50 protein-coding genes and 3 pseudogenes (2 of these 53 only partly in view) are annotated in these 57432 nt (G+C 64.9%); 30 read left to right on the forward strand and 23 right to left on the reverse strand.

Features of this window, described 5'->3' with window-relative positions:
• Positions 1-274, forward strand: partial view of a hypothetical protein gene (locus tag EV641_RS18295; protein ID WP_132473555.1) — the 3' portion only. Its footprint begins 1307 nt before the window's first position; only the last 274 of its 1581 coding nucleotides appear in the window; its start codon lies beyond the left edge, outside the window; its stop codon occupies positions 272-274.
• A gap of 109 nt (positions 275-383) precedes the next feature.
• Here the strand turns inward: EV641_RS18295 and EV641_RS18300 are convergent, their stop codons facing one another.
• A complete protein-coding gene (locus EV641_RS18300; protein WP_199233299.1) occupies positions 384-887 on the reverse strand; it encodes a hypothetical protein in 504 nt (167 codons plus the stop codon).
• A 73-nt stretch (positions 888-960) separates the two neighbouring features.
• The gene (locus tag EV641_RS18305; protein ID WP_054718257.1) at positions 961-1863 is read right to left on the reverse strand and encodes a LysR substrate-binding domain-containing protein; all 903 of its coding nucleotides are present in this window, start codon (positions 1861-1863) and stop codon (positions 961-963) included.
• A gap of 84 nt (positions 1864-1947) precedes the next feature.
• Between EV641_RS18305 and EV641_RS18310 the strand changes: the two genes are divergently transcribed.
• The 5 genes from EV641_RS18310 to EV641_RS18330 all read left to right on the forward strand — a co-directional run bounded on the left by EV641_RS18310 (position 1948) and on the right by EV641_RS18330 (position 6566).
• Positions 1948-2937 carry a bile acid:sodium symporter family protein gene (locus tag EV641_RS18310; protein ID WP_054718259.1) on the forward strand — a complete coding sequence of 330 codons (990 nt, stop codon included), beginning with the start codon at positions 1948-1950 and terminating at the stop codon, positions 2935-2937.
• A 187-nt stretch (positions 2938-3124) separates the two neighbouring features.
• The gene (locus EV641_RS18315) at positions 3125-3925 is read left to right on the forward strand and encodes a DUF2470 domain-containing protein (RefSeq protein ID WP_132473557.1); all 801 of its coding nucleotides are present in this window, start codon (positions 3125-3127) and stop codon (positions 3923-3925) included.
• A 5-nt stretch (positions 3926-3930) separates the two neighbouring features.
• A complete protein-coding gene (locus EV641_RS18320; RefSeq protein WP_054717971.1) occupies positions 3931-4332 on the forward strand; it encodes a TIGR03668 family PPOX class F420-dependent oxidoreductase in 402 nt (133 codons plus the stop codon).
• An 80-nt stretch (positions 4333-4412) separates the two neighbouring features.
• Positions 4413-5489 (forward strand): Gfo/Idh/MocA family oxidoreductase, encoded by a 1077-nt coding sequence (locus tag EV641_RS18325; protein WP_054717977.1) that lies wholly within the window; start codon positions 4413-4415, stop codon positions 5487-5489.
• A gap of 63 nt (positions 5490-5552) precedes the next feature.
• Complete coding sequence (locus tag EV641_RS18330; RefSeq protein WP_054717969.1) at positions 5553-6566, forward strand: hypothetical protein; 1014 nt, start codon at positions 5553-5555, stop codon at positions 6564-6566.
• A gap of 78 nt (positions 6567-6644) precedes the next feature.
• Here EV641_RS18330 and EV641_RS18335 read toward each other — a convergent pair whose 3' ends face one another.
• Positions 6645-7211: a dihydrofolate reductase family protein gene (locus EV641_RS18335; RefSeq protein WP_132473559.1), complete on the reverse strand. Its 567-nt coding sequence runs from the start codon at positions 7209-7211 to the stop codon at positions 6645-6647.
• 88 nt (positions 7212-7299) lie between these two features.
• Between EV641_RS18335 and EV641_RS18340 the strand changes: the two genes are divergently transcribed.
• From EV641_RS18340 to EV641_RS18350, 3 genes and pseudogenes are all read left to right on the forward strand, one after another.
• The gene (locus tag EV641_RS18340) at positions 7300-7800 is read left to right on the forward strand and encodes an alpha/beta hydrolase (RefSeq protein ID WP_277874512.1); all 501 of its coding nucleotides are present in this window, start codon (positions 7300-7302) and stop codon (positions 7798-7800) included.
• A 233-nt stretch (positions 7801-8033) separates the two neighbouring features.
• Positions 8034-8626 (forward strand): annotated as a pseudogene (locus tag EV641_RS18345) (hypothetical protein); the annotation flags it as partial.
• A 392-nt stretch (positions 8627-9018) separates the two neighbouring features.
• On the forward strand, positions 9019-9669 hold the full coding sequence (locus tag EV641_RS18350) for a response regulator transcription factor (protein ID WP_132473563.1): 651 nt from the start codon (positions 9019-9021) through the stop codon (positions 9667-9669).
• A 48-nt stretch (positions 9670-9717) separates the two neighbouring features.
• Here the strand turns inward: EV641_RS18350 and EV641_RS18355 are convergent, their stop codons facing one another.
• Complete coding sequence (locus EV641_RS18355; protein ID WP_132473565.1) at positions 9718-10500, reverse strand: carboxymuconolactone decarboxylase family protein; 783 nt, start codon at positions 10498-10500, stop codon at positions 9718-9720.
• A gap of 41 nt (positions 10501-10541) precedes the next feature.
• A complete protein-coding gene (locus EV641_RS18360) occupies positions 10542-11576 on the reverse strand; it encodes a zinc-binding dehydrogenase (protein ID WP_132473567.1) in 1035 nt (344 codons plus the stop codon).
• 149 nt (positions 11577-11725) lie between these two features.
• Between EV641_RS18360 and EV641_RS18365 the strand changes: the two genes are divergently transcribed.
• Positions 11726-12406 carry a TetR/AcrR family transcriptional regulator gene (locus tag EV641_RS18365; protein ID WP_132473569.1) on the forward strand — a complete coding sequence of 227 codons (681 nt, stop codon included), beginning with the start codon at positions 11726-11728 and terminating at the stop codon, positions 12404-12406.
• 429 nt (positions 12407-12835) lie between these two features.
• On the opposite strand, the gene EV641_RS29875 is transcribed toward EV641_RS18365, so the two are convergent.
• Positions 12836-13147 carry a zinc-binding dehydrogenase gene (locus EV641_RS29875; protein ID WP_241997338.1) on the reverse strand — a complete coding sequence of 104 codons (312 nt, stop codon included), beginning with the start codon at positions 13145-13147 and terminating at the stop codon, positions 12836-12838.
• 457 nt (positions 13148-13604) lie between these two features.
• Positions 13605-13715: pseudogene (locus tag EV641_RS29880) on the reverse strand (alcohol dehydrogenase); the annotation flags it as partial.
• Between the two features lie 131 nt (positions 13716-13846).
• Here EV641_RS29880 and EV641_RS29280 point away from each other — a divergent pair.
• Both EV641_RS29280 and EV641_RS18375 read left to right on the forward strand, forming a co-directional pair.
• Positions 13847-14023 (forward strand): hypothetical protein, encoded by a 177-nt coding sequence (locus EV641_RS29280; RefSeq protein WP_158289188.1) that lies wholly within the window; start codon positions 13847-13849, stop codon positions 14021-14023.
• Positions 14024-14245: 222 nt separating this feature from the next.
• On the forward strand, positions 14246-15202 hold the full coding sequence (locus EV641_RS18375) for a ScbA/BarX family gamma-butyrolactone biosynthesis protein (RefSeq protein WP_158289189.1): 957 nt from the start codon (positions 14246-14248) through the stop codon (positions 15200-15202).
• Positions 15203-15209: 7 nt separating this feature from the next.
• Here EV641_RS18375 and EV641_RS18380 read toward each other — a convergent pair whose 3' ends face one another.
• The gene (locus tag EV641_RS18380; protein ID WP_241997339.1) at positions 15210-15866 is read right to left on the reverse strand and encodes a ScbR family autoregulator-binding transcription factor; all 657 of its coding nucleotides are present in this window, start codon (positions 15864-15866) and stop codon (positions 15210-15212) included.
• 134 nt (positions 15867-16000) lie between these two features.
• Between EV641_RS18380 and EV641_RS18385 the strand changes: the two genes are divergently transcribed.
• Positions 16001-16873 carry an NAD(P)-dependent oxidoreductase gene (locus EV641_RS18385; RefSeq protein ID WP_132473575.1) on the forward strand — a complete coding sequence of 291 codons (873 nt, stop codon included), beginning with the start codon at positions 16001-16003 and terminating at the stop codon, positions 16871-16873.
• Positions 16874-17466: 593 nt separating this feature from the next.
• Here EV641_RS18385 and EV641_RS18390 read toward each other — a convergent pair.
• On the reverse strand, positions 17467-18657 hold the full coding sequence (locus EV641_RS18390; RefSeq protein WP_132473577.1) for a TerC family protein: 1191 nt from the start codon (positions 18655-18657) through the stop codon (positions 17467-17469).
• A gap of 254 nt (positions 18658-18911) precedes the next feature.
• On the reverse strand, positions 18912-19511 hold the full coding sequence (locus tag EV641_RS18395) for a CGNR zinc finger domain-containing protein (protein WP_132473579.1): 600 nt from the start codon (positions 19509-19511) through the stop codon (positions 18912-18914).
• Positions 19512-19613: 102 nt separating this feature from the next.
• Between EV641_RS18395 and EV641_RS18400 the strand changes: the two genes are divergently transcribed.
• Positions 19614-20786 (forward strand): epoxide hydrolase family protein, encoded by a 1173-nt coding sequence (locus EV641_RS18400; RefSeq protein ID WP_132473581.1) that lies wholly within the window; start codon positions 19614-19616, stop codon positions 20784-20786.
• Between the two features lie 118 nt (positions 20787-20904).
• On the opposite strand, the gene EV641_RS18405 is transcribed toward EV641_RS18400, so the two are convergent.
• A complete protein-coding gene (locus tag EV641_RS18405) occupies positions 20905-21906 on the reverse strand; it encodes an AraC family transcriptional regulator (protein WP_132473583.1) in 1002 nt (333 codons plus the stop codon).
• A gap of 121 nt (positions 21907-22027) precedes the next feature.
• On the opposite strand from EV641_RS18405, the gene EV641_RS18410 reads away from it, so the two are divergent.
• From EV641_RS18410 to EV641_RS18420, 3 genes are all read left to right on the forward strand, one after another.
• A complete protein-coding gene (locus EV641_RS18410; protein ID WP_132473585.1) occupies positions 22028-23488 on the forward strand; it encodes an aldehyde dehydrogenase in 1461 nt (486 codons plus the stop codon).
• A 75-nt stretch (positions 23489-23563) separates the two neighbouring features.
• Positions 23564-24376, forward strand: a complete 813-nt coding sequence (locus EV641_RS18415) for a maleylpyruvate isomerase family mycothiol-dependent enzyme (protein WP_054713060.1) — start codon at positions 23564-23566, stop codon at positions 24374-24376.
• Positions 24377-24427: 51 nt separating this feature from the next.
• On the forward strand, positions 24428-25264 hold the full coding sequence (locus tag EV641_RS18420) for an SDR family oxidoreductase (RefSeq protein WP_132473587.1): 837 nt from the start codon (positions 24428-24430) through the stop codon (positions 25262-25264).
• A 32-nt stretch (positions 25265-25296) separates the two neighbouring features.
• On the opposite strand, the gene EV641_RS18425 is transcribed toward EV641_RS18420, so the two are convergent.
• Positions 25297-25755 carry a VOC family protein gene (locus tag EV641_RS18425; RefSeq protein WP_132473589.1) on the reverse strand — a complete coding sequence of 153 codons (459 nt, stop codon included), beginning with the start codon at positions 25753-25755 and terminating at the stop codon, positions 25297-25299.
• Between the two features lie 107 nt (positions 25756-25862).
• On the opposite strand from EV641_RS18425, the gene EV641_RS18430 reads away from it, so the two are divergent.
• Both EV641_RS18430 and EV641_RS18435 read left to right on the forward strand, forming a co-directional pair.
• The gene (locus EV641_RS18430) at positions 25863-26816 is read left to right on the forward strand and encodes a WYL domain-containing protein (RefSeq protein WP_132473591.1); all 954 of its coding nucleotides are present in this window, start codon (positions 25863-25865) and stop codon (positions 26814-26816) included.
• A gap of 49 nt (positions 26817-26865) precedes the next feature.
• Positions 26866-27438: a YdeI/OmpD-associated family protein gene (locus tag EV641_RS18435; RefSeq protein ID WP_132473593.1), complete on the forward strand. Its 573-nt coding sequence runs from the start codon at positions 26866-26868 to the stop codon at positions 27436-27438.
• A gap of 36 nt (positions 27439-27474) precedes the next feature.
• Here EV641_RS18435 and EV641_RS18440 read toward each other — a convergent pair whose 3' ends face one another.
• Complete coding sequence (locus EV641_RS18440; protein ID WP_241997340.1) at positions 27475-28242, reverse strand: TetR/AcrR family transcriptional regulator; 768 nt, start codon at positions 28240-28242, stop codon at positions 27475-27477.
• 200 nt (positions 28243-28442) lie between these two features.
• On the opposite strand from EV641_RS18440, the gene EV641_RS18445 reads away from it, so the two are divergent.
• The 7 genes from EV641_RS18445 to EV641_RS18475 all read left to right on the forward strand — a co-directional run bounded on the left by EV641_RS18445 (position 28443) and on the right by EV641_RS18475 (position 34390).
• Positions 28443-29657, forward strand: coding sequence for a CoA transferase (locus EV641_RS18445; protein WP_132473597.1), 1215 nt, complete (start codon positions 28443-28445; stop codon positions 29655-29657).
• A gap of 64 nt (positions 29658-29721) precedes the next feature.
• Positions 29722-30546 carry an SDR family oxidoreductase gene (locus EV641_RS18450; protein ID WP_132473599.1) on the forward strand — a complete coding sequence of 275 codons (825 nt, stop codon included), beginning with the start codon at positions 29722-29724 and terminating at the stop codon, positions 30544-30546.
• A complete protein-coding gene (locus tag EV641_RS18455) occupies positions 30543-30995 on the forward strand; it encodes a pyridoxamine 5'-phosphate oxidase family protein (RefSeq protein WP_132473601.1) in 453 nt (150 codons plus the stop codon). The genes EV641_RS18450 and EV641_RS18455 overlap by 4 nt, the downstream gene beginning before the upstream one ends.
• Positions 30996-31039: 44 nt before the next feature.
• Positions 31040-32332, forward strand: coding sequence for an amidohydrolase family protein (locus tag EV641_RS18460; RefSeq protein ID WP_132473603.1), 1293 nt, complete (start codon positions 31040-31042; stop codon positions 32330-32332).
• A gap of 66 nt (positions 32333-32398) precedes the next feature.
• Entirely contained in the window at positions 32399-32800 is a 402-nt protein-coding gene (locus EV641_RS18465; RefSeq protein WP_132473605.1) for a metalloregulator ArsR/SmtB family transcription factor, read from the forward strand.
• Positions 32797-33876, forward strand: a complete 1080-nt coding sequence (arsB, locus tag EV641_RS18470) for an ACR3 family arsenite efflux transporter (RefSeq protein WP_132473607.1) — start codon at positions 32797-32799, stop codon at positions 33874-33876. Before EV641_RS18465 ends, arsB begins: the two co-directional genes overlap by 4 nt.
• Positions 33877-33931: 55 nt before the next feature.
• On the forward strand, positions 33932-34390 hold the full coding sequence (locus EV641_RS18475; RefSeq protein ID WP_054713071.1) for an arsenate reductase ArsC: 459 nt from the start codon (positions 33932-33934) through the stop codon (positions 34388-34390).
• Here the strand turns inward: EV641_RS18475 and EV641_RS18480 are convergent.
• Positions 34387-36072, reverse strand: coding sequence for a hypothetical protein (locus EV641_RS18480; RefSeq protein WP_132473609.1), 1686 nt, complete (start codon positions 36070-36072; stop codon positions 34387-34389). The two genes, EV641_RS18475 and EV641_RS18480, sit on opposite strands and share 4 nt — an antisense overlap.
• A 41-nt stretch (positions 36073-36113) precedes the next feature.
• Here EV641_RS18480 and EV641_RS18485 point away from each other — a divergent pair, with 41 nt between their 5' ends.
• Positions 36114-37349, forward strand: a complete 1236-nt coding sequence (locus EV641_RS18485) for a hypothetical protein (protein ID WP_132473611.1) — start codon at positions 36114-36116, stop codon at positions 37347-37349.
• Positions 37350-37443: 94 nt separating this feature from the next.
• On the forward strand, positions 37444-38592 hold the full coding sequence (locus EV641_RS18490; protein WP_132473613.1) for an RNA-guided endonuclease TnpB family protein: 1149 nt from the start codon (positions 37444-37446) through the stop codon (positions 38590-38592).
• An 89-nt stretch (positions 38593-38681) separates the two neighbouring features.
• Here EV641_RS18490 and EV641_RS18495 read toward each other — a convergent pair whose 3' ends face one another.
• On the reverse strand, positions 38682-39587 hold the full coding sequence (locus EV641_RS18495) for an MHYT domain-containing protein (RefSeq protein WP_132473615.1): 906 nt from the start codon (positions 39585-39587) through the stop codon (positions 38682-38684).
• A gap of 324 nt (positions 39588-39911) precedes the next feature.
• Positions 39912-40679, reverse strand: a complete 768-nt coding sequence (locus tag EV641_RS18500) for a class I SAM-dependent methyltransferase (RefSeq protein WP_054713069.1) — start codon at positions 40677-40679, stop codon at positions 39912-39914.
• An 86-nt stretch (positions 40680-40765) separates the two neighbouring features.
• Between EV641_RS18500 and EV641_RS18505 the strand changes: the two genes are divergently transcribed.
• Positions 40766-41698 (forward strand): NAD(P)/FAD-dependent oxidoreductase, encoded by a 933-nt coding sequence (locus EV641_RS18505; RefSeq protein ID WP_132473619.1) that lies wholly within the window; start codon positions 40766-40768, stop codon positions 41696-41698.
• 106 nt (positions 41699-41804) lie between these two features.
• Positions 41805-41951: pseudogene (locus tag EV641_RS18510) on the forward strand (IS5/IS1182 family transposase); the annotation flags it as partial.
• 39 nt (positions 41952-41990) lie between these two features.
• Here the strand turns inward: EV641_RS18510 and EV641_RS18515 are convergent.
• The 7 genes in view from EV641_RS18515 to EV641_RS18545 are tightly spaced (at most 30 nt apart) and all read right to left on the reverse strand, a layout consistent with a single transcriptional unit that may run on beyond the window.
• Positions 41991-44522, reverse strand: coding sequence for a class I SAM-dependent methyltransferase (locus tag EV641_RS18515; protein WP_132473621.1), 2532 nt, complete (start codon positions 44520-44522; stop codon positions 41991-41993).
• Complete coding sequence (locus EV641_RS18520; protein WP_132473623.1) at positions 44519-45934, reverse strand: ATP-binding cassette domain-containing protein; 1416 nt, start codon at positions 45932-45934, stop codon at positions 44519-44521. Before EV641_RS18520 ends, EV641_RS18515 begins: the two co-directional genes overlap by 4 nt.
• Positions 45931-46758 (reverse strand): ABC transporter permease subunit, encoded by an 828-nt coding sequence (locus EV641_RS18525; RefSeq protein ID WP_199233301.1) that lies wholly within the window; start codon positions 46756-46758, stop codon positions 45931-45933. Before EV641_RS18525 ends, EV641_RS18520 begins: the two co-directional genes overlap by 4 nt.
• Positions 46755-47723, reverse strand: a complete 969-nt coding sequence (locus EV641_RS18530; RefSeq protein ID WP_132473625.1) for an ABC transporter permease — start codon at positions 47721-47723, stop codon at positions 46755-46757. Before EV641_RS18530 ends, EV641_RS18525 begins: the two co-directional genes overlap by 4 nt.
• On the reverse strand, positions 47720-49285 hold the full coding sequence (locus tag EV641_RS18535) for an ABC transporter substrate-binding protein (protein WP_132473627.1): 1566 nt from the start codon (positions 49283-49285) through the stop codon (positions 47720-47722). Before EV641_RS18535 ends, EV641_RS18530 begins: the two co-directional genes overlap by 4 nt.
• Before the next feature lie 30 nt (positions 49286-49315).
• Positions 49316-55813, reverse strand: a complete 6498-nt coding sequence (locus EV641_RS18540) for a type I polyketide synthase (protein WP_132473629.1) — start codon at positions 55811-55813, stop codon at positions 49316-49318.
• A protein-coding gene (locus EV641_RS18545) for a non-ribosomal peptide synthetase (protein ID WP_199233302.1) crosses the window boundary here: on the reverse strand, positions 55810-57432 show its end. Its footprint extends 2316 nt past the window's final position; the window shows 1623 of its 3939 coding nt (coding positions 2317-3939); its start codon lies off the right edge, out of view — the gene reads right to left on this strand; it ends in the stop codon at positions 55810-55812. The genes EV641_RS18540 and EV641_RS18545 overlap by 4 nt, the downstream gene beginning before the upstream one ends.

The raw sequence follows: 57432 nt of genomic DNA on the forward strand, positions 1-57432 counted from the left end.
AGGTTTGGACGGCTCCGGATTCAGTGGCCTGCCGCTCACGGGTGCGTTGTCGGGTGCGCTCGGTCCCGCGGTCGACGTCGACCCGGCGACGCTCGCCGCGATCGGACAGATGGGCAACATCTGGGCGGGCGGCGGTGTGATCATCGCGTGGTCGTCGCTCGTCGCGGTCGCGGGGTTCGCTCGCGTGCCCGTCCTCGATCTCGCCCGGAAGTGCTTCATCCCGGTGATTTCCGGACTCGTCCTGTCGACGATCTTCGCGGTGCTCGTGTTCTAGGGGCTACCACCGACCTCCGGGGAGGAACGGAAGAAGCAGCACCGTGCTTTCGGCACGGTGCTGCTTCCCTTCTGCTGGTCCGTGAGGAGTCGCCACATTCGACATTCGCTCATCGGACTCGTCCCCACACCGTGCGGGTGGCCGCCAGCGAACCCAGCAGCACGATCACCACGACGGCAGCGCCGCCGTCGGTTACCAGCGACGGCAACACACCCACCGATCCGAACCGTTCCCGCGCCGCGGTGAACATCTCCGGCGGCACCATGAGCAGCCCCGCGGCCTGGGTGGCGTTCACGCCGATGACCACCCAGAACAGCCACATCGATGGCCGACGCCGTAACGCCCATACCCCGACAGCGTTTCCGATGATGTAGGCGACGCCCACAGCCCGGAAGATCGATAGGAACCCATCGACGCCGCCCGGGTCGGCACCGGCCAACACCATCATTCGTTCCAGCGTCTCCGGAGTTACGATCACGAACGCGTGCAGCGCGGTCCCGACGGTGAACACCGCCGAAGCAAGACCGACGAAGATCATCAACGGGCCGGTCGGCCGCCCCGGTACCAGCCCCCTCGACGTGCCACCATGTTCGACATTTGCGGCCACTGTCATGAACCATCCTTCGGTGCAGTCTTTTCCCGCGATCCTAGAATCGCCGACAATTCCTACACATCCGGGAATTCCCTCAGATCAACCCTGAAACACGATTGTCGCCGGCAGTTGCTCGCGGGAACTGGCCGAGCCGATCCACGTTCGCCAAGATCACCGCTCGCAGTTCGCGCTCCGGCTCGCTCAGCACGCTCCGCCTCGAGACCAGGACGAATTCGAGTTCACCGGCGTCGGGCAGGCGGCGACCAGCAGTGCGTACCTGTTCGAGTCCGGACGGCGGAAACCGCTGGGCATGAAGAACCACGCCGAGTCCGGCCATGGATGCGGCGCGTAATCCGTTCAAACTGTCTGCGACGCACGTGATGCGTGCACCGAGCCCGTCGCGTTGAAGTACGTCGAGTGCGATCTCACGGGTCAGGGACGGCGGGGGATAGGTCACCAGCGGCACCGGACCGGTCGGGTCGAGTACGAAGTCCGGGGCGGCGAGAAACGCCAGTTGATCACGGAAGATCAACTCGCCGTGTCGTTCACCGGGCCGGCGCTTTCCGAACATCAGATCGAGTTCGCCGTCGTCGAGTTTCCGATGCAGATCCTCGCTCAAGGCGACGGTGAGTTCGAAATCTATTCGGGGATGACTGCGCCGGAACTCGGCGAGTATCAAAGGCAGGTCGTGCAGAACCAGGTCTTCCGAGGCTCCGAATCGGAGCCGGCCACTGACTCCCGATTCCTCGAAGTACCGCTGTGCGGTCTCGTGCCGGTCGAGGATCTCGCGAGCGAACCCGACCATGACGCTGCCATCTGCCGTCAGCTCGACCGAGTGGGTGTCCCGGAGGAACAGCCGGCGACCGACTGCCTGTTCGAGCTTGGCGACGTGCTGACTGACCGTCGATTGACGGAGGTCGAGTCGCCGAGCGGCGGCGCTGAAATTCCGATCGCGTTCGACAGCGAGGAAAGTTCGCAGGTGGATGGGATCGAACATCCTCGCATTCAATCACGTTTCGTGATGACTGTAACCACGGTGATCGACTTCCGCGGATGCAGGCCGGTGGATTAACGTCGAACCATGCTCACGAAGGTCCCCCTACTGAACCGGCTCGACCCCTTCCTGGTCGGCATCCTCGTCACGGTCGGCGTAGCCGCGCTGCTACCCGCCGACGGCGTGGTCCTGAGTGGATTCAGCTGGGCGTCCAAGATCGCGATCGGACTGCTGTTCTTCCTCTACGGCGCGAAACTGTCGACGAGTGAGGCTGTCGAAGGGCTCAAGCATTGGCGTTTGCACGTGGCCATTCTCGTCACGACGTTCGTCGTCTTCCCCGTTCTGGGTATCGCTGCGAAACTGCTCGTACCGTGGTTCCTCAACGACCCGCTCTATCTCGGCGTGCTGTATCTCTGCGTGCTCCCGTCGACAGTGCAGTCGGCGATCGCTCTCGTGTCGGTCGCGCGCGGAAACATCCCGGGCGCGATCGTGAGTGCCTCCGCGTCGAGCCTGCTCGGGATCGTGCTCACGCCGTTGCTGGTTGCGGCCCTGATGACCTCTCAGGGTGTGACGATGAGCGCGGGGGCGGTGATCGATATCGTGGTCATGCTGCTCGTTCCGTTCGTGGCGGGGCAGGTGGCTCGCCGCTGGATCGGTACGTGGATCAAGGAGCACAGCAGTCCCCTCAAGATCGTCGACCGAGGCTCGATCATGCTCGTCGTGTACGTCGCGTTCAGTCGCGGCATGAACGAGGGAATCTGGTCGAGCATCTCGATCCCTCGATTGCTCGCCCTCGTGGTGACGTGCTGCGTGCTCCTCGCGATCGTTCTTGCCATCACCTGGTACATGGCGCCTCGACTCGGATTCGATGCCGAGGACCGCGCGACGATCCTGTTCTGCGGGTCGACCAAGTCGCTCGCGACCGGCCTGCCGATGGCGACAGTGTTGTTCGCGGGTCAGCCGATCGGACTGATCGTGTTGCCACTCATGCTATTCCACCAGCTTCAGTTGCTCGTCTGCGCTGCGATTGCCGGTCGGCTGGCCAAGCGTGCTCCCGAGGTCCCGGTCGCGGTGTAACGGAGAGTGCCCTACCTTTCTGAGTGAATGTGCCGTTCGTCTTCTTCACGACACTGAATGTGCCGTTCGCTCAGAGTGGGGGCGGGCGGGTGGCGCCGCCATACCGCAACCGACAGGTGCCGCTTTGTCGATGGGGATGGCCTTCATCTCGCGACAGTCCAGAATGCCTACGGGTACCGTCTCGTTCATGACGAACTTGGATCACGGAGGCCCCGGCGACGCTCCCACTGTGCCGCCGCCGTTGACGGAGATCGTGAACGCGACTCGGCCCTCTGCTGCCGAGGAAGCGCGGACGGTCGCGGCGTCGACGAACATGGGTACTCTCGCGACTCTCACCAAGGAGGGCGATCCTTGGGCGTCGTTCGTGACGTATGGGCTGGTCGAAGGCTCGCCGGTGCTGTGCGTGTCGCACATGGCCGAGCACGGCCGCAATCTTGCGCGCGACCCCCGCGCGAGCATCGCGGTCGTGGCTCCGGGCCCGCAGTCCGACCCGCTGGCCAGCACGCGCATCACCCTTGCCGGGTATGTCGAGCGCCCGGAGGGTGAGGAGTTGGCCGCCGCGCGCGAGGCGCATCTGGCGGCTGTCCCCGCAGCACGCATCTACATCGATTTCAGCGATTTCTCGCTCTGGGTCCTTCGGGTTCAGCGCGTGCGCTGGGTCGGCGGGTACGGGCGGATGGATTCGGCCACGGCCGAGGCCTACGCCGAAGCGTTGCCGGATCCGGTCGCCCCGTCGGCCGGTCGCGCAATCGCCCATCTCAACGACGACCACGCCGACTCGCTGTTGGCGATGGCCAAGAAGCTGGGTGGGTTCCCGGACGCCACGGAGGCCACTTGCGTCGGAGCCGACCGGTACGGCCTTGATCTGGACGTCACCACGCCGCGCGGTCGAGCCATGACGCGCGCCGGATACCTGTCGCCGCTCGATTCCGCCGACGAGTTGCGCGCGGCCACAGTTGCTTTGGCTCGCGCAGCGCACTCGTCGTAGCCAATATGGATGTCCGCCGGCTCGTCGCCGAGGCTCGCGTGGCCCGGCTCGCCACAGCTGACGGGTCGGGCGTGCCACACCTGGTACCTATCGTGTTCGCCCTCGACGGCGATGCGATCCACACCTGCGTCGACGACAAGCCGAAGACGACCCGACGGCTGCGACGCTTGGCCGACATCGCCGAGAATCCGCGGGTGAGTGTGCTCATCGATCACTACGACGATGACTGGTCGCAGCTGTGGTGGGTTCGCGTCGGAGGCGTCGCCACCGTTCATGACGCGCACACCGATGCCGGCGCGACCGGACTCGACGCGCTGTCTCGCAAGTACGCGCAATATCGAGCGAAGCGGCCGACAGGGCCCGTGATCACCATCGACCGGCTGAGCTGGCGCTCGTGGTCGGCGTGAGCCACGACGACGGCGACCGATTCAGCGCAGCGCCGCGGCGGGGGGTTGAGGGAGCTCCGCTCAGTCGGTATACCGGTCGCATGCGTATCGGAATCGTGGGCTTGTCGCGGGGTCTGTACATGGCCGAATCGGCACACCGGATCGGGATCGAGGTGATCGCACTCTGTGATCGTGACTCCGAACGTATGGGCGCTGCACGCGCGGAATTTCCGGAGGCCCGGGCGACAGCGGACTGGTCCGAACTGCTCGACGCGGGCCTCGATGGCGTCGTACTGGCGAATGATTTCGATGCACACGCGGCACTGGCCATCGCGTTTCTGGACCACGGGATTCATGTGTTGTCGGAGACGGCGGCCTGCGCGTCCGCGGAAGAGGGGCTGCGGCTCATCGCTGCGGCCGAGCGGTCCACGGCAACCTATTCGTTTGCGGAGAACTACGTCTTCCATCCACACACTCGGATACTTCGGGAGTCGGTGGATTCTGGCGAGTTGGGCGCAATCACGTTGGTGGAAGCCGACTATCTGCACAGTCTGTCTCCCGACGACACGGCAGCCCTCATCGGCGATCCAGCACACTGGCGTGGCCGCATACCGCCGACCGCTTACTGCACGCACACCGTCTCACCGCTGCTCGACCTCACGGGAGCGTGGCCGGTGGAGGTCAGCGCCTTCCCTGTCGGTCCGGGCGACAACCGCCCCGCCGCCGTTGTTCTGGCGATCAGGCTCTCCGACGGAACGCTGGCCCTGACCCGCCACGGTTTCCTCGCCGGAGAAACGGGAAGCCATTGGAGCTGGGTGTCTGTGCGCGGTTCCCACGGTCTTGCCGAATCCGACCGCGCCACAGGCGAAGATGCCTGGTCGGTGCGAGTGCGCCTGGAAGGCTGGGCCCGGGCAGACGGGCAGGCACACGAGCAGATCCGCATACCAGGCCCCTACCTCGTGAACAACGAACCGATCGACCGCATGGCCGAGGGCACCGTCGTGGTGCTCGAAGGATTCCGTGCCACCGTCGAACACGGCGCGCCCCCGCTGATTCCGGTCCGTCCCGCCGTCGCAGCATCACTGGTGGGTGTGGCAGGTGCGGAATCGCTCCTGACGGGTTCCGGACCCGTTCACGTTCCGGATGTATCCGCCCAGGCTCCGTGTTTCAGGAGGTGAGGAAACTCCACCGAACTGACCCACGAAAATCCACGCCGCTGCGAAGATACGAAGGTCTCGGAAATGAACGACCCGATCGCATTGCCGATCCTGTTGATCGGCTACGGGCCCGTCGCGCAGCAGTACGCTGCCACTGTCCGCGCACGACATGACGAATTCGGGAATCGGTACGGGGTGGAACCGCGCGTCGTCGCGATTCGGGGGCGGACCCAGCAGGTTCTCCTGCCTGACGGGAAAGCTCCGCCCGCCCGAGGTGGGTGGACTGCACGCACGCCATTGGCCGAACTGTTGACGCTGGCCTCGCCCCTCGTCGTCGCGCAGGCGGTTCCGTCCCATCCCGATGGGGCGGAAGAGGCGTTGAGTGACGGTCTCACAGCACTGTCCCACGGCGCTCATCTGGTGACGGCAACGAAGTCACCTTTGTTGACCGGATGGTCGCGACTGCGCGACACGGCTCTCGAACATGGTCGCGGGGTCCGCGTGTCAGGCGCAACCGGTGCCGCGTTGCCTGCCGGAGACATCGCACGCACCGGTTTACGCGGTTTCGACGTCCGCACCATCCGTGGGTGTGTGAACGGCACTGCAGGTTTCGTGCTCGATCAGCTCGGTGACGGTGTCACGCTCCCCGAGGCCATCGCGATGGCTCAGAGTCGAGGCATCGCTGAGGCAGATCCGTCGGCGGACCTTTCCGGAGCCGACGCAGCAACGAAATTGTGTCTGTTGGCCGGTCTGCAATGGGGATGGGACGTCACTGCCTGCACTGTTGAAGCGGAGCCGATCACCATCGCCGCCGCGGCTCGTGCCGTCCGTGTCAACGAACGCGGTGCGGTTCTGCGTCACGTCGGATCCGCGAGCATCGATGATCCAGGCCGTGTCGTCGTGGCACTGCGCGAGTTCTCGCGATCCGAGCCGCCCTTCGGAGTCTTGACCGGTCCGGAGAAGGCAGTCACATTCGGGTGCGGCGACGCGGGCGACATCACTGTCTCCGGTGGCCGTTCGAGCCCGCTCGGCGCAGCGTTGTCCATGGTCAAAGACACGTTGTCGCTGGTGATCGACCCTTCGCCCGGACTCGGTTGAGCGCTAGGCCGCCACTCCCTCGGCGGACGGCGATGCAGCGGGCGCCTCCGCTGCGACGGGCCGAGCTGCGGCCTGCACTCAGCGCTTCGTCTCGTATCTGGTCAGGACCACGCCGCCGGGGAATGTCTGTGTCTGCAGCAGGTTCAGGTCCACCCAACTGTCCAGCGTGGTGAAGAACGGCGTTCCGCCGCCCACGAGGACCGGATAGGTGGCGATCACGTACTCGTCGATCAACCCGGCCCGCATGGCTGCCCCGGCGAGCGTCGCGCCGCCGATGGTCATGGGTCCGCCGTCCTCGGCCTTGAGCCGGGTGATCTCGGCGATCGCGTCGCCGTTGACCAGGCGGCTATTCCAGTCGACCTTGTCGATCGTCGAGGAGAACACCACTTTCGGTGTGTCCCGCCAGTTCCGTGCGAACTCGATCTCCGCCGGGGCGGCGTCGGGCTGCTGGTCGCCGGTCGGCCAGTAGGAACTCATCGTCTCCCACAGCTTGCGCCCGTACAGCGTCAGGCTGCTCGCTCGCTCGTGGTCGAGCCACCACTGGAACAGCTCGTCGCTCGGCGGCCCGCCCCAGCTGATGTCGTCGCCGGCCGCGCTGACGTAGCCATCCAAGCTCAGGTTCATGCCGTAGGTAAGTTTCCGCATGGTGCCGCCCTTCTGTGAGTGGGTCTCGGTCGTATAGACCGGCGCGCCGCGGGAAAATCATCTCGAGTGAACACCGCTGCCGTCGCTGCTGCCGTCCGAAAGTGGGCATCGGAGGGCGGATATTGTGGTCGGGATGTCGCTCGGCGGACTGACCGCGATCAGACTTGCCGCCGTCGCGCCCGAACTGGTGCGCCGCATGGTGCTCGTCGACGTCACCCCGGCCTCGATCCAGCGACATCAGGCCATGACGCAGGACCAGCGCGGCACCGTCGCGCTCGCCTCCGGCCCGGCCGTGTTCGACACCTTCGACGAGATCGTCGCGCTCACGACGGCAGCGGCACCGCACAGAAGCGCATCGTCGATCCGTCGCGGCGTCGTCCACAACACTCGGAAACGCGCCGACGGCCGCTGGGAATGGCGCTACGACCGGATGCGGGTGCTGCGCGACTTCACGCTGTTGTGGGACGAGCTCGCCCTAATCGAGGGGCCCGTGACTCTGGTGTGCGGTGGCGCGACGACGTGTCGCGGATCTGAAGGTGCACGTCGTGCCAGGGTCCGGACGCTCGGTGCAAAGCGATGCGCCACTTGAACCTACAGAGACACTTCGAGTGTCGCTCTGCCTCCTTTCGTTGGCATCAGATCTTGCGGAAGGTGATCATCCCGGCGAGACAGGACGGCTGCCCCTACCCCTCGGGACTCCGGATACAGCAGTGTGTCCGCAGGGTTCGGAGACGGAGCAGGATCGAGAATCGAAGGGGCAACGATGAACACTCCGCGTATCAGGGAACAAACACCACCAGTTGAGGTGCCGCCCGGGCAAACCTGCCGAGTGCGTTGTGGGCGTGGGCGGGTGCTGTCGCCGGGCTCACCGGGGTGGTGGGATCCAGGCCAGCGTGGCGATGGGTGCCGCCTATGACGAGGACAATGCCGGCAACGCCGTGGCGATTACTGTCGCGTTCGCCGAGCAACGTACCGCGATGCTCGTGATGCACCTGAGTCTCACCGTCTCGACGCTCCTACTCTTGATCTTCGCAGCCGGTCTGCATCGGCAGTTGCGAGCGTCGCTACCGGAGTTCAGTATCCTGCCGAGCGTCGCCGCGTTCGGCCTGGTACTCACCTCGGCGGGGACCCTGCTCGGGACGGGCCTCGACACCGAGCTTCTGTTCGGTCTGTCCGACACCGACAAGATGGTGCCGGAGGTCGCGGTGTTCGCCTCGCACTGGATGGGCACCATTCTTTGGCTCTGGGTGGGGGCGGGTCTGAGCGGACTTGTGGTTGCGGTTGCCGCACTGCGTCACCGCGAGGTGCCCCGCTGGCTGGGATGGACGAGTCTCATGCTCGGCGGCCTGACGACCTTTTTCGGCATCTCACCGCTCCAGTACATGGCAGGGTTCGTCGGTCCGGTATGGGTCCTACCCGTACTCCACGAACTCGGGCTCACCCCTGCACTGAGCGAGCTCGCCGCGAATCACGCGCGAGGCGGGTTCCACGTCGAGCTCGATGCCGATCTTCCAGCGGACATGGCGGAACCCCTCGCTGTCGCCGCGTACGGAATCGCGTTCGAAGCGATCCTCAATGCACGCCGTCACTCCGGCGCGGGAGGGTGCCGCATACGGATCGTCAGCGACGGGAATGTTCTCGCCCTCGACATCTTCGACGAGGGAACAGGACTCGGGTCGGACACGCGCGCCGGAGTGGGAACGCAGAGTATGCGCGAGCGGGCCAGGGGTGTCGGCGGCACGCTCCGGATCGACAGCGGCGAGTATCGCGGCACTGTCGTGCGGGCCCGGCCCCCCTGGCGCGGGCCATGAACAACAGCGAGAGGATCCGAGTCGCTGTCGTCGACGACCATCCGGTCTTCCGGCTGGGCATGGCCGCATTGCTCGGCACACTCGACAGCATCGACGTCGTATGCGAGGCCAGCTCTGTCCGAGAGGTCCTCGATGTGGTCACCGCCGACGTCGGCGTCGTGCTCATGGACATCGAACTGGGCGACGGGTCCGGCATCGACGCGACCCGCAGCATCGTCGAGAAGTTTCCTGAGACTCGTGTTCTCGTCGTGACGATGCACGAGGACGAGGACACGCTCGTCGCCTCGATACGTGCGGGGGCTCGGGGATATCTGGTCAAGGGCGCCGACCCGTCGGGTGTCGAGCGAGCTATCCGCGCGGTCGCGGACGGCGAGATGAAAGTGGGCGCAGCAGTTGCGGCGAAGGCACCCGGCGCTATGGCCGCGTCGCGAGCCCTGGCTCCGACGATGTTCCCGGAACCGACCGACAGGGAACGCGAGATCCTCGATCTGGTGGCGAGGGGACTCGACAACGCGACGATCTCCCGTCGTCTTGTGCTCACCCAGAAGACCGTGCGGAACCACGTGTCGAACATCTTCGGGAAGGTCGGTGCAGCGGATCGCGCGAGTGCAATCGTGCGGGCGCGGGAAGCCATAGAAGGCTTCTGAAGTGCCCCTGGGTATCGGACTCACCCCGCGGGCGCTCAGGACGGCCGGCTACTTCTGTGCCAGTTGTGCTGCGGGCCTTTCTGCCCAAGCTGCTTCGACGACTTCGCTGAGCGCTTCGCCCTTCGCGAAACCGTAGTAGGCAGAGAATTGGACGACTATCTCGTCCATTTCGGACTTGGTGATGTCACCGGAGTGGAGTGCGGCTCCGACATGACTTCTCATGGGAGTGATGGCGTCGTTGAAAGACACGCAGGCGACCGTGATGATTCGACGCTCGCGACGGGTCAGTCCGGGGCGCTGCCAGACGTGTCCGAAGACGAAGTTGAGGATGCCCGCGTGCCGATACGGAGTGTTGTGAGGGGGCGCTGGAATGAGGTTGACGTCAGCGAACTCCCGCGCACCGGCCTCGAAGCGTTCGTCCCATTCCGAAATGCCGAGAGTGCTGTGCGACAACGTGGGCCAGGGTGCGGGTTCCTCCCCGCGGTCGCGGTGGATCTGCGCCCATTGCCGCATGACAGCGCCTTCCAGATGGGATGCCTTCGGCCACCCGCTGTACACGGCGAAATGGAGTACGAATTCGAGCATTTCTTCCAGTTCGATGTCGCCGCTCTCGAGTGAGGCGCGCACATATGCCTCGATGGGGCCCGGTGCGTCCGCGCCGGCGACGCAGGCCAGCGCAACCCACCGCCGGTCTTTGCGACTCAATCCAGGTCGCGACCACACCTCGCCGAAAACGAAGTCGCGTGAAACTTGTTGGAAGGGCGTGCTGATTTCGGTGGGTTCACGGCGCAGCACTGCACGGAAGGTCTCGTCGGCGTTGTTGTGGCTCATGATCGAGTTCCTGTCTTTCGGGATGGAGTGGCGCCTGATGTTCAGTTGAGGTTCAGTGCGACGCGGATCGAATCGCGTTGAGACGTGCGCTCGGCCAAGAGCGAGAATGCGTCGGCGAACTTGTCGAGTGGGAAACTGTCGCCCAAAAGGTCGGCGGTGGGGATCTTCCCAGCGTTGATGAGGTCGACTGCCTGCTCGGTGTCGAGGCCTGCGCCTGGGTGCAAGGTGATTCTCCTGGTGGGAATCCAGTCCGGATGGAAATCCTCCAGCGGCCCGTCCTTCATTCCCGCCAGGACCACATGGCCACCTTTGCGTACAAGGTCCATGGCGAGGTTGACCGTCACCGAGCTTCCCGATGCGGCATCGATGACGACATCGGCCATCTGTCCGTTCGTGATCTCACGAACGCGATCGACGGCATCGTCGTTTTCGACGTCGATCGTGTGGTCTGCTCCGACCCGCAACGCGTGGTCGAGGCGAAAGCGGTCTCGCGCGGTCCCCGTCACGATAATTGTCGAGGCACCGGCAGCGCGTGCGGCCACGATGGTGGCCATGCCCATGTGGCCAGGACCCTCGACGACGACAACATCGCTTTGTCGAACCGGTGCCACCCACGTTACGGCGCAACTCAGCGGCTCGAAGAACGTCAATTCGTCGGCGGGACGATCTTCGCGCAGCCGGTAGACCTTCGAGCCCGGCAGCAGTTCGAGATGCTCGGCGAACCCGCCGTACAGTCCGGACCCTTCGTGTATCGAGAAGTCGTGGCCGTAGATCCGGTTGCCCTCGGGTGTGATCAGGAGTTCGCGCACGGCGACCCGGTCGCCTTCGTCGACACCCCATTCGGCAGCGGTAGCCGGCCGAATCCTGTCGATGCGGCCGACGATCTCGTGGCCCGGGACGGACGGGAAGGCGCCTCCCCACGAGGTGTGGATGTTGCCACGAAAATGGTCGACATCGCTGTGGCACAGTCCTGTTGCTTCGATCCGCAGCACGGCGCCGTCGGTGGGCGGGTCAGGTTCCGCGAACTCGCGCTCTTCCCACGTCTCGTCACCGGAGAAGACGATGGCTCCGCTCATTACTACACCTCTCGGGTGGTGCATTCGTGCGTCCCGGTCACGTGCTCGAGCGCACCTTCGTGACGGGCCATGAAGCGCTCGATCTCGTTCAGTGGACTGAATGGTAAGTCCATAGACTTAATTTGTCGAGGGGTGGTTACATTTGGTGCATGTCAGAACAGCGGGGATACCCCATCGCTCCGTCGCCGAAGCAGCAGTTGGTGCTCACCGCTGAACGCCTCTACGCCCTCCACGGACTTGATGGAGTCCCCCTTCGTCACATCGGCGTCGCCGCCGGCATGGCGAACAAATCCGCAGTGCAGTACCACTTCGGCAGCAAAGAGAATCTGATCCAGGCGATCCTGATCAACCGGATCGACGGCCTGACGCATCGTCGTGAGCTACTCGAAGCACGGTTGTCGGACGGCAACCTGCGACAGATCCTCGAAGCACATCACCTCCCGCTGATCGAGCTTGCAGAAGATGAGGATTGCTACTACCTGCCGTTCCTGGAACTCCTCCTGCGGGAAAGTCACCCGATGGACGACCTGACCGAGCGTCACCGTCAGTCCAGGCGCAGTTACTACGCCCACTTGGATCGGCTCCTTCGACACATACCGCAACCGGTTCGCGACATGCGGGTGCATCAAGCGTCGGCGGTGTGCGTCCACATCTCCGCCGACCGACATCGGATGCGCATGCACGGGGTTACTGTGGCCCCATACGCCCTGCACGTGAGCCAACTCCTGGACCTACTCGTCAGCATCCTGACAACGCCTCCTTCGGAGGAAACGCTCGCAGCCCTCGAAAGTTCACCCCAGAAGGCGCCGGTGTACCGAGAGCTTCCCTGAGCTCGAGGCGCCGACCGGCGCCGGGTGGACCTGCAACGCGAGCCTCTGTGGGCCGGGTCGGGGTAGCCTCGGCTATGGGCAAATTCAAGGATGCTGTCAACGGAATTCTGAAACGCAGGAAGCGGAATCCTGACCCCGAGCCCAAGCAGCTCGACCGATGGGCCAATGAGGGCGGGGCGCTCCCGCCGAGACCGCATGGAGATTCGGAATCCCGCTGAGCACACGTCGAGGCGTTCGAACGAACTTGGATTCCAATCTCGTTCGTTCAACCTTCCACACGAGTACATGAAACTCGTTGAGTGCAAGGGTGCCTTACGAGCGATGTGATTGCATGCCGGCCGTTCGCCAGTGTCTTCGTACATGGCTTCCTTGTCGACCTCGACCTTAGATAGCCGGCCGACTGGGAGATCCCGAGATCGGTACTGGTGATCACACGGTTACGACGATCTTTCCGATTTGATCGCCAGTTTCGAGGTGGCGGTGTGCTCGGACGACGTCGTCGAGGGTGAAGACCGAGTCGATCGTGGGTTGCAGTGTGCCGCTTCGTGCTCCGGCGGAAAGGAATGCCGCGATGCGCCTGGTCGTGTCGGGGTCGAGAAACAGTTCGAATCCCACGTAGCGGTGGATGGTCAGAGGGCCGGTCGTCGGGAACGATGCAGGGCGCGGATCGAGCCGGCCGACAGCGACCAGGGTGCCACCAGGCCTGGCCGTCTGTGCAAGATCGGACAGCCCCGGGCCCATGACGGAGTCCAATATGATGTCCGCACCGACCCCGCCGGTGAGGCGGCGAAACAGATTCCTGAAGGTCCTCCTCGACGGTCACGATGACGGCGGATGCTCCCGCCGCGAGGAGTGCGTCCCTCTTCGTTGCCTGGCGAGTGACGGCCATCGGTACGGCTCCGATCTGATTGGCTACCTGGATCGCCGCGAGTCCGACTCCGCTGGAGGCGGCTGTGATCAGGACGTGGTCGGCGGGTCGCATATGTGCCTTCTCGATCAGAGCACCGTATGCTGTGGACCCCGCGACCCATAGTGCGGCGGAGTGAACGGCATCGAGGCCGTCCGGCCGGACGATGACAGCACTTGCGGGCACCGTGGTGTAGTCGGCGTACGTGCCGTTCAGGTCCGAAGCCGGGAGTGCGGTGACGATCACCGCGTCACCGATGCGAAACTGTTCGACGCCCTCTCCGACAGCGTCGATGGTGCCGGTGCCCTCGCAGCCGAGGCGGGCGTGTGGCAGGTGGATGGGTCTCGGATATGTGCCCGCCCGCATCATCTGGTCGAGTCGATTGAGGCAGATGGCTTCCATCTTGATCCGCACTTCACCCGCGGCGGGTTCGATGACCGGTTCGTCGACGATCTGCAGGATGTCCGGGTCGCCGGTTTGATCGAAAATGACAACTTGCGTAGAACCCGGTTGAGTTGAGCGTTGGTGAAGTCGTGGGCAATGCGCGTGCTGACGCTGTGCAGGTGGAGGTCGAGCACCTCGGCGAGCTCCGCGACTGTGACCTCAACAGTGGCCTCGCTGTTGGCGGTAGCGAGGTCGAGGTGGGCGCGCAGGTCGTCGATGAGGCGTTCGTCGGGTTCGGGCGGGTTGTCGCTCACGAAGTCGAGTAGAGGGCGGTGGTCACGAGTCGTCGACCCTGCGCGAGCCCTCACACGCATGACCGGCAGAGGCGGCGCACTGTGCACCGCCCCGCCGCGCCCGGCGGTGGTACTCCGGAAGAGAAGACAATTCCGTCGTCGACGCACCCGCAGGCGGTGGTCGTCTTCGGTGTAGCAAAGCCGTACTGTGAGGTCGATACATGCTGTATGGGAGTAACAAGCGGTTCGTCCGGTATGTCTACCAGCGTGGAGGCTGATCTTTCGGTGTTGTCGTTCGAGTCGACCGTGCCGCGTCGGTATGTCCACCGCCAGTCCGTATCGGAAGTGTTCCTCACTGATTGTGTCACCGATTCGCAACCTGATCGGTTCGTTCTGGGTGCGCAGTGGCCACGCGTTCACGCCTTCTACCGCGGGCAGGCCGGCAGGTACGACCCGATGCTTCTCGCGGAGACTTTGCGTCAGTGCGTGATTTACTTGGCGCACACTCGCTATCGGGTCTCGCTCCGTCAGCATTTCGTAATGCAGACGATCGAAATCGATGCTGAGCTGGATCGGCTCGGGATCGGTGCGGGTGCCGCCGAGGTCGCCGTCACTGTCGTGGTGTCGGACGTGCGGCGGCGTGGCTCGCAGGTCATCGGCCTCAATGCGGCCTTGACCTTCGAGGTCGCAGGCCGCCGAGTCGGATCAGGCTACGGCCGGGCTGCGGTGCTCACCGCTGTCGAGTACGAGATCGCCCGATGGGGTGCGGCCGGACCCAGAGCGATCGGATCCGTCCCGGATGGTGTTCCCCTCGATGCCGCTGCGGTAGGGGTGCCCGGCAGCGGGGATGTTGTTATCGGAGCGACGACACGACGAGGACGATGGCAGGTGCTGCCCGACCTGTCCCATCCGGTGCTGTTCGACCATCCGTCCGATCATCTGCCAGGCATGCTCATGCTCGAGGCTGCGCGTCAGGCGTCGCGAGCGGAGTTCGGGCTTCCGGATGTGGATATGGTGTCGATGAGCGTGCAGTTTCACCGGTTCGTGGAACTCGACTGCCGCGCCGAGATGGTTGTCTCGGGCATCGGTGGTGAGCCTGGTCGCGCACACGTCGTGCTGGAGCAGCATGGAACGTCGACTGCCTCAGCGACTCTGACGTTGGAGTCCGCTACCGGTGCGCGTCCGATGTCCGGAACCCGGCACGGAGCGTAGGGGCATGTCAGGCGAGCGCAGGATCGCGGGTCCAGCGGGCCTGTCGGATCCTGTCGCTGTCGGGCCGGCGGTCGGGTGTCACGATGCCCGGCAACAGAAACTGCCACATCTGATCGATTCGTTGTTCGAGATCGGCGCGTCGATCGAGCACATTCGAGACCGTCTGGACCCCGGTGAACGCGGAGATCACGAACCGGGCCAGCATCGGTGGTTCGATCGTGGGAAGAACATCTCCTTCCGCAATTGCCGTCTCGACGAGATGTCGGCAGGCCTCGATCCAGTCCTGGTACGGCCCCGGCTTGCCCGGTGTGGTGCCCGCGCTGAATTCGAGGGTCAGCCGGATTCCCGCCCGGACGATCGGGTCCTCGACGATCTGTCGGCCCATTTCGTGGCAGAGCATGACGATCTGCTCGAGCGCCGAGGAATCGGTGGTGGAAATGGCTTCCACTGAGGCGATGGAAATGGTGTGTTGCCGATCCACTACCGCTTGTGCGAGATCGTCCTTCGACTTGAAGTGGAAGTACAGGGCGCCTTTGGTCAGTCCACTGCTCGCTTCGACGATCTCCCCGAGGCTGGCACGCTCGAACCCCAGTCGATCGAATGTTGCCGCGGCTGCGCTGACGATCTGCTGCCGGGTCGCTACTGCGCGGGCTTGCTTTGCCACACCGCGTGTCCCTTTCTCGATGATGTCCCGATAGGAGAGTTGTGACGAACCCTGACAATCGGCCTCCCCCGAAGCGCACCGTACCAGTCTGCCCGACCGAGACCGCAGGCCATGCATCAAGGTCGACTTCGACCATGCACGTCGCGGTTGTGGGTGCGAGCGGCTTCCTCGGAGGGGCCGTACTGGACGCGCTGCTGAGCCTGGGCGTTACGTGTACGGCGGTATCGCGCCATCCGCCTGCACCTACCGGGCCATCGATGCGAGCCGTGGCTGCGGACCTGCTCGATCCCGCAGCCCTGACCGCCGCCCTCGTCGGTGTGGACGCGATCGTGCACGCCGCGTCGTACACCGGCTCCGACGACGCCCGGTGCGAGCAGATCAACGTTCTCGGCACCCGCAACCTGGTGGCGGCCGCCGCTGGTCACGGCATCGACCACGTCCTCTACCTCAGCACTATCGGTGTCTACGGTCCCGGTCCACACCGGAACGTCACGGAAGGGGAACTCGCACCGAATCCGGTCACTGCGCTGAGTGCGAGTCGCCTCGCCGCCGAGAATCTCGTGCGCGAGCACGGCGGGCTCGTGTTGCGTCCCGGATTCGTCCACGGCCCGGGGGATCGGTGGTTCTTACCTGGGCTTGCTCACATCGTGTCCACTCTCGGGGTCTGGATCGACGACGGCGCTGCACGGCAGTCGGTGATCTCGCATCGTGACGTCGGCCGGCTCACCGCAGTGCTTGCGGCGCGCACCCTCCCCGATGAGTTCCGTGCAAGCATGCTTCACCTCGCAGACCCGACTCCGGTCAGCGTCCACGACCTCGTCCACACTGCTGCTTCGCACGGGCTGCTCACGGTGCCGACCACCTCGGTCAGCTACGAAGAGGCAGTGCACCGAGGTCGAGAGCGTGGGCTCTCAGGGCGTCACGTCGACCTGGTCGGGCACGATCATCATTACGCCAGCACCCGCGTCTGGGCACATGCTGCGTTGGACGTCGGCAGCTGGTCGTAGCTTCTGCAACCATCCCCAGCCCTTCCGGTGACAACGGCCGTTGTCTGCTACGGCCACACGGGAGGGTGTTTGGGCTGCCGCAAATGGGGTAGCCTCTAGCCACCGAGCAATACCGGTCGATTGGTATCGTTTGCCGGGGAGGGCATCGATGCGTTCCGAAACTGCCGTATTCGAACGCATCGACGGATTTGGGGGTGGACGGCAGAAAGAGCCAGTGATGGTGAGGCTTCTTCGGGGGGTCCTCACCATCACTGGCCGAAGGGTTCCGTCGGCGTGCGGCGCCGACGGAACCGGTCGCCCGCGCACAGGGGGGGGAGGCGCGGGCAGGGCCCCCGGTGGGGGGAGCACGGGGGCCAAGAACACCCTATGGGAAATCTCGACTTCGTGGGGAACCGGGAGGTCGTATGCCTTCAGCGCGGTACCTCGAAAGTGATGTGGTTGTCTTGGTGATACCCGTGTTCTTATGCTTCTGGTCGCGGGTTCCGGCGATCACTGCCGACGATCGAGACTCTCTCGAACAACACCGGGCACAGCTCGCGGCGCCGGTCAAGGTCGACATCCTGGTCTGATACCTCGGCCCGCCCGACCCTGACTCAACGGTTGTTCAGGAACGCATCGTGGTCGGCGTGGGCGCGTCGGATGAGGTCCACCAGCCCGGCCTCCTCCCGCGCCTCCTGCCGGTATTTCGGCGCGAGTTTCTTCACCTGTTCCTCTTTGGTGATCAGCTTGGCGTAGATGCGCTCGCGCTCTTCCTTGCTCGACGTGTAGTCCAGGTCTGCGTAGTTGGTGGCGTGACGTCTCGCGCCGGCGATGGCGGACTGCGCCTTACCTCGTTCACTGGTCAGCGAGGCGATGACGGTGACAACGAGCACCGCGAGGATGACGGTCAGCGATGTCCCTGTCTCGATTTCCACCACGTGCACTGGCTCGCCATGGTTGACGAACGGCAGATCGTTCTCGTGGAGCGCGTGCAGGATCAGTTTCACGCCGATGAAACCGAGGATGGCGGCGAGTCCGAACGACAGGTAGATGAGGCGGTCGAGCAGTCCGTCGAGGAGGAAGTACAGCTGACGAAGGCCCATCAGCGAGAAGGCGGTGGCCGTGAACACGATGAACACGTTCTGGGTCAATCCGAAGATCGCAGGGATGGAGTCGAGTGCGAACAGCAGGTCGGTGCCGCCGATAGCGACCATCACGAGCAGCATCGGCGTCAGGGCCCGCTTGCCGTTTTCGATGGTGAACAGCTTGTCGCCGTCGTAATGCTCGCTGGTGTGGAGGAACCTCTTGGCGATTCGGATGATGAAGTTGTCTGCCGAATGCGACTCTTCGGTTTCGGGCCGCAGCATGTTTCCCGCGGTGACGAGAAGGATCAGACCGAAGATGTAGAAGACCCAGGCGAACGAATTGATCAGTGTCGCACCGAGAAAGATGAACGCGGTTCGGGCGATGAGCGAGAACACGATGCCGAACAGAAGTACCTTCTGCTGGTCTTCCCGTGGCACCCGGAAGCTCGACATGATGATCAGGAACACGAAGAGGTTGTCCACCGACAAAGCCTTCTCCGTCACGTAACCCGCGAAGTACTCCGATCCCATGGCTGTGCCACCGACGATGAATACCACGACGCCGAAGAGGATGGCGAGGCCCACGTAGATGGACGACCAGATCGCCGATTCCTTCAATGTGGGGGTGTGGGCCTTGCGGACGTGAGCGAAGTAGTCGAAGGCGAGCAGCCCGACGATCACTGCAATTGTCAATCCCCAGGCAAGGGGAGTTACGTGCATTGTTCGCCTTCGGTCGAATGGACGGATCGTTCGTCAGCCTAGTGGCCGGTGTGGACGCGATCCTGTGATTCGCGATGTGGGCATCACGAAGTCGAGTATTCGGGCGATTGGCGGAGTCCCGGTCGAGTGGGGCGAGTTCCAGCGGACACGCCAGTAGCGTCGGACCGGTGACTGCTCGATATGAGGACGAGGCCGCCCGACCCGCGCTGCGTCGTAGTGGCCGCGAGGGCTACCCTTCCGCTCGGAACGACGCTTCACTCGGAATTCCGCGGAAGTGAAGTCCCGGGGACACCTGTGTTCTTGCGCTGGTTGGCTTTGAAACGCGCCTTCTTCTGACGATTCCCGCATGTGTTCATGTCACACCATTTGCGGCTGCGACTCTGGCTGGTGTCGAAGAAAGCGGCTCGGCAGGTCGGCGATGCGCACAAGGCCAGTCTTCCGTCTCGTTCGCCCGCGATGATGCTGATCGCGTCGGCGGCGATCACGCCCAACGCATCTTCTACGCGGGAGGCTGAGCTGAGTCGCCATCGACGATCGCGCTCGGGTGTCAGGATGGCCGACGCCCGACCCTCGATGCTGCAGTCGTTGATGACTTGGACAGCAGACGCAGGGAGGGCGTCTTGGAGCGCGGTCGCTGTCGCGGCGACGTGAATCGATTCCCTCAGCGCCCACGCGAGTTCGAGCTGTGCGGTGGTGCAGGAGTCCACGGCGAGGCCGTTCACTGCCAGCCAGTCGATGAGTCGCCGCGGTGTGGGGATGCGTTCGACGGCGTCGCCACGACGCTCCGTCAGGGTGGCCGTGAAGCTGGTTGCCAGCACATTGCCGAGGCGAAAGTCAGGGAACTCGGCAGGCATGGAACCACCTTAGCAGGTTGCGCTCGGGCGCAAGAAAGTGTTAGAACCGTCTTAGATGGTTCTCAATTGTCGTAGCCGGCGGCGCGACGTTCAGGAGGTCACATGTCCCGTCCGGACATCGACGTACACGCATTCGAAGCCCACGCAAGCGACGCCGACCTCGACGAGCTGCGAGCGCGACTCGCGGCGGCGCGGCTACCGGAAGTCGAGACCGTCCATCGGGCCGCACCCGGCCCTCGCCGATGGGAACAGGGTGTTCCCCTCGCAGACCTCGTCGACGTTGTGAATTACTGGCGCACCGGATACAACTGGCGGTTGTTCGAAGCGCGCCTCAACCGTATCGGCCAGTTCCGCAAGACAATTGACGATCTGGGAATTCATTTCCTGCACCGCAGATCCGCGCGACCGGATGCCACTCCACTGATCTTGACGCACGGGTGGCCGGGCAGTATTGCCGAGTTCATCGACGTAGTAGACGAATTGGCGGATCCGAAAACCGACGACGCGGCGGCGTTCCACGTGGTGGTCCCGTCGCTGCCGGGGTTCGGTTACAGCGACAAGCCGGCCACCACCGGGTGGGGAACCGAAAAGATCGCCGCCGCATGGGTGGAACTGATGGAAAGGCTCGGCTACAGCAGGTTCGTAGCCCACGGCGGAGACTGGGGAGGCAATATCACCACCGTTCTCGGCGGCAGGTTCCCTGCCAATGTTCTCGGTATCCACACCACTTTCGCGGAAGCGCCGCCCGGGCTGACAACGGACGGACTGACGGCGGTCGAGCGTAGGTGGACCGAAGAAACCCGCGATTTCTGGCGCCACCGTGCGGCATACGCGAAGCAGCAGGCAACCCGGCCGCAGACCATCGGTTACTCGCTCGTCGACTCACCGGTCGGGCTTCTTGCCTGGATCCTCGACAAGTTCGCTGAGTGGACAGACACCGAAGACAGTCCGTTCGAGGCGATTTCCATGGACAGAATCCTCGACGACGTCACTTTGTATTGGCTGACGCGGACCGGCGCATCGGCCGCCCGCATCTACTACGAAAGCCACAACTCGCTGGACCCCGAGCTTCGGGTCGACGTCCCGTCTGCAATCACTATGTATCCCCGCGACATCGAAAAGAGTCCGCGGCCCTGGGCGCAAGAGCGGTACCGGCAGATCGTCCGATGGCGGTCGCCCGAAACTGGGGGACATTTCCCATCGCTGGAGGTTCCCGAGTATTTCGTCAAGGATCTACAAGAAGGTTTCGCGGCTGTGCTGGCCGCTGGTCGGTGAATGTGGACCGGTCCGTTCGCGGCTGAAGGCGCCCGGACTGCCTCGGCGTCGATGTGCCGGTGAATTCTAATTCACAGGTAGCGCCGTAGCGGACCGCGACGAAGTAATCAGGAGATGGCTATGGCGTGGTGGTCAACTCCCGCCGCTTGGCCAGTGGGGTCACTGAGAACCATCGCCGGCAGCTTCGGGTGAGTGTGCTCTGTTCCGAGTAGCCGAGCTGCTGGGCGATCGTTGCCAGCGGGACGGAGCGGTTGGCCAGCAAGCGGAGAGCCGTGTCGCGGCGGGCGTGGTCGACGAGAATCTCGAAGGTCATATCCGACTCTGCGAGTCGCCGTTGGAGCGCGCGCGGATGCATGATCATCAGTTCGGCGACCTTCTCGAGGTGTGCTGCCCCGGCCGGCAATGCGCGCACGACCACAGAAGACACCACGTCGGTGAACGAGGTGTCTCGGTCGCGGCCCGCCATGAATCGAATGGCGAGGTCATGCGCCAGCGGATCGATACTGGGAAGCCGTCGTTGTAGGAGCCCCCGTGGGAAGAGCAGCAGATTTGCGGGCGCATCGAACTCCACGGGGCAATCGAAATAGGTTGCGTAGGCCTCGGTGGGGGAGATCGCAGGGTGCGCGAACACGACGCGGGTCGGTCGGAAGTCTTCTCCTCCGAGCATCTTGAATGTGGACAAGGTAACGCCGAGTGCGAGTTCGGTGATGTGGTCGCGGCAGGGCAGACGCCGCGGCAGAGTTCGGAACTCGTAGGCGACGCGGGTGTCGCTCACCTGCAGATGTGTTGTCATGGCCGGGCTGTAGACATGGGTGAAGTTGGTGATCTCGCGGAGTGCATCGCCGAGTGTCTCTGCGTTTCGGGCCACGATCGCGAGCGGACCGAGGATGTCGGGATTTTGACGTGCGGCGAGGCGGAGGGCGAAATCCGGCGTCGCGAACTCGCGTGCGCACAGGCCGAGTAGCGCTGCCAATGAGCTGAACGGGACGAATTGGTCGTCCTTACCGACGACTGTCGGGTCGATGCCGATACGTGCGAAGACATCGACAGGGTCGCCGTTCAGTTCGCTGATGAGCTCGGGGGCCTGCGTAAGCGACGATGCGCTGATCAGATCGGCCATGTGTCGAAATGTAAAAACATTGTCGTGAGATGTCAATCTTTTACCGAGCGTTCAGTGTGACGATAGGCACATCCGGTTACGAATCCCGCCGTACACGACTCAGTCTCGACGAGGAGAGCTGATGACTACCAATGCTTTCGAGCCTGTCCGCACATCGCTGTTCATCGGAGGTGAGTGGAGGAGCCCCTCGACCACGGCCACGATCCCAGTGATCTCGCCGCTGACAGAGCAACAGATCGGCAGCGTTCCCGAAGCCTCCGCCGTCGATGTCGACGACGCCGTGACCGCAGCAAACGATGCATTCCGCAGTCCCCAGTGGCGAGCGCTGAGCAACGCCGACCGCGCCGGCTGTCTCCGCCGGTTCGCCGACGCACTCCAAGCCCGGGCCGAGGAGCGTTCCGCTGTCGTCACGCGCGAGAACGGGATGCCCATCGAACTCGCACGGTTCGCCGAGGGTGCAGCCCCTGTCCAGCTGCTCCGCTATTACGCGGACCTCACCGAAGCTACGTCTTCCGAAGAGCGCCGTACCAGTCAACCGATGCCGGGTGCAACGCTGGTCCGCCGAGAACCGATCGGTGTCGTTGCTGCTATCGCCCCGTGGAACTTTCCCGCCATTCTCTCGATGTTCAAGATCGCCCCGGCGCTGGCGGCCGGATGCACAGTCGTGCTCAAACCGTCGCCGGAAACCACCCTGGACTCCTACATCCTCGCTGAAGCTGCCGTCGAGGCCGGTCTGCCCCCGGGCGTGCTCAACATCGTCAACGGCGGCGCCGACATCGGCCGGTATCTGGTGGCTCACCCCGGAATCGACAAGGTCGCCTTCACCGGATCGACCGCCGCCGGACGACACATCGGACGGGTATGCGGCGAAATGATACGTCCGGTCACTCTCGAACTCGGTGGCAAGTCGGCCGCCATCGTTCTCGACGATGCCGATCTCGACCGGACAGTCACGGGTCTCGCTACCGCGTCGCTGCTCAACGCCGGGCAGACCTGTTACATGTCGACACGGATCTTGGTGCCGCAGAGCAAGTACTCGACCTACCTCGAAGCAATCACGGCCATGGCATCCGGCCTTCCGATCGGTGATCCACTCGATCCGAATACCTTTGTCGGGCCGCTCGTCAGCGACCGTCAACGTCAGCGCGTGCTCTCCCTCATCGACCAGGGCCGCGCCGAGGGTGGCACCATCACCACCGGTGGGGGTCGCCCGGACGGTATCGACCAGGGGTTCTTCGTATCGCCGACAGTGTTCGGCGACGTCGACAACGCCAGCACCATCGCCCGTGAAGAGGTATTCGGCCCCGTTGTCACTGTCCTGACCTATGACTCGGTCGACGATGCGATCGCGCTGGCGAACGACTCTGCCTACGGACTCGGCGGCACTGTCTGGACCACCGACGACGAGCGCGGGCTCGACGTCGCGCGCCGCGTAGACACCGGCTCTTTCGGGGTGAACACGTTCAACCTGGACTGGGGCTCGCCGTTCGGCGGTGTCAAGGCAAGCGGCATCGGCCGCGAGCTCGGACCCGAAGGCCTTGCCGCGTATCAGCGAACGAAGTCGATCTTCTTGACCTCCTGATTCGGCGCCGGGTCGGCGAATTCCCCGGTTCACACCACCACTGCTCTGTCCACTTCTGTCGAAAGGCAGGTTCACATGTCCGAATCCGGCGTGGCCGCCGCTCGCGCGCTGTCCCACCTCACTGCCGAGATGCTTCCGAAACTGTCAGCGGACGACTGGGCCGCCGACAGTGCCTGTCACGGATGGCGCGTCCACGATGTCGTCAGCCACATGGGGTTCTTCTTCAACTTCATCGCCGATCCGCATCTCGTCCTCCCCGAGAATCCCAGCGGCATGAGCGAACGACTCAACGACGCCGCAGTCCGTGAACGTGCCGAGTGGTCGAGCACGAAAGTGATCGACTACTACCAGGAACAGTCGACCGCGGGGTTGGCCGCCCTCGAGGCGCTACAGAGTGAGGAGATGCGAGATGTGCCAGTGGAGATGCTCGACCTCGGCACATACCGGATGGCGCAGCTCAGCGACGCCGTCGCATTCGATCATCTCGTCCACCTGACGGCGGATCTCCTTGCTCCATATGGACCTCTGGCCGACGAAGATTCCCTCGGCGACGCATTCGACACTGCGAATGCGATCGATCCTGCGATCGACTGGATGATCGCGGGTCTGCCACAGATGTGCGGTGGGGGCATCTATTCGGTACTGGAACGGCCCGTCGGTCTCGAGCTTCGAGGATCGACCGAGCGACGCTTCGTGATCGACCTCGACCCGGACGACAAGTCGGTCACCGTCACCGAGACCGACGACCTTCCCGATGACGTGGCAACTTCCGACGCACGCGCCTTCCTGCGCTGGGGCACTACCCGTTCGGCCTGGCGTTCAGTGGTCGACATCTCCGGTGAACGCGGTCATCTCGCCGCTGTCCTGGATGCCGTCGACATCGTGTGATTTCTGCTCATCTCCTTTTTCCTACGCGAACACATCATTCGAGGAGTCATTGTGTCTCAGCACCTTCAGGGCAAAGTCGTCTTGGTCACCGGCGCCGGTAGCGGCTTCGGCAAACTCATCTCCGAGAAGTGCGCTGCAGGCGGCGCGAAAGTCGTCGGCATCGACATCAACGGCGACGCCCTCACCGAAGTCTTCGACGGCATCCGCGCGAACGGCTACGAGGGCAGCTACCAGGTTGCCGACGTCACCGACTACGCCCAAGTCGCCGCAGCCGTCCGCCACGCCGTCGACACCTACGGAGCGGTCGACGTGCTCGTCAACAACGCCGGCGTCATGCCGCTGGCTTACTTTGCCGACCATGAACGGGCATTGACCAAGTGGCACAAGGCAATCGACATCAACATCAAAGGGGTCGTCAACGGTATCTCCGCGGTCTACGACCAGATGATCTCTCGAGGGCGCGGACAGGTCGTGAACATCTCATCGATCTACGGCAACGCCGGGATCGCAGGCTCGGGTGTCTACAGTGCCACCAAGGCTGCGGTCACGGCGTTGTCCGACTCGTTGCGTATCGAGTCCAAGGGGAAGATCAAAGTGACAACCGTCAAGCCGACCGGGATCACCGGCACGAATCTCGCGAGCTGGATTGTCAACGAGTCCGCTATCTTCGGTCTCGTCGGGCAACGCGCTGAGCAATACGCCGCACATGTTGCAGATCTGACCGATGGAACGCTGCCGCCTGAGCTGTCCGACATCGATTCGGTCAAGTACTGGCTCATCACCCCCGACGATCTCGCGAACGCCGTAGTGCATGTCATCGACCAGCCGTGGGGCATCAGTCTGTCCGATGTCACCGTGCGTGCCAGCGGCGAAGACTACTTGTACTGAACAACCCGTGTGCTCGTTCGGATTCTGTGGATTCAGGGAGATTCCACGTCGAGCACCCACGTGACACCGAAGCGGTCGGTGAGCATGCCGAATCCAGGACTCCAGGCCGACGCGGCGAGCGGCTCGATGATCTCGGCGCCGTTCGACAGTGCGTCCCAGTACTTCATGATCTCGTCGAGATTCTCTCCGCGGACCGACTGGAAGAAGGTCCGGTCCGTGAGGGTGGCGCCGTTCTCACGGCTGGTGGTGCCCGCGGTGGCAGTGATGTCGGCGTCGTCTCGGCCTGGGATGTCGTACGCCATGAGGCGGAAGCCGTCTTCGTTCTCGACCTGACCGAACACCACCTTGTCGGCACCGGGGAGATCCTTCGGCATGCCGACGTCACCATAGGTCGAGACGAACACGTGCCCACCGAAGACTGATTGGTAGAAGTCGAGTGCTTGCCGGGCGGTCCCTCGAAAGTTGAGGTGAGTGGTGGCCTTGATAACCATGTTTCGTCCTTCTGATCGCTGTTTTCGAGCGGCGGCGAACTGCCGTGAGCACAGGATCACGTGGGTATAGGACGGGGAAGGTCCTCTATTCGGAGCAGACTCGTCTCATGGTTGGAAGTTCATCTCGAATGCTGGCGCTGCTGTCGTTGCTGCAGATGCGGCGCACTTGGTCCGGGCATCTGCTGGCGGAGCGGCTGGGCGTGACCCCACGGACGGTGCGGCGAGACGTCGACCGATTGCGCGATCTGGGTTACAACGTCGATTCGACGAAGGGGCCGGACGGCGGTTACCGGCTCGTTGCCGGATCGGAGCTCCCGCCCCTGTTGTTCGACGACGAACAGGCCGTGGCGATCGCAGTCGCGCTGCACAACGCGCCTTCCAGTGGCATCGATCTCGGCGATGCTGCGACACGAGCATTGGCGACGGTCCGCCAGGTCATGCCGTCGCGGCTCCGCCACAGGATGGACGGCATCCGTTTCACCGGTTCCGAGTCGCCGTCCCATGTGGACCCGAAGATTCTGGAAACCGTGAGTGCTGCGGTTCGAGATCGGCGCATTCTGCGTTTCGACTACGGCGATACAGAGCGGCCGCCGCGTCGTGCCGAACCGCACGCAGTAGTCGCGAGGAAGGGCTTCTGGTATCTCATTGCCTGGGATCTGGATCGAGACGACTGGCGGATTCTTCGTCTGGATCGTCTGGTTCCTCGGATACCCGGCGGCGGCCCGTTCACTCCACGCCCCCTTCCTGCGCCGGATGCGCGCTCGTTCATCGAGGCGCGGGCGAAGGGATCGGAGGCGGGGGATCAGTGGCCGTGCACTGGAGAATTCGTCATCGACCTACCGGCGAGCGAGGTCGCCCGATGGATGAGCGACGGTGTGGTGGAAGAGGTCAGCGAACGGTCGTGTCGGATTATTGTCGGGTCATGGTCGTGGACGGGGCTTCTTGTGTTCGTCTTGCGTTTCGATGCCCCATTCACTGTCGTCGGCCCCGAGCCACTGCGGTGCGCCGCGGGTGTGCTCGCAGCGCGGCTCGACGCGGCGTCGGTGGCGCTATCGAAGTGATCCTGGAATGAGGTCAGTAGCTGACCGCAATGGGTGGGAGGGTGCTCTTATGAAAGAGCAGAATCTGCCGGCGCAGTTGATCGTCCCCGATGTGACCGCGTGGCGGGCGTGGCTGAATGAGAATGAGGGCTCGTCCGACGGGGTGCGGTTGGTCCTGGCAAAGAAGGGCACCACAGAACCGACGGCGTTGTCCTATGCCGAGGCGCTTAAGGAGGCTCTCTGCAGCGGCTGGATCGACGGACGCCGCAATACGTTGGATGACTCCACTTTCCAGCAACTTTTCACTCCGCGTCGTGCCCGCTCGATCTGGTCGCAACGAAACGTCGGGTTCGTCACCGAGCTGATCGCGTCGGGGAGAATGCGGGCCTGTGGGCTTTCCGAGGTGGAGCGGGCGAAATCCGACGGCCGCTGGGAGCGGGCGTATCCCGGCCCGGCAGCGGTCGAGGTGCCCGCCGACCTCGCATCGGCACTGGAGCGATCCGCGATTGCGTCGATGAGGTTTGCCGAGTTGGATCGCGGTGCGCGCTACATGATCATCCACCAGGTCATCACCGCGCCGAGCGCTTCGAGCCGCGCCGGTCGAATCGCCAAGTTCATTGCCCGAGCGGGGCAGGACGAATGAGCTGTCCGGGTGTTTCTCTGGACATACGGCGTGCGCCTATTGAGGGATACGGCAGGCGATGCCGTCGAGGAAGATCTCGATTCCGTGGGAGAAGACGTCATCAGCGGTGGCCGCGAGATACTCGTGGCCGGCGACCCGGAAGGCGCCGAAGTGTTCGAGGTCAAGGCCTTCGAGCAGGAGCGTGAAACCGTCGGACCTGCTGGCGCCGTGCGCGCCTCGTCCGACGTCGCTCCGTTGGATACTCGCCGCGCCCGCGACGAACTGGATCATGCTGCTGGTGGCGTACGCGGCATACGAGGCTTCGAGCCCGGCATCGAGCAGTAGTCGGAGAGCGGAATCGATGACGCGCAGGGTGTTGGGTCCGTACCCCCCGAAATTCCGGCCGGCCGACGATGGTAGCGGTTGGGAAACCATCACGCGTCTCATCTCCTGCATCAATGCTTCGAGATCGGCGCGCCAGCCGTGTCCAGTGGACACGATGCGGATTTCTCCCATGACGTGATCTGCGATGAGCGCGATCAACTCGTCGCGACTGGCAATGTATCGATACAGGGATGCGCTTCGAGTGTCGAGACGTGCTGCAACCTCACGCACAGTGAGCGCCTCGACGCCGTCCTCGCGCAGTACATCCAGGGCGGCGTCGACGATGCGTTCGGTGGACAGCCCTCCGGGGCGTGGCCGGCGTCGACTCTCGGTCGATGCCCTCTCGGCCCACCATAGGGCCGACCCCGGCTCCGCTTCGTCGCCGCTCCTGACCGGGACGGACGTGCCGCCGTGAGGCCGTCGATCCCTCAGTGCGCTCACTTCCCGACCGTCGTCCGAGCGACCCTCCCGAACATCGCTACTCGGCATCTGAATCCACCTCCGCACCTTCGGCGCCCACCCCTTGACAGTATGCGATCAATGATCGCATACTTCGAAATCATAAAATGCGAGCGTTGATCGCATCTCTTCGCGGTCTGCGTGGCCGTCGAGAATGCAGGCCACGAACAGGAGGGGTTCCCGTGACCAGAGTCATGCAGGGTGTGAGGATTCTCGAAGTTGCCGAACATACCTTTGTGCCTGCTGCATCCGCACTGCTCGCCGATTGGGGCGCAGATGTAATCAAGGTCGAGCACGTTGCGCGGGGAGACGCCATGCGGGGTCTTGCGTCGTCCGGAATCGCGGTAGTGCCTGATGACGTGCATGTACTGTTCGAACACTCGAACCGTGGAAAGCGCAGCATCGGACTGGATCTCACATCCGAGATCGGACACGAAATCCTCTGTCGGCTCGCCGCGACCGCGGACGTCTTCCTCACCAACAAACTGCCGAGCGTCCGCGCCAAGTTGAAGATCGACGTCGCCGATATCCGGAAGCACAATCCGCAGATCATCTACGTCCGGGGGACCGGACAAGGTGAACGTGGACCGGACGCGGACCGTGGCGCGTACGACTCCCTCGCATTCTGGGCACGCGCAGGCGTCGCTGCCGGGGTGATGCGGCCCGAATACGGCGAAGTCCCGGTGCCGCCGGCACCCGGATTCGGCGACTCGATCGGCGGCATGACGATAGCCGGCGGGATCACAAGTGCCTTGTTCCACCGCGAGCGAACGGGTGAGGCCACCACCGTCGACGTTTCGCTGATGGGCACAGCGATGTGGTCGATGGGGCAGGCGTTGGCGCTGTCGCTGCAGCTGAACACACCCTGGACCCCGCCTCCTGCCGGCACCCGGTCGAATCCTCTGACGGGCCAATACGCGACCCGGGACGGACGATGGCTTTCGTTCACTTGTCTCCAGGCCGGTCGATACTGGGCGTCGATGTGCAAGGTGATCGGCCGTCCGGAGATGGCCGGCGATCCGCGCTTCGTCGACCATGGCGCTCTGATGGCGCACTGTGGTGAGGCGATCGCCATCCTGCACGATGCGTTCGCCGAGCGATCACTGGCCGAGTGGCGGGAGCGACTTGCCGATTTCACCGGCCAGTGGTGCGTCGTTCAGGACACGTTGGAGGCCGTTGCCGATCCCCAGACCGACGCCAACGGATATATCCAGCAGTGTGCGACGTCCGAAGGAGTCCCGTTCCGGCTGGCGGCCGCACCCGTTCAGTTCGACGAATGCGCATCGACCCCTCGTCGTGCCCCGGAGTTCAACGAGCACTGCGAGGAGGTCCTCGGCGAGCTCGGTTTCAGTGTGGACGACATGCTCGATCTCAAGATCCGGGGCGTGGTGACATGAATCGGGCAGTGTTCCGACAAGCACGTTGCTCCGCACCCTCGCGTAGAACACAGGAGAGGAAACCATGACTTTGTTCGATGCCTTCCGATTCGACGGCAAGAGAGTTCTCGTGGTCGGCGGTGCCAGTGGTATGGGCGCCGCTGCAGCAGAACTCGCGCTCAGTGCGGGAGCGGAGGTTGTCGTGGCCGACTGTGCGCCGATTGCCACACCCGGCGTGAAGGCGGTACTGCTGGACCTGGCCGATATCGATTCCATCGAGGCCGGTATCGCACAGATCGGCGGCCACGTCGATGTGGTGCTCGCTGCGGCGGGCGTCGCGAACGGCACGCCACATCTCGAACGCGTCAATTTCCTCGGGCATCGTCTCGTCATCGAACGCCTGCTGGACTCCGACATGCTCCGCAGCGGCTCCGCGATATGTTTCATCTCTTCTGCCGCAGGACTGGGCTGGGAATCGAACCTCCCAGCGCTGCAGGAGTTCCTGTCGATCGATGACTACACCGAGGCGTCCGCGTGGGCGGTAGCACACGACAAAGCCGAATACATGTTCAGCAAACAGGCGGTGTGCGCCTACGTAGCGTCGCAGGCATTTCCCTTACGCAAGAAGGGGATCCGCATCAACGCGATCTGTCCTGGTCCCACCGACACTCCGCTTGCCCGGGCAAATGCGGAGACGTGGCTCGGTTTCGGATCCGACTACCGCGCGAAGGCCGGAATCGACCCCGCCGCCCCGATCGAGCAGGCCTACCCGCTGCTGTTCCTGTGCAGCGACGCAGCGGCGGCGATCAGCGGTATCACCCTGACTGCAGACTCGGGCTACTTCAGTTCGGGAATGTCCGGCTCCTTTCCTGCTGCGACGCCCACTGTCGGCTTCTTCATGGGCCGATGAAGCAACAGCGCCGAGGACGCAGAATTGCCATGCTCCCGGAGGAGGTCGACGCATTTCTGAACGAAGAACGCACATGCCGTGTCGCGACCTCCGGGCCGGCCGGCCCACACTTGAGCGCCTTGTGGTTCGTCTGGGACGGCTCGGCGCTCTGGCTCAATTCGGTGGTGAAGAGCCAGCGGTGGACCGATCTCGAGCGCAACCCCCAGGGTGCAGTCCTGATCGACGCAGGCCACGAGTTCAACGAACTGCGGGGAGTGGAGATCCGAGGCCGGTTCGACGTTGTCGGCGATGTGCCCCGCTCCGGGGCCCCTGATCCCGAATTGGCCGCACCGGAGCAACTGTTCGCCCGCAAGTACACAGGCCGTGACGAGATGCATTTCGACGGTCGTCATGCGTGGCTACGGCTTACCCCGCAGAAGATCACGAGCTGGGACTTCCGGAAGATGTGACCGCGCACCACTGTTCCAGGACCCCATACAGGATAGGAGCTTCCGTGAATGTCGACGACATGATCCTGGTCAGCATCGATGACCACGTGGTCGAGCCTCCCGAGATGTTCGACGCCCACCTGCCCGCAAAGTGGGCCGAGTATGCGCCCCGCATCGTCACTGACGACCACGGAGTGGACCGGTGGCTGTATCGCGGCCGTCAGGTCGGTGTCACCGGGTTGAACGCTGTCGTGTCCTGGCCTCCCGAGGAATGGGATCACGATCCCGCGGGATATGCCGAGATGCGCCCGGGCGTATACGACATTCACGCACGGGTGAAGGACATGAACGTCAACGGAATCCTGGCCTCGATGTGCTTTCCGACGTTCACCGGTTTCAGCGCCGGGCATCTGAGCCATTTCCGAGACGACATCACCGTCCGAGTGATCCAGGCGTACAACGACTGGCACATCGATGAATGGGCGGCCACCTACCCGGGGCGTTTCATTCCCCTCGCAATCCTGCCGCTCTGGGACCCGGAACTCGCGGTCGCCGAGATCGAACGGGTCGTTGCGAAGGGGTGCCACTCCGTGACGATGGCCGAACAACCCCACGTCGCGGGATTGCCCAGCTATCACGACATCGAGTTCTGGAGTCCGGTGTTCCAGGCTCTGTCCGACAACGATGTGGTGATGAACCTGCACATCGGTCAGGGGTTCGGGGCCTTGAGTCTCGCCGAGGACGCCCCGATCGACAACTTGATGGTGTTGGCGCCGAGCATCTCGATGATCGCCATCCAAGATCTTCTGTGGGGGCCCGCACTGCGCAGATTCCCGAAGCTGAAAGTGGCGTTGTCCGAGGGCGGTGTCGGCTGGATTCCGTTCTTTCTCGACCGCTCCGACCGCCACTACACGAATCAACGGTGGCTGCGCCGCGATTTCGGCCGCAAGATGCCCAGCGACGTGTTCCGCGAGCATGTCATCGCCTGCTACGTCACCGACAAGACCTCACTGAAGCTTCGGCATGAGATCGGCATCGACAACATCGCCTGGGAATGCGATTATCCGCACGCCGATTCGCTGTGGCCGGACGCACCGGAATTCGTTCTCCGAGAGCTCGAGTCGGCAGGAGCCGACGACTCGGACATCGACAAGATCACGTGGCAGAACGCATGCAGATTTCTCAACTGGGACCCGTTCGCCGTGGTTCCTGAAGCCGACGCCACTGTCGGCGCCCTACGCGCTCGAGCGCAGGACGTCGACACCTCGATCCGGTCGCGAAAGGAATGGGCGGCGCTGTACGAGAGGGAGCCCAGGCGTCGGCCGAGCACCGCAGCGGGCGCGTCACCGCAGGCCTGACCTCATTCGAGCCCCTTCGGACAAGTGCGGATTGACGAATGAATAGACAAGAGTCAATATAGACAGATGTCGAATCAGATCCCGAGCGGGGACGAGCCATGCTGCCCGCCCCTGTCGCGTGAGCCCCTCACCTCGGATTGGGCCACCGACCTGGCCCGCATGTTCAAAGCGCTCGGTGATCCGGTGCGCCTGCGCATGCTCAGCATCGTCGCCAGCCACCAGGGCGGGGAAAGCTGTGTGTGCGATATCAGCCCCGCCTTCGACCTATCGCAGCCCACGATCTCGCATCACCTCAAGGTGCTGCGCGAAGCCGGACTGCTCGACTGTGAGCGCCGCGGTACCTGGGTGTACTACCGCGTGATCCCCGCCGCGCTCGAGCAACTCTCCTCGGTGCTCGCCACTGAATCCGGTGTGCTGCCCGGTTCGGCCTGTGCCTCGACCGAGCCTGTCGAGGAAGCCGTCTCATGACGGAATCCACCGAAAGCCGTTCTGTTGCAGGAAAGATGTCGGTCTTCGACCGGTTCCTTGCCGTGTGGATCGGCATCGCGATGGTCGTCGGCCTCCTGCTCGGCCGCGTGATCCCCGGGCTCGGGGATGCATTGAGCGTCATCGAGATCGACAACATCTCGTTGCCCATCGCACTGGGTCTGTTGATCATGATGTATCCGGTGTTGGCGAAGGTGCGCTACGACCGCCTCGACACCGTCACGGGCGATCGCAAGCTGCTGATTTCCTCGCTGATCCTCAACTGGGTGCTCGGCCCGGCGCTGATGTTCGCCCTCGCGTGGTTGCTGCTGCCCGATCTGCCCGAATACCGCACAGGCCTGATCATCGTCGGCCTGGCCCGCTGCATCGCGATGGTCATCATCTGGAACGACCTCGCGTGTGGTGACCGCGAAGCCGCCGCCGTGCTGGTCGCGATCAACTCGATCTTCCAGGTGATCATGTTCGCCGTTCTCGGCTGGTTCTACCTGTCGATCCTGCCGGGCCGGCTCGGACTCGAACAGACCACGATCGATGTCTCGCCGTGGCAGATCGCCGAATCGGTGCTGATTTTCCTCGGCATCCCACTGGTTGCCGGCTTCCTCACCCGCCACTTCGGCGAAAAAGCCAGGGGCCGTGCATGGTACGAGGAGAAGTTCCTGCCCAAGATCGGACCATGGGCACTCTACGGATTGTTGTTCACCATCGTGATCCTGTTCGCCCTGCAGGGTGAGCAGATCACCTCGCAGCCGTGGGACGTCGTACGGATCGCGTTGCCGCTGCTGGCGTATTTCGTCCTCATGTGGGGCGGCGGGTTCGTGTTCGGGGCGGCGATCGGGCTCGGATACGAGCGAACCACCACCTTGGCGTTCACCGCTGCGGGCAACAACTTCGAACTGGCCATCGCCGTGGCGATCGGTACTTTCGGGGTCGCGTCCGGGCAGGCGTTGGCCGGTGTCGTGGGCCCGCTCATCGAGGTGCCCGTCCTTGTCGCGCTGATCTACGTCTCGCTTGCACTACGTAAACGCTTCACCCGCTCGCCCGACGCTGTTGCGTCGTGAGGGTGGGGACTCGACGCCGTCTCTACCCGACTACTACGGAAGGATGTCTGCAGTGATGACCGCCGACTCCACGGCCGCCCGCGCACCGTCGGTGCTGTTCGTGTGTGTGCACAACGCCGGCCGTTCGCAGATGGCCGCCGGGTTCCTCGCTGCGCTGGCCGGCGATCGGATCGAGGTTCGCTCGGCCGGTAGTGCGCCGGCCGAGCAGGTGAACCCCGCCGCTGTCGAGGCGATGGCCGAGGTGAGGATCGACATTTCCACCGAGAATCCGAAGGTCCTCACCGTCGACGCCGTTCAGGCCTCCGACGTGGTGATCACCATGGGTTGCGGAGATTCGTGCCCGGTGTTCCCGGGCAAGTCCTATCGGGATTGGGTGCTCGAAGACCCGGCCGGCCGAGACGTCGAGTCCGTGCGGCCGATCCGCGATGAGATCCAGGCCAAGGTCGAAGCCCTGATCACCGAGCTGGTCCCCGACGAGGCGCCGCCAATCGCGACGGTCACGCGTCCGGACTAGTCGGTGGCGACGAACGTTCCGTCGGGGAGGTAGATCGCGCTGCTGCCTGTCATCGTCGCGAACTCGACGTTCACCTGAAGGACCCGAGGGGCGTCGGAATCGGCATCGGGGAGTGTCTCCTTGGTGATCGAGAACCTCGCCGAGTCGATATCGGCCGGTTCTGCGCCGACCCTCTCGCCGTTGGCCGCGGCGATGGCATCGAGGTGCGCCGCGGTGATCTGCGAAAAGCTGAAAAGCTCGTCCGGTGTCGGTGTAGTGGACTCGTCTATCGACACCTCCGGAAATGTGCCGGAACTCATCGAAAACTCCTGCCGGACCCCACCGTCGACCGCGGGGCCGACAGTCAGCCCGATCCTGTCGGAGCTGCAGGGGATGCACAGGGAGTCGATGCGAGGTGTTGTCGCGTCGATGCCGGCACGCGGCAGGACGAGGGCGACCTGTTCGAGGGCGGCGGCGGTATCGCGGATGTCGAAGATCGGGGCGATGGTTCCGTCGAGCTCGGCCAGGTAGGTGCCGCTTCCGCCCACCACAGTGGCGCGCACTTCGATGAGCGGCTCGGCGTCCGGTGATTCCTTACTGATCTCGACTCGATCGTCACCGGTCTGGTCGACCCCCAGAGTCGTGGTGATCTCGTCGTACGCCGCGACTACGACTGAGGGATCGACGACCGAGAGAGGAAAACTGTTGCGGACGCGGGCACCGCTGTCGTTGATTGCCCCACGCGTGACGTCCACCCGGTCAGGGTCGTAGTTGCCGCTGGAGTCCTGGCTGGCGTGGTAGACGACGCGCTGCGCGTTCGCCTCATCGAGTACGACGAGTTCGGTCCAGAAACCGTAGAAGGTGACTTCGAGGACATGCTCGGTGCTGCCGGGGATGTCCTTCTCTGCCATTACCGTCATCGCGGCCAGGGCGTCGAGACCGAACTGACCGATGGCGGTGGTGATCTCCCACTCGTCCGCGCCCGTATCGATGTCGGTGGCTGTGGTGACCGCCGAGGAGAAAGCGGAGCTCAGGCCCGCGGTGTCGGGCAACAGTAGGCCGGTCGCAGAACCGAAAATCGCGAAGGCAGTGCAGAAGCACACGGTGACCATCGTCCGCGACACTACCCCGCCGCGCGGGACGGTGTAGACGCGCTCGGGCGGAATCTCCTCCGGGATCTCGGCGGCCAGCACCTTGCCGTACTGCTGGAGCTCGGAGTCCTTCCACGGCATGATGACGGCGCCTGGTAGACGGTGCACTTCCTCGACAAGGGCCATGCGACGCTCGCCGACAGCCGACTCGAGCACCTTGGGAGGAGCCATGGCGCGGGTGGACGTGACATAGGAGCCATCGCGGAACAGGCGATCCACGACGGTGACACCGAACTTCGCGATCCGGAAACCCTGCGTGAGCTCTGTCTCCACCGAATGGACTACTGCGACCTTTGCATGTGGTGAATCGATGGCACTGGCGCGCCGCGGACCGCCTGCCGCGAGATCCGGGTTCTCGATGAAGTCGGTGGTGGATCCGCGGAGTCGTTGCGAACCGACAACCACACCGAGTGCAGCGACACCGGCACCTGCGCTGTACAGCAACACCGAGGAGGTATCGGCCGCGACCGTGAGACCGGTGAACGAAACGACGCCGGTGATGGCACCTGTGACGGCCGCGCGGAGTGAGAATCGGCGACTCACCTTGGGCATCGGGTGACGCTAGCATACTGATCTTGTAGTTAGATCGGAGTGTGGTTGCACCCGACGAGCATCTGCGGACATCGACCGGCGGCGCGCTGTCCGACGACGAGCGCCGTCACGTGGAGCGGGCTCCGGTCGAGGGGCAGGGCGAGCGAAGCGACGGGGGGTGTGGTGTCGGCGGCGATCTCGACAATCTCCAGTTCGGTGCGTATGTCGACGCCAACCGCACGGAATGGTTACCGGTCGCGGTCGGAGTCCCATCCATCGCGGTGATCGTGCTGTGCGGCTGGGCATGGACGGAAATCGGCCGGGGTGACCTCCTTGCCACTCTCGCTCTGGTGATACCGATGGTGGTCACGCTGGGCGCGGTTCTCGCGGTGACCCACCGCAGGCTGCCGCGACTGGGGATCCAGATCAGTCCGACCGAGGTCATGCTGGGCGACTGGTCGACTCGTACTTACCGATTCCGGAGGTCGGCCGTCACCAAGGTCAAGTTGAGCAACGGCGCGTGGGCGGGGAGCTCGACCTGGGTACCTGCCGACCACGATTTCCGCCTGCGATCGCACTACTACCTCCAGATCACGTTGCGCACCGGAGAGTTCTTCTGTGTCGCGGCCGATCCCCACAACAACCCGGTCAGTGATCGGATAATCCTCGAGCTCAGGAGGACCTCTGCACTCCCGGCGCTGGAGTCGCGGCCATCCAAGCCGGACGACCCCGCGCCGAAGCAGGCACCACAATCGCTACCGCCGTCGGCCGGTCTCGCAGCACCGTCCTCCGCAGAGAAACTCTGGGAGTCCGCGAAGAACAAGCACGACGAGATCTTGCTCGCCTACCTGCCGTACGAGACCGAACCACTGATCCTCATGCGATATCCCGCACTCACCGACATCACGCACCCCGCGACGGCGGCATTCCATGAGGCGATGGAAGAAGCGACCGCGCTGCGTACCGAGACGATGCCGTCGGATTCGACGTTCGCAGCGGCATACCGGGATGCGGTCCGCCGCCTCACCGTCGCCTGGGCAACCGCCGAACGAACCGCGAAACGCGAGGGTACGACGTACCTCGATCCGGTGGATCGTCGTAAGCTCGACCAGGCGGCGAAGCTGCTGCGGCATGCCGAGAGCACCGAATCGCTCCCCGAGCGCGTCGCGTACTTGCGGCAGGTCAAGTCGATCATGGACGAGTTGGTCGAAAACGGTTCGATTCATGCTCCGCCGAAGGTCGTCGAGGCGATCGAAGCGGCCACGACTCGTGCGATCGAGGCCGCAGCACAGCGATGACGGCACGTGACCGGAGAACGTAGCGCGCAAGCCCGGTCCTTCAGGGCCGGGTCAGCGCATCAATCATGTCGGTGGTCGTGGCTATGGTCTCGCTGTGCAGCTTCGATACCAGTACCGCGTCTACCCGACGCCCGGCCAGCAGCACATGCTGGCCCGGTCGTTCGGGTGCGCGCGGGTGGTGTTCAACGATGCACTGCGCGTCCGGCAGGACGCGTATGCGGCCGGGGTGACGCTCTCGGATACCGACGTGCAGAAGCAGGTGGTCACCGCAGCGAAGAAGACCCCACAACGGGCGTGGCTGGCCGAAGTAGCGTCGGTAGCGCTGGTGCAGTCGGTGCGCGACTCGGCAGTGGCCTACCGTAACTGGTTCGACTCGATGTCAGGCAAGCGCAAGGGCCGCAAGGTCGCCGCGCCGCGGTTCAAGTCCCGCAAGGACAACCGGCAGGCGATCCGGCTCACCCGCAACGGGTTTTCACTTCGCCCGAACCGGAAGCTGTATATCGCGAAGGTCGGCGAGGTGAAGGTGGCGTGGTCGCGGGAGTTGCCGTCGGAGCCGTCGAGCGTGTCCATCATCAAGGACCCGGCGGGTCGTTATTTCGCGTCGTTCGTGGTGGAGATCACCGACGAACCGCTGCCCGAGGTGGACTTCGAGGTCGGTATCGATCTGGGTTTGACGACGTTCGCGGTGCTCTCGGACGGGAAGGTCATCGAATCCCCGAAGTTTTTCCGCCGCGCCGAACGCAGACTCCGCAAGGCGCAGCAGAGTCTGTCCCGCAAACAGAAGGGATCGAAGAACAGGGTCAAGGCGCGCATCCGTGTCGCCCGGGCCCACGCCACGGTGGCCGATGCCCGCAAGGATTGGGCGCACAAGCAGTCCACGGTGATCATCCGCGAGAACCAAGCGGTGTTCGTCGAGGACTTGTGTGTCACCGGGTTGGCGCGGACACGGTTGGCGAAGTCGGTGCACGATGCCGGGTGGGCGATGTTCACCCGGCTGCTCGAGGAGAAGGCAACCCGGTACGGGCGCACCTTCGTCAAGGTGGACCGCTGGTTCCCATCGAGCCAGCTGTGCTCGGCGTGCGGGATGAAGGACGGCCCGAAACCGCTCTCGATTCGGGAGTGGCAGTGCACAGCGTGCGGGGTGGTCCACGACCGCGACCTCAACGCCGCCAAGAACATCCACGCGGCCGGACGGGCCGAGTGGTTAAACGCCTGCGGAGGGACCGTAAATCCTGCCGTCTAGCGGGAGGTAAGTCCCTGTGAAACAGGAACCCACCGGAGTGGCGCGTAGTGCTGCAGGAGGAATCCCGGTCGTTCACGGCCGGGAGGACGTCAAGGGTCGACGTTCTGTGGCCGGTGGTCTGGCTGCCGGTACTCGTCCGGAATGATGATCACCTCGGTGGGTGCCTCACTGAGGTCGTACTCGGGGACGGTCTCGAGATCGTGGGGTGCTGTCCATCGCTCGATCGAGTTCTTGACATGGGCATCGACCGGATCGGCGACGAGTAGCAGCGCAACGATCGGCACGGCCAACACGATCACACCGATGACGAACGCGGGAAAAAGCAGTGCCAGGACAGTCACACCGCTCGGCGTCGGCGCGGTCGGATCGACCGTCGCGTGCACACCCGCCATGCCGGTGTAGTGCATGGCGACCACGGCGCAGCCCATGATGAGGGCCGCAGCGATCCGCGCTCTGATCCGTTCGGCGCGGACGGCAACCCACAGAGCGATGGTGGATGCGACGATCCCGATGATCACCGATGAGGCGACGAACATCGGATCGTACTCGAGGGTTCCCTGGATTCGAATTGCTGCCATGCCGCTGTAATGCATGAGGCTCACGGGCACGCCCATCACAGGCCCCCCGATCGTCAGTGACACCATGTGATCGCGCCGACGTGTGGACAGGAGCCGCATCCCGACCACCCCCGAGAGCCCGAACAACGTGGCCATGACCGCGAGTACCACGGAGAACACCGTGAGGGCGAGGTCGTATCGGATCGGCGACGTGGGCACGGCGAAACCCATCATTCCGATGAAGTGCATGAGCCAGATGCCGACCCCGCCGATCGAGACTGCCGCCATCACGAGCCATAGCGTCGTGGCGCGAATCGAAGTGAATTTCAGGGACTGTCGGACGCACGACAGGCCCACATACGATCCGACGACCGCCATGGTGTACGCCAGCGGTAGGACCCAGAACCCCAGGGTGAAGTGGTGTAACTCATGCGACATATATCCCCCGACATATGGCACGTCCCGCTGTCCGCATTCGGGTGGGGACGTGCTGCACCGGACCGAAACGGGCTGCAGCCCATTGCCCCCGTGCAGCGTCGTAAACCTTAGCGCACGATAAATTCGGCGCAAGTCATGGCCCGAGCATGCCGAAGCGGGCCGAAACGCCGTGCAGGATGCGGCAATAGCGTGGTTCTGACCTGTAAGATGCTCGGCTGTAGCAGATTTGGACATAGCGGACAAGTCGGTCTGTCGTCGAGCTCGTCAATCACCCTGCATGGCAGCCGATTTCACAGGCCGCGGCGACGGCCACGTCGGGGACGGTCAACGCCGCCTGGCATCCGATTCGATGGCGAACACCCCGAACTGTTCGTCACCCGCCGCATTCGCATGTAAGTTGTGTTGGGCAAGTTCGGATTCGAGTGTGCCGGCATCGAGGACGTTCCACCGGTACTCGACCTCGGCAGCGTCGATCTCGTGGCCTTCCTCGCTCGTTCGGTAGGTCATGTGCCAGATCATGGTGTGCTCGTCCACGCGCTCGGCCCGAGCGGAGCCGTGGTACTCGCGATCGCCGACGCGTTCACGTGCCATCTCGAATTCCGGAACGGCCGAGGACGTGGTGGGCGCTTGAAGATTGATCACGGCGCATCCTCCAGGCCGTAGTCCGGCGGCAATCACCCGCCACAATTGCGCTCGCTCGGCGTAGTCGAGGTGGCCGAGTGAATTGATCATGACGAGGGCATCGAACTTCTCGGGGAGGCGGGACGACGGGAACGGCCGGTTCTCGACGGTCACCCGGGAGCGTAGGTCGTTGTCGGACGCGACTCGATGCAGCAATACCGCGCGCAGATGGCTGGACGGTTCCACCGCTACGATCCGCGCCATCGGTGCAGTGCGAGCGATGACGCAGGTCCCGAGTCCGGTGCCGGATCCGAGCTCGACGATGGTGGCGTCGTTCTCGCCGATGCCGGCCAATGCCGCGCTGACGTGGGGCGCCATGTGCTGCCATAGCCCCGCGCTGAGGAGGTCGAGGTGATCCGCGGATCGGGTGTACGGGTCCATGTACGGGGGCACGGCGGTCCTTTCGGTCATCCGATCCGGCCGGCGAGGCTCGGTTACTATCGGTAACGACAATCGCATTCAATTGTAGCGGGCGAACCACCGATCGGAGTTACCTCATGTACGACGTCGTCATTGTGGGTGCAGGTGCCGCCGGCCTCAGCGCCGCGCTGGTACTCGGGCGCCAGAAAAGATCCGTCCTGATAGTCGATGGTGGACGGCCGCGTAACGCGCCCGCCGCCGAAATGCATATGTACCTCGGCCGCGACGGTGGTGCACCGGCTCATCTCCTCGCCGACGGGCGTGCCGAAATCGACGTATACCCGACGGTCGAGCGGATCTCCGGCCAGGTCAGTGCGGTCGGCGGAGTCGACGGTGCATTCGAGGTAACGGTCGACGACGGGCCGCCCGTACAGGCTCGCAAGCTGTTCTTCGCTGTGGGCGTCACCGACGTCCCGTGGGAGATTCCGGGCCTGGCGGAACGCTGGGGATCAGGAGTCTTCCACTGCCCGTTCTGCCACGGATTCGAGACCGACGGGCTGACGCTCGCGGTCCTGGCCAACGGCCCGGACGCTGGTCTCGGCGCCTACGTCGCCGACCGCTATTCCGATGATGTGGTGGTCTGCACCAACGGTCCGTCGACCATTCCGGACCCGTTGAGCGCCATGCTGGACAAGACGGGCGCGCGGGTGGTGGAGACGCCGGTCGATCACATCGAGGGCGAACCTGGTTCGCTGACGGTGCATTTCGCCGACGGCTCCGTTCTCGAACGTCAGGCCCTCTACCACCGGGCGCCGACGACTCCGAACACGGCGCTCACTCGTGCGCTCGGGTGTGAGCATTTCGACGACGGATGTGTCCGCGTCGACGAGTTCGGTAAGACGACCGTTCCCGGGGTGTCCGCCGGCGGCGACGCGGCGCACCTGGCAGCCGTCCCCGAGCCGGTGACGCTGGTGGCTCCCGCTGCCGCGGACGGTGTCCGTGCCGCAGTGTGGTTGGAGCAGGATCTCTTCGGCGAGACGTTCGTCGACCAGTCCGTGTTTAAAAAGTGATCTTGAACCGCGTTTCCGCCGGAAGGGATGTCGCAGTCGTTGAATGAGTGATCAGCTCGCCCACCGCCGCAATCGAGGCTCCGGCGGTGGGCGACCCCCGGCATTCGATCGAGACATCTACCGGCAACGGCATTCGGTCGAGTGCGGAATCAACGTTCTGAAGCAGTTCCGGGCGGTGGCCACGCGCTACGACAAGCTCGCGGTGCTGTACATGGCAACCGTCCAGGTCGCTGTGATCAGTCAGTGGTTATGAGGTAGCGGGCTTTTGAAACATGCCCTGGCCGCTCCGATGTCACAGCGCCTGGCCGACGAACAGGCGCTGTGACGGGGCTGCCAGCGCAGTGCCGTCCACGGGAAGCTCGAGGGATGGACGAATACCGTTGATGGACAGGTAGTGCCGAATGTCGGCATCGGAAAGGAAGACGCTCCCGTTCCGGCGGTCGGCCGCACCCGGATACGCTGCACCGGCTCGCGGCGACAGCAGGAACTGCATCGTGGCCAGCACGAGGTAATGCTCACGAACGGCCTCGATCACGACGGCGATCCCCGACGGTGCCAGCACTTCACTCAGGGCTTCGACAGACGATCCCGCATCGGTCGCACAATGGATAACGTTCGCGGCCAGCACCACGTCGAATGCCTGTGCCGGTAGATTCTGATCGGTCAGTCGGATATCGATGTCTGCTGTCGCGGTGCGAAATCCGGATCGAGCACCGAAACGCTCTGCGGCCGAGGTGGTGAAAAAGCGGGAGATGTCGGTGAAGAGGTAGTCGATATCCTGGTCGCCGAGCGCTGCGAGCGCGGCATGTGTGCCGCCCCCGGCGCCGCCCCCAAGCTCGAGGATGCGGAGTGGGCCGGGCCGGGTGCGCGCGGCCTCGGCGATGATCCGGGCCGCGGCGCCGTGCAGGTACCGGTTGCTGAAATTCCTCTCGTCCTTGCTCAGCGACGTGGTCATGTCGCCGTCGGGAAACATCAATGCTTGCGCCGACACCTCGTCACGCAGCAACGGGCCGAGCGAAGACAGCGCTCTCGAGTAGAATCCGGCCATCGCGGACGGATACCCGAGGGCGCGGCAGGCACGGGCGAGTTCCCGGTCGTCGATGCTGTTCGTCGCCGGCTGGGTGGGCTTCGCGAGGACGAACGCGTCGTGGCCCTGCCGGTGTGCGTGTCCTTCGGCGCACAAGACCTCGATCCACCGACGCAGAATCCACAGGTGCCGCTCTGCGACTCGCAGTGTCGCGGCCACCTTGTCGATGGACGCCGTCACACCGGGCCGAACCCCGCCGTCGGAACAGAGGAAGCCTGCCAGCGCATCGAGGGCGATGCCGTCCAACCGTTCGACAGCTCCGGGTACGCGGACAAGTGCTGCATCGGAAATGGGCTCCGGCGTACCCGACACGGCACACCTTCCCGCACGGTCGATCTCGTGTCGCCGACGATTCGCTGCGACGATGTCGAGACCGCGTCCGGACGGAAGTTCGACGGTCATGCGTTCCGGGCGGGCGATACCGGCCCGACGCAACAGCGTGCGGGCGACGTCGAGCATCCGACTGCGTGCGAACGCGCCCAGCGGCTCGTGAGGAGTGCCGGCCTCCGGTGGGTCTGTCGCGGTGATCGCGCCTACTACCGCGGGCGATGCCACCCGGAACACGGCGGGATCGGACGGATCGATCAACACCACTGCATCCGTACCGGTCAACGCCGAACTCAGCGCTGCGGCCGTGACGGATCGGGGAATGTCCGTGATCAGGGTGGGTCCCGATTCGACACGCGCTCGCAGATCGGTCAGTGCGGCGCCGTCGCGATCGAGATCGTGCCACGACGTCACCGAGGGAGCATCGCTCCCGGCCACGGCGGCGACGTCGACAGTGAACACTGCATCGAACCGATACCGCGTGAGTTCGGAATCGTCGCGCAGCGTCTTCGCGTACGCGAAGACCGACACCTCTCGACCGGACGCGGCTGCGATGGACGCGAGCGTCGACGGGTCCACCGACAGTTCGCTGTCCGACGATGCCCGCCGATCCACTCGGTCGCCCAGTGTGTTCGGGTCTCCATCCGGATTCTTGGCCATCTCCGCCCAGCGGGCGAAGTCGTGGAGCAGGCCCGAATGCCGGATGTCGCCGACGATCACGGTGCCACCGGGGGCGACCGTGTCGATGGCGTCGAGTACGACTGCAGCAAGATAGCGGGTGTCCGGAAAGCACTGGGTGACCGAGTTCAGAAGAATGCAGTCCGGTGTTGCGCCGGTCGCTGCAACGGCGTCCCGCACGAGTTGTCCCCGCAGTTCGTGCGCGGCGGCCTTGACGAAACTGGTTCCGGCGATGCGTTGCGCGGCGAGTCTGTCCACGATCTCTCCGGCCACGTCGGTACCGACGTAGCTGTCGACATGCGGGGCGAGTCTGCGCATCAACAGTCCTGTCCCGCATCCGAGCTCGAGCACGTTGCGGGGACGTTGTGCGAGAACGAGTTCGACTGTGCGCTCGACCCATTCGATCATGTGCTCGGTCGGCAAGGGCTCGCCGGTGTCGGTGGCACGCCAGCCGGCCAGATCGTCGTCCCGATCCTGCGTCTGCATATCGTGCTGCTGTGTGGAGCTGTAGGTCCAGTCGTACACCTCTGTCCAGTGCGTCAGATGTTCGTGGGTGAGGCCACCGACCACCGCGGCGCCCTCTGCTCTCGTCGTCGCGACGGCCTCGTCGGAGACGACGATGCGTACTCCTCCGTCTCCATCCGGGTCGACGCGCGCGATCCATGGGTGCGAGGACAGAGCATCGACGGCTGCGTTGAGATCGGGGTGCGGGGGCAATTCGGTATCGGTCATATATGTGTGCTCCTCGTGTGCGAAGGGGTTTCGATGATGGAGGCCTTGTGAATTTCGACGACGCGATCCGCCCGAGCGGCCAGATACTCGTCGTGCGTTGTCGCCAGAATCGACAGGCCGCTGTCGGTTTCGGTGCAGGCGTGCCTGAGCTCGTCGAGCAGGTCGGTAATCAGCATTGCCGTGTTGTGATCGAGCGATGCGGTCATTTCGTCGGCTATGAGAAGGCGCGGGCGGCCCGCGAGGGCTCGGGCGATCGCGACACGTTGTCGCTGACCGCCGGACAGCTCGTGCGGGCGTCGGCGTAAGACGGTCCTGGGTACCGCGACACGGTCGAGGAGACGCTCGGCCTCGGCCCGAAGGTCCGCCCGCGGATGCAGTCGTCGCATCTGACGTCTGAGGATGCGCTCGATGTTGTGGGCGGGATTGAGTGCATCCCGGGGATTCTGGCCGACCAACGCGATCGCAGCGCGCGACTGCGGTGTACGTTCACCGACCCGGGCGGCGACGGCATGCCCGTCGAGTGTCAGGGTGCCGTCGAACGGATGCAGTCCACACACCGCACGCAGCAGCGTGGTCTTGCCGCACCCGGAGGGACCCCGTAGGACGACGAACTCGCCGGTACGGACGTCGAGGGTGGAGCTGTCGAGCAACATACGCCCTTGCTCGGTGCGAATCCCGAAATCGGTCAGCTCCAGTGCGGATGTGCCGGAGCGGACGACCCTCCCGGATACGAACACGGTGTGGTCGTCGACGGCCGGCGCGGTCCGTAGTACCCGATCGCACACGGCAATCAGGCGTGGGTCGTGAGTGGCGACGATCGTGACGCCGTTCGCGCGTCGTCGTGCGATGATGGCCGCGAGTACCGGTTCGAGGGTGACGTCGTCGAGCCCCGAGGTCGGTTCGTCGAGGATCACCAGCGGGGGCGACACCACCAGCGCGCGGGCAACAGCGACGCGTTGAGCCTGGCCACCCGAGAGACGGTGGGGCGGCGAGTCGATCTGCTCGTCGGTCAGCCCCAACTCGGAGAGAACGGAGCGCGCGGCTGCGGTTGCGTCGTGTCGCGCGCAGCCGCGCATACGTGCTGCCTCCGCGACCGAACGACATGCGGTGTGGCCGGGATGCAGCGCCGACGCCGGATCCTGGGCGGCATATCCGACAGTGGTTCCTCGCCACGATCTGGTGCCGTGCTCGCCCGGTCCGCACCAGACGACCGACCCGGCAGTGACGGCCACGCCGCGCGGCAGCACCCCGAGGATGGCGGCGATCGCGGTGGTCTTACCTGAGCCGGACGGGCCCACGAGTGCGACGATCTCGCCGGTTGCGGCGTCGAAATCGAACTGATGAAGAGGATGGTTTCCGCGGTCGTCGGTGACCGTCAGGCCGCGAACGCGCAGCGTGCTCGGGGTCGTCATGTGGAGACTCCTCGTCGCTCGGCCGACCCGAGTAGTGTCGACCCGAGCGTTGTCGATGCGATCGCGACGATGGTGGCGAGTGCGGCGAGAGCAACCGCCGGCGCGACGGTTGCGGCAGCGTTCAGTCCGATTCCGGAATAGTTCTCCGTGATCATCGATGCCCAATCCGGCTCCGGGGGTGAAGTTCCCAGGCCCAGCGCGTTGATGGTGGACACGAGTTGCAGGGCCACGATGACGCGCAGTCCGTAGTCGGTCGTGATCGCGGCGGTGTGTGACGGCAGCACCTCGTGGCCCAGAATGGACGGGACGGAATCGCCACGCATGCGTGCGACGTCGATGTAGGTGGCGTGGCGGCAGTCGGCGGAAAGGTCGGCGACGACGCGGGCGGTGAGCGGGGAACCGGCTACGACGGTCGCGGCAACCACCGCGACGGGCATCGGGACGGCGACTGCGAGGACGAGTCCGACGAGAACGGCGGGGACCGCGAGCAAGAGATCGGTCCCGGCGCTCACGCCGACTTCGATTCGGCGCCCGGACCACCCGGCCCAGAGACCACAGGCGACGCCGACCGATGTCGACGCGGCGGCCGCGACGAGCGCAACCGCAGTGAGAGTGCCGCCGCCCCAGAAGATTCGCGACAGCACGTCGCGCCCGAGTGCGTCGGTCCCGAGCAGCTGGTCTGCGTTCGGCGGTGTCCACGGTCGGGCCACTGTCGCGAGCGGGTCGAGGTCGGTGAGATAACGGCCGAACAACGCGAAGGCAAGCACCGCGGCCAGTGAGACCGCGATCAGCGACCGTGCCGATCGCCCACTACGGCCGGTCACCTCGGATCCTTCCTGCCGATGCATGCAGCGACAAGATCAGCGACGGCCATGCCGACCACTACCACGAGCGCCGCGAGCAACGAGATCGCTTGTACTACCGACACATCGCGTGTGGCGATCGACGTCACGAACAGTTCTCCGAGCCCGGACAGACCGAAAATATTCTCCACCAAGGCGGTTCCGCAGATCAGCCCGGCCAGGACGAACGACATCACACGAACGACGGGCGCCGCGACAACCGGAAGGACGTACGACGCAGCGATATGTGCCCGGCCGATGCCGCGCATCCGGGCATCGACGATGTACGGGGTTTCCGTGGCATCCACCAGCGGTCCGCGCAGCATCATCGCCGCATATGCGCTTGCCGGCAGCGCCAGCGTCAATGCCGGCAACACCAGGAGGTCGAGGTGTGCCAGTGGTGACCGGCCGGCAGGAATCAGGGAGACCGGTGGCACGAGTCCTGCCCTCCCGGACAGGATCGCGGCGACGAGAGCCGCAACGACGACCTGGGGGAGCGCCGCAATTGCGGTGGTGGCAGCCGATCCGGCAGATCGACGTCCCCCGCCGTGGGAGGCGAGCACAGCGAGCATCCCCATCAGAGGGATGATGACGACCAGCGCGAGCGACACGATGCCCATCGATACCGGCAAGCGGTTGCGGAGCATCGACGCCACACTGCGCCCGGTGCTCGTCGACGTACCGAGATCACCTCCGACGGCATTCGTCAGCCACGCGAGGTACCGCACAGGAAGTGGTTCGTCGAGACCGGCCGCGGAGCGCAGCATCGACAGTTGTTCGGGGCTCATCCGGCCTGCCGCACGCAGCGACACGGCGTCACCTGGAAGGAGCGCAGTGACACCGAAGACGATCACCGAGACGGCCAGGGTGAGTGCGATTGCGCGCGCCGCCGTCCCGAGCAGCGGACGCAATCGCACTCCGCCGGAGTGGCGTGACGTCGAGATCACCCTTCGAGGTCGACCTGGTCGATGAACGCACTGGCGAATCCGATGCCTTCGGGCACTCCGGTCACGCCCGGTGCTGCAAGATCCAGACGGTCGGAGGCAGCCCAGATGGCGTAACCACCTTCATCGCGGAGCGTTGCCATCAGCTCACCGATTCCGCGATCACGGGTCGCGTCGTCGGGCTCGGCGACGGTCTCGGCGAGTTTCGCCGACCAGGCGGGATTGCCCCACGCGGTTTCGTTGGTCGGTGAATCCGGGCGAAGGGCCACCTGGGTGATGTCGAGGAAGGGGATGCCCCCGAGATAGCTGATGTAGAAGGGGCGTTGGGCGTACACATCCTGGAAGTAGGTGTCCGGGGGTGACAGCTCGACCTTCACTCGGATGCCGATGTCGGCGAGCTGCTGGGCGATGAGGGTGGCCGCGCTGTCCATTCCGGGGTACGCGGTGGTGCTGTTCAACGTGACGTCGACACCGTCTGCCAGGCCGGCCTCGGCCATCAGTTCGCGGGCGCGGTCGAGGTCACGAGTGCGCTGCGGCAGATCGGGTGCAGCCGGGTCCTGGGGACTGATCACGTCGTTACCCAGCTGTCCTTGTCCCAGGAACGCGACATCGAGGAGCTGGTCGCGGTCGAGGGCATTGCGGACGGCCTCACGGACTCGGTTGTCGTCGAACGGTGCTGTGTCGGTGCGCATCACAAGGGGGTAGAGGGTCGCGCCTGCATGCCGGACCACTCCGATTCCCGACGACTCGTCGAGTGCCACCACCGCCGACGCCGGGACTCCCGCGGCGAGATCGGCCTGCCCCGAGGTGACGGCGTCGGCGCGTGCCTGCGGATCCGGGATCGCGCGCATCTCGATGGTTGCCATCGGCGGAACGGGGCCCCACCACTCGTTGTTGCGTTCGAACACTTCGACCTGCCCGCCCGCGAAGGCCGGACGGAACGGTCCCGACCCCGGTACAAGTTCGGTGAAGTCGGCGCTGCCCTCCGGTACGACGAACGTCGACCCCTCCAGGGCCTGACCGACCTCCGCATACGGTTCCTTGGTGCGGAGCAGCAGCGTCGTGTCCGACGTCGCTTCCGAGGCGTCGAGATCGAACCGTTCGACGCGACCCGAGTTCTCCGCCGATTTCTCGCCCATCCGGCGGAGGGAGAACAGCGCATCCGCGGCGGTGACGGGGCTGCCGTCGGAGAACCTCGCGTCGTCGCGCAGCGTGATGGTCCATTCGGTCAACGTCTCATCCGGCTCCCAGGACTCGGCCAACCGCGGTTGTGTCTGTCCGTCGGCACCGGGAACCGTCAATGGGTCGTAGGTGAGGGCCATCCGAACCACATCACTTTCCGCGGGCAGGAGTCCGTGCGGATCGTTGGTGCTGACTGCCGACGAGCCCGGCGCAACGTATCGGAACACGTCCGATGCACTGACGTCGTCTCTGGCGTTATTCGGGTCGCCGGCGTTGTTCGGCTCGTCCGACGTCGAGCAGCCGGCCAGCACGGCGACGGACGCGGCGAGTGCCGCTGCCGCGCGGAGCGGGGTCGAGCGGGGTAGATGGGTGCGATATCGCATGGGGTGCTGTCGCTTTCGGGGTGTAGGGCATCAGTGATGCGGAAGGACGTTGCTGAGAGCACGATCGAGTTGGTCGACCACGGTGTCCAGGGCGGGAGGTCGAAGGATCGAGTAATGATGGGCGTCGGTGGCGACGACGGTCAGCGGTCCGGCCAGGTGACGTGACCAGCCGAGATCGGCCGCGTGCTCGACGGGGGTGTCGTCGATCCCCATGCCGATACCCGAATTGTTCGGGGCGAGTCGCGTGCATCGGACGAGAACGGTCTCGGTGGCCGAGTCGGGGAGCAGACGCGGTTCGTGACGTGCGAGAGCGTCGAGATGACGACCGAACACCTCGAGACGTGAGCGTCCGTCGTCGCGGGGGCCGAGCAGCCGGCGGCTGCGCAGTTTCGCGGCGATCACGGTGTTTCTCTCGTCGGCGTCCAGGTTCGCGACCTCGTTCCACGCGGTCTCGCCGACATCGAGGTCGATATCGAGGAACGCCTCCAGCGCGCCCAGTTGGCGCCGCGCGACCTCGGTCTCCCATTGTGTGGGCGTGCCGGGGATGGCGGTGATGTAGGTCGGGTCGTTGGAGTCGAGCATGACGATCAGCGCTGTGTGTTCGCCGTCCTCGCGTAGCTGTCGTGCCATTTCCTGCGCTACCGAGCCGCCCATGGACCAGCCGCCGAGCAGCCATCCCCCCGCCGGAGTCGAATATCTGCTCCGGATTGCCGACAGATACTGCGCGGCGATGGCCGGTATCGAGTCCGGACCCGGGGTATCGGCGGTGAGCTGGGGATCGGTGAGCGCCACGACCGCGACGTCGCTGACCAACCGTCGCGACAACTCGGCGTAGCAGAGTACGTCTCCGCCCGACGGATGGATCAGGAACAGCGTGGGAATCTCTGCCCGATCCGATGCGGCACCTCGCAGTGGGACGAGTACGTCGGCGGGATCGATCTCCGGCAGATCGGAGGTGGCGCTCACCTGTGTCCACGCACCGTCGTCTTCGGCGAGGCGTGTCACTACCTCGGTGTGCCGGGCCACCACTCGGTCCAGTTCGTCGTCCGGGAACAGTCCGTCCAGCACGTCCCATTGCAGTCGCAACTCGCCGTCCTGCTCGAGCACCTGATGATCGAGCCACGTCTGCGGTGTCTGCCCGACGGCATGGACCTGCCTGCCGACCCATTCGAGTGAGCCCGAGTCGTCGACCATGTCGTGCACTCCGAGTGCGCCGGTGAACACGACGGGTACCGAGCGCCGCTCACCGAAACGGGTGGATTGTTCGGCCAGAAGCTCGAGTGCCGAGTATTCGCGGTGATCGAGATCGTCGAACATCCGGCGTTGGGTGGCCTGTGCGCGGTCGACGAACGACGAGCCGGTGTGGGCGTCCGACTCGTGCAGGATCAGCGAGGTGAAGTCGCCGACCACTTTGTTGATGTCGGGGTGGACGGGCGGGCGGTCGAACAACGTCAGAACGACCGAGAAATGCGGTGTTGCCGACCATGCCCGCAGCGAATCGGTATAGACCGTGAGCAGCGCTGCCGTCGGTGTGATGCGGTGGCGCCGGCATTCGGTGACGAATCGACTCCACCGATCGGGGCTCAGTGCGGTGGCCCGCCGAACGAACCGAGGACGCCGATCGAGTGTCGCGCGGATCGGTAGCTCCGGTGGGCCGGGGACGGAGTCTGCGCGCTCGAGCCAATAGCGCTCGGCCTCGGCCCCTCCCGGTCCTCGTCGACGCAGTGCCATCGCCGACGAACACTGTGCGGGATGAAGTTCGAGCGTGGGAAGCGGGGTATCGGGATCGTCGTACAACGCCTTCAGTTCCGATTCGATGATCCACCAGCTCGCGGCGTCACAGATCAGGACGTCGACGCCGATGAACAACCGGACTCGGTTCGGTTCGACGATCGCGGCGGAGATCTGCACGAGAGGCCAGCGATCGGGTGGGCCGGGCTTCTCGGCGACCCGTTGCCTGATCGTCGCGAGGATGCGCGATTCGGTCTCGTCGTCGGCGGACGAGAGATCTCGGGTTCTGATGCGGTAGGGCGGGACCGAATCGAGCGTCCGCAGACGTCCGTCGGGTGTCGCAACACTGCGCAGCAGCGGATGACGTTCGATCACCGAATCGAGCGCCCTTTGATAACGTTCCAGATCCAGGTCGACGCAGTCGTACTCGAGGTAGAAGTGGCACGGGATGTCGCCCCACTCGTATCCGCCGTCGCGTCCGATCCAGTACGCGTGCTGAACCCGCGTCATGTCGAACGTTCCGTCGGCTCGCAGGGCCTCCGACAGCGGCGGAACTGTGTCTGCAGGGCTGTTCGGGGCATCGCGTGGCGTGGGTACCTGTGCAGTGTTGATGCGCTCCGAGAACTCGGCCAGCGTCGCAGTGGTCAGAAGGTCCCGGAGGCCGAGTTCGACGCCGAAATACTGCCGTACGGTGTCGAGCATTCGGGTACCCAGCAGTGAATGTCCGCCGAGGGCGAAGAAGTCGGCACCGGGGTCGGCCACAGGGGTGCCGAACAGCGTCGACCAGATCTCGGCCACCGCCTGTTCAGTGGCGGTGAGATCCGACGGTGCCGCGCCGGCCACAGCTCGTGGTCTGGTGACCGAGGCTGCACGCGAACGCGCGTCGAGGCTCGAGGTACCGACCGCGACGGCGGTGGGGCAACGGCCGGAGCCGGCGAGATCGAGGATCCGGTCGAAGGCGCTCAGGCCGGTGGCGGCATCGAGCGCACCCGACATCACGGTGGCCGACCCCGAACCAGAACCCGACTCGTCGAGCAGCGCCCGCCATCCGTCCCACACGATGCTGACCCAGCGGGTGGGGTGACCCGTCACCGACGCGGCGTACGCGTCCATCGCTGTGTTCGACGCGGCGTACGGGCCCATCCCGATGCCGCCGAGCATCCCGGTTGCCGACGACATGCACAGAATCGAGGTGGGGCGCCGGTCTTCGTCCAACGCCGACACCGCGAGGTGGATATTCTGCGCCACGGCCACTTTGGCATCGATGTGTGCGCGAGCGGCGTCGTGCACATCCGCAGTGAGCGTGACGGGAGCAACGGTCGCGGCCACCCCCGCGGCGTGGATGATCAGGCCGATCGGGTGGCCCTCCGCGTCGAGGGATGCCATTACTGCTGCGAGGTCGGCGGCGTCTGTGGCGTCGCTGACGACGTGGCGCACCGGCGTGGACTCGCTGTTCGGGTGTTCTCGACGTGAGGTGACCACCACGTCGTAGCCGCGTTGCGACAGATGTCGGCTCAGGAGCCGGCCGACCGCCCCGGTTCCTCCGACGATCAAGGCCCGAGTTCCGGGTTGTACCCCGGCGCCCGGTTCGGCGGCAGACCACGACGTGGTGCCGCTCGTCCACCGGGTCCCTGCACGCACGGTGACCAGTGGAGCGGGCTGAGTTTCCGAGCGTCCGAGTGCATCCCTGATTTCGCTCAGGATTACGTCAGCGGCTTCCTCATGCGCGATGTCGATGTCGAGATCGACTGCTGCCCAACGCAGACCGGGGGATTCCTGACCCAATACGCGGGGCAGTGCCCGCACCGCCGCCGCCACCGGATCGACAGTGCCGCTGTGGGCGGGGTCCGTCCCGTTGTAGGTCACAGATACCCAGAGTGCACCGTCCACGATCTGCGGAACGAGGTGCCTGGCTGCTTCCGAGAACGAGGTGACGGCATCGACCGGCCCGTCGTGGTCGTGCGCGAAGGAGACGACCCCGTGCAGCTCGGTCGGGCCGCTCTCGGGTTCGGCAACGACCACGCCCAGCTGTGCGAATCGCTCGCGAAGGGACTGTGCCGGAGGGGAACTACCCAGTACCGCCCAGGTACCGCGCGGCGCGTTCGTGGCGGAAGCGGGCGGTAGCTGCCGCCACAGCGGTATCTGCAGCGGGTCGTCGAATGCGGCCGAAGGTCCGGATGTGGCGTCCGACGGTTCGATCCACAGGTGTCTGCGATCGAAGCGATAGCCGGGCGCACGTATCGGCCGACCGTTGCCGCCGGATGCTGCCGCGACGTCGACGGGCACCCCCACCGACCAGAGCCGGCCGACCGCCGAACGGATCGTGACGGACTCGGATTCGTCCCTACTCATCGTCGACACCACAGCATCGGCGTTGTCGAAACCATGAGACAGCGTCAGACCCGTCAGCGACGAGCCCGGCCCGACCTCGACCACCACCACATCGCCGTGCGCCGCGGTCACCGCAGCGGTGAGTGCGCGGGAGAACTGCACCGGACTGCGCAACTGGTCGATCCAGTGCGACGGCTCGCGCAGAGTGGCCTCGTCGACGGCGTCGCCGGTGACCGTGCTGAACACCGTGCTGGTACCAGACTTGGGGGCGGCGGAGGCGAACGTGCGTACCGCACGTTCGACCTCGCCCAGCGCTGCCTCGACATGCCGGGAGTGCATCGCGGCATCGAGGCGCAACAGGCCGACGTCGGCACCCCGATCCGTCAGAAGCTCGTAGGCAGACTGCAATGTGCCATGGGTACCGGCGATGACGCAGGAGTTCGGACCGTTCACGGCCGCGAGGTCGATTCCCGGAAGGTCGGGGAGTATGTCGCGGAGTTCGTCCTCGGAGAGGGCGACCGACATCATCCCGCCGACGCCTGCGGATCGCGCGGCCGCAGTGCATCGTGCGGCGACGAGTGTGCAGGCGTCATCCACTGTCAGCGCCCCGGTGAACGCAGCGGCGGTGCATTCCCCGAGGCTGTGGCCCAGTATTGCGGTGGGGGTCAGCCCCCACGACTGCAGCAGACGCGCGGTACCGAGAGAGATCGCGAACAGTGCCGGTACGGCGAAAGCGACATCGCGGATGCGGCCGGAGGTGTCATTACGATCGAAGATGTCGCGGATGTCGGCGCCGATACGGAGAACGAGCAGGTCGGCGACCTCGTCGACTGCGGCACGGAACACCGGTTCGTCGCGGTAGAGGTCTGCTCCCATGCCGGGATAGTGACCACCCGCGCCCGGGAACGCGAAGATCACCGAGGGTGCCTGTGTGCGCGCCGCGACGGGCTCCGGGAATGCCGGACGTGTGTGTGGGGCAGCCGGGTCGAGCACCGTAGCCGTCCGATGTGGCAGGGCTGCCCGCCCCGTTGCGAGCGTGTGTGCGAGATCGACCGGCGACGCCTGTTGTGCGAAATCGGCGATCGCATCGGCGGTGGCGCGTGCTCCGTCGGCTGTGGCGCCGGAGGAGATCAGCAGTACGGGCCGCTCGAATACGGTCGGGCGAGGGGGATTTCCCGGCGCGGGACCGAGTACGACGTGGGCGTTGGTTCCGCCGATCCCGAAAGAGCTGACACCGGCCAGTGGGGCCGTATCCCAGTGGCGGGTCTTGCCGAGCAATTCGAACGGCGAATCCGAGAGCCGGAGTTCCTCCGCAACGGCATCGGACCCGAGTGACATCGGCAGTGTCCGATGATGGATCGCGAGGACCGTCTTGGCGAACGAGGCGATACCGGCAGCGGAATTGGTGTGGCCGATATTGCCTTTCACCGAGCCGAGACCGCACCACGGCGGGCCGCCCCGTCCGAACACGGCGCGCAGGGCCGCGATCTCGATCGGGTCGCCGAGTCTCGTCGCCGTCCCGTGTGCTTCGATCAGGCCGATGTCCGAGGGATCTGCCTCGGCAACGGCGAGTGCTTCGGCCACGACGCGGGCCTGTCCGCGCACGGAGGGGGCTGTGAACCCGGCCTTGTCGGTGCCGTCGTTGTTGACCGCGGACCCGTGCAGTACCGCGAGAATCGGGTCGCCGGAGGCAACCGCATCCTCGAGTCTGCGCAGGACGACGGCACCGGCACCCTGGCTGTAGACGATGCCCGACCCTCGGGCCCCGAACGGCGCTATTTCGCCGTCCCTGGAGAACACTCCGCCCTCGACATGAAGATATCCGCGTCCCTGGGGAACGATGGCCGACACTCCACCCGCGAGAGCGGTGTCGCACTCTCCGGAGAGCAGCGACTGCGCCGCAAGGTGGATCGCGACGAGAGACGTCGAGCAGCTGGTCGATACGGCGATGGCCGGGCCTGTCAATCCGAGGCGGTAGGCGATCTGCAGGGGCAGGTAGTCCGGCTGCGTGGCGATCGCGGTCTGCATGCTGCCCAGCGGATCGCGGCCACCGCCCGTCGTATCCCATCGACCGGCGAGGTTGTGTGCGAGGTAGCCGCTCTGCGTGGACCCGACGAAGACGCCGACGGCTCCACCGCCGCGACCGTGCCCGTGTCCGCTGTCTTCGAGGGCAAGCCAGGCGCACTCCATCAACATGCGGTGTTGAGGATCGAGGGCACACGCCTCCGCGTCGGTGAATCCCCATGCTGAGGGGTCGAAGTGGGACTGTCCCTCGATGATCCCCGCGACCGGTACGTAGTTGCGATCGCGGACCAGCGAGGGCGGTACTCCCGCGACGAGCAGCTCGTCGGTGGTCAGGCGCGTGAGTCCCCTGCGACCGTCGCGAATCAGCGACCAGTACTGGTCGACGGACGGCGCACCGGGGAACCGTGTCGACAATCCGACGACGGCGATTCCGCCCGTCATCGGACGGCCTCCATGGCGTGCATGCGGGCGGCGAGCCGGGCCGCGCGACCGTGCGATGCGCTGGGCAGCCTCGGGGTGTGTTCGCCCGGTGGGGGTGCGGCACGAGTGCCGGCGCGCGTGGTCTCGGAGAGGAAGGCCGCGAGTGACGCGACGGTGGGGTTGGTGAACAGGTCGATCACCGTGAATTCGTCGGAGGCGACGGCTTTGCTCAAGCGGCGGTGGGCGAGCACCAGCGTCAGCGACGTCGCGCCCACGTCGAAGAACGGCGTGGATGTGTCGATCTTCTCGCCGAGGAGTTCGGTGAAGATATCTGTCACGAGAGTTTCGATCGCCGAGTCGACGAGGCGCCCCGGACTCTCGACCGGTTCGAGTGCTGTCGGCACCGGACCCGCCGCCGCTGGTTCGATCGCCTTGATATGCAGTTCGAGCAGCCCACTCGTTGCATGCACCTCGTCGACGGCCACCGAATCACCCAGATGGCGAACGGTTCGATCGGCCCACCGGACGGCGGCGTCGAGGGATCGCCGCGGTGCCAGGTCGCCTGCCTCGACGGTGATGCGCAGTTCGAGACCGCGGGCCAGCGCGTCGGCGACCACGTCGAGGGCTGTGTCGTCCGCAGGAGTCTCGGCGTGCTGTTCCACCTCGGCGGGCGCCTGCGATTCCTGTTCGCGCCGGAAAGGATTGGGTAAGGCGCGGTGATCGACCTTGCCGTTCGGTGTGACAGGCAGGGACGGAAGCCGTACGAATCGGCCGGGGATCATGTAGGGCGGGAGATGGGTCTGCAGAGCAGCAACGAGATCTGCGTCGGTCGCAGGTTCACCGGCCATCGAGTCGACGATGAAACAGACCAGGCGCGGCCGGTCGTCGGGCCCGGGCACTGCGGAGGCAACGGCGGCGCGTACCTGCGGCAAACGCTCGAGGGTCGAGTCGATTTCACCGAGTTCGATGCGATGGCCGGCGATCTTGACCTGGCGGTCGACGCGGCCGAGGAACTCGATGGAACCGTCGGTGCGCCACCTGCCGAGATCACCGGTGCGGTAGAGACGTCGGCCGGTAGCGGTGTGCACGACGAACCTCGCCGAGGTCTGTTCCGGATTACCGATGTACTCACGCGCAAGACCGGCGCCGCCGATGTACAGCTCACCGGCCTGTCCGACCGCGCAGGGCACACCGTCGTCGAGGATGTGAAAGCTCTGACCGCCGAGTGCCCGCCCGTACGGGATCGTCGTCCATTCCGGATCGACCTCGCCGATCGGGTGAAAGATCGACCAGATCGCGGCCTCCGTCGCACCACCGAGGCTTACGAGAGTGGCCTCCGGCGCGAGAGCCCGCAGGCGATCGGGAAGCGTGGTCGGAATGTAGTCGCCGGACAGGAAGACGAGGCGCAGCGACGACAAGGCGCGTCGGGCACGTTCCTGCTCGATCTCGGCGTACTCGACGAGCATCTCGAGCAGCGCCGGCGCCGTGTTCCACAGCGTGACACGGTGCCGCGCCATCACGTCCATCCAATGCCCGGGGTCGCGCAGGCGGGAGCTGTCGGGCAGAACCAGTGCCCCGCCGGCACCGAGCACCGAGAAGATGTCGAACACCGACAGATCGAAGCTGAAGGCGGACAGGCC

Origin of the sequence: Rhodococcus sp. SMB37, from assembly GCF_004345605.1 — a bacterium.
In the GTDB taxonomy this organism is placed as follows: domain Bacteria; phylum Actinomycetota; class Actinomycetes; order Mycobacteriales; family Mycobacteriaceae; genus Rhodococcus.

What these genes read in the sequence shown, in the direction of transcription:
- EV641_RS18310 (WP_054718259.1), top strand. Translation starts at nt 1,948, where the DNA reads ATGCTCACGAAGGTCCCCCTACTGAACCGGCTCGACCCCTTCCTGGTC.
- EV641_RS18400 (WP_132473581.1), top strand. Translation starts at nt 19,614, where the DNA reads ATGTCCCGTCCGGACATCGACGTACACGCATTCGAAGCCCACGCAAGC.
- EV641_RS18520 (WP_132473623.1), bottom strand. Translation starts at nt 45,934, where the DNA reads ATGACGACCCCGAGCACGCTGCGCGTTCGCGGCCTGACGGTCACCGAC.
- EV641_RS18325 (WP_054717977.1), top strand. Translation starts at nt 4,413, where the DNA reads ATGCGTATCGGAATCGTGGGCTTGTCGCGGGGTCTGTACATGGCCGAA.
- EV641_RS18305 (WP_054718257.1), bottom strand. Translation starts at nt 1,863, where the DNA reads ATGTTCGATCCCATCCACCTGCGAACTTTCCTCGCTGTCGAACGCGAT.
- EV641_RS18450 (WP_132473599.1), top strand. Translation starts at nt 29,722, where the DNA reads ATGACTTTGTTCGATGCCTTCCGATTCGACGGCAAGAGAGTTCTCGTG.
- EV641_RS18480 (WP_132473609.1), bottom strand. Translation starts at nt 36,072, where the DNA reads ATGCCCAAGGTGAGTCGCCGATTCTCACTCCGCGCGGCCGTCACAGGT.
- EV641_RS18430 (WP_132473591.1), top strand. Translation starts at nt 25,863, where the DNA reads ATGGTTGGAAGTTCATCTCGAATGCTGGCGCTGCTGTCGTTGCTGCAG.
- EV641_RS18415 (WP_054713060.1), top strand. Translation starts at nt 23,564, where the DNA reads ATGTCCGAATCCGGCGTGGCCGCCGCTCGCGCGCTGTCCCACCTCACT.
- EV641_RS18465 (WP_132473605.1), top strand. Translation starts at nt 32,399, where the DNA reads ATGTCGAATCAGATCCCGAGCGGGGACGAGCCATGCTGCCCGCCCCTG.
- EV641_RS18395 (WP_132473579.1), bottom strand. Translation starts at nt 19,511, where the DNA reads ATGCCTGCCGAGTTCCCTGACTTTCGCCTCGGCAATGTGCTGGCAACC.
- EV641_RS18495 (WP_132473615.1), bottom strand. Translation starts at nt 39,587, where the DNA reads ATGTCGCATGAGTTACACCACTTCACCCTGGGGTTCTGGGTCCTACCG.
- EV641_RS18315 (WP_132473557.1), top strand. Translation starts at nt 3,125, where the DNA reads ATGACGAACTTGGATCACGGAGGCCCCGGCGACGCTCCCACTGTGCCG.
- EV641_RS18535 (WP_132473627.1), bottom strand. Translation starts at nt 49,285, where the DNA reads ATGCGATATCGCACCCATCTACCCCGCTCGACCCCGCTCCGCGCGGCA.
- EV641_RS18335 (WP_132473559.1), bottom strand. Translation starts at nt 7,211, where the DNA reads ATGCGGAAACTTACCTACGGCATGAACCTGAGCTTGGATGGCTACGTC.
- EV641_RS18435 (WP_132473593.1), top strand. Translation starts at nt 26,866, where the DNA reads ATGAAAGAGCAGAATCTGCCGGCGCAGTTGATCGTCCCCGATGTGACC.
- EV641_RS18320 (WP_054717971.1), top strand. Translation starts at nt 3,931, where the DNA reads ATGGATGTCCGCCGGCTCGTCGCCGAGGCTCGCGTGGCCCGGCTCGCC.
- EV641_RS18475 (WP_054713071.1), top strand. Translation starts at nt 33,932, where the DNA reads ATGACCGCCGACTCCACGGCCGCCCGCGCACCGTCGGTGCTGTTCGTG.
- EV641_RS18360 (WP_132473567.1), bottom strand. Translation starts at nt 11,576, where the DNA reads ATGAGCGGAGCCATCGTCTTCTCCGGTGACGAGACGTGGGAAGAGCGC.
- arsB (WP_132473607.1), top strand. Translation starts at nt 32,797, where the DNA reads ATGACGGAATCCACCGAAAGCCGTTCTGTTGCAGGAAAGATGTCGGTC.
- EV641_RS18365 (WP_132473569.1), top strand. Translation starts at nt 11,726, where the DNA reads ATGTCAGAACAGCGGGGATACCCCATCGCTCCGTCGCCGAAGCAGCAG.
- EV641_RS18330 (WP_054717969.1), top strand. Translation starts at nt 5,553, where the DNA reads ATGAACGACCCGATCGCATTGCCGATCCTGTTGATCGGCTACGGGCCC.
- EV641_RS18540 (WP_132473629.1), bottom strand. Translation starts at nt 55,813, where the DNA reads ATGACGGGCGGAATCGCCGTCGTCGGATTGTCGACACGGTTCCCCGGT.
- EV641_RS18455 (WP_132473601.1), top strand. Translation starts at nt 30,543, where the DNA reads ATGAAGCAACAGCGCCGAGGACGCAGAATTGCCATGCTCCCGGAGGAG.
- EV641_RS18500 (WP_054713069.1), bottom strand. Translation starts at nt 40,679, where the DNA reads ATGACCGAAAGGACCGCCGTGCCCCCGTACATGGACCCGTACACCCGA.
- EV641_RS18355 (WP_132473565.1), bottom strand. Translation starts at nt 10,500, where the DNA reads ATGAGCCACAACAACGCCGACGAGACCTTCCGTGCAGTGCTGCGCCGT.
- EV641_RS18385 (WP_132473575.1), top strand. Translation starts at nt 16,001, where the DNA reads ATGCACGTCGCGGTTGTGGGTGCGAGCGGCTTCCTCGGAGGGGCCGTA.
- EV641_RS18405 (WP_132473583.1), bottom strand. Translation starts at nt 21,906, where the DNA reads ATGGCCGATCTGATCAGCGCATCGTCGCTTACGCAGGCCCCCGAGCTC.
- EV641_RS18425 (WP_132473589.1), bottom strand. Translation starts at nt 25,755, where the DNA reads ATGGTTATCAAGGCCACCACTCACCTCAACTTTCGAGGGACCGCCCGG.
- EV641_RS18375 (WP_158289189.1), top strand. Translation starts at nt 14,246, where the DNA reads ATGTCTACCAGCGTGGAGGCTGATCTTTCGGTGTTGTCGTTCGAGTCG.
- EV641_RS18390 (WP_132473577.1), bottom strand. Translation starts at nt 18,657, where the DNA reads ATGCACGTAACTCCCCTTGCCTGGGGATTGACAATTGCAGTGATCGTC.
- EV641_RS18515 (WP_132473621.1), bottom strand. Translation starts at nt 44,522, where the DNA reads ATGACCGATACCGAATTGCCCCCGCACCCCGATCTCAACGCAGCCGTC.
- EV641_RS18300 (WP_199233299.1), bottom strand. Translation starts at nt 887, where the DNA reads ATGACAGTGGCCGCAAATGTCGAACATGGTGGCACGTCGAGGGGGCTG.
- EV641_RS29875 (WP_241997338.1), bottom strand. Translation starts at nt 13,147, where the DNA reads ATGGGCCCGGGGCTGTCCGATCTTGCACAGACGGCCAGGCCTGGTGGC.
- EV641_RS18410 (WP_132473585.1), top strand. Translation starts at nt 22,028, where the DNA reads ATGACTACCAATGCTTTCGAGCCTGTCCGCACATCGCTGTTCATCGGA.
- EV641_RS18350 (WP_132473563.1), top strand. Translation starts at nt 9,019, where the DNA reads ATGAACAACAGCGAGAGGATCCGAGTCGCTGTCGTCGACGACCATCCG.
- EV641_RS18505 (WP_132473619.1), top strand. Translation starts at nt 40,766, where the DNA reads ATGTACGACGTCGTCATTGTGGGTGCAGGTGCCGCCGGCCTCAGCGCC.